Genomic DNA, 54,805 nt, shown 5'->3' with positions numbered 1-54,805 from the left:
GTTACATTCCGAACCCGGAAGCTAAGCCTTTCAGCGCCGATGGTACTGCAGGGGGGACCCTGTGGGAGAGTAGGACACCGCCGAACAATCTTTATCAATGCCTTGGCCCCCGAGCTTCGACTCGGGGCCCAAGGCATTTTTGTTTTCCGTTACCCTCTGTTCACATCGCTCCGAGACTCTGGGCCTCCCGATAGGCGGAGGTGTGGAGACGTGCAGCAGATGACGACTGCCGGACGACGGCACAGGATCGCTTCGGACGCGACGGCCGCCGCGCTGCGCACGTCGCTCGAGGAGCTGGGTATCGGGACAGGGGACGAGGTCATCGTCCCGTCGTTCGGACCGGGCGCGCCGGCCGACGCCGTCCGACTCGCGGGCGCCACACCGGTGTTCGCGGACATCGACCCCCGGACGTTCTGCCTGGCCCCCGAGGCCGTCGCCGCGGGCGTCACGGCGCGGACGGCCGCGATCGTACCCGTCCACGTATTCGGGCACCCCGCGCCGATGGCGCGGCTCGACGACCTGGCGTCGCGCCGTGGTCTGGCGCTCGTGGAGCAGGGCACCGAGGGCGGTGTCGAGGAGGACGCGGGAGTGGTCGCCCGGCGGCGGGCGCACGCGCGGTTCCTGGACTCGGCGCTCAAGGGCGTGGTCGTGCCGTACACCGAGCCGGGGGCGCACCACCTCTACCGGCAGTACGCGGTACGGATTCCCGGCAACGGCCGGCCGGACCGGGACGCCTTCGCCGCGGCCCTGGCGGCACGGGGCGTGCGGGCCACCGTGAGCGTGCCCGTACCGGTGCACCGGATGCCCGCGCACCGGTCGGGGGCCGTGTTGCCGCAGACCGAACTGGTGGCCGCGGACAGCCTGTCGCTGCCGGTCCACCCCGGCATCACCCAGCGGGAGTTGACGCACATCGCGGACGCCTGCAACGCGCTCGGCGGGCTGCTGTGAACCGCCGCTGAACGACCCCTGAGCGTGCTTCGAGCACCCGCGTTCATGGGATAGGATCTTCCCATCGACGCGCCCCAATAGCTCAGTCGGTAGAGCGTCTCCATGGTAAGGAGAAGGTCTACGGTTCGATTCCGTATTGGGGCTCGGCACAGAAGGCCCTCACCGTCAGGTGGGGGCCTTCTTCATGCCGTCGCGCACCAGGACCCGCGCCAAGAACCTCGCGCCGAGGACCGCGCGAAGAATCCCCGCGCGAAGAATTCCCGTGCGAAGAACCCGCGCTACTCGGACTTCTTCGGGACCCGCATCGACAGGATCGCCATGTCGTCGGACGGCGCGTCAGAGGCGAAGCGCTCAACGGCCCGTTGGATACGGGCGGCCACGGCGCCCGCGGTCAGGCCCGTACAGGTGGACAGGACGTCGGCGAGGCCGTCGTCGCCGAGCATGCGGGTGCCCTCGCGGCGCTCGGTGACGCCGTCGGTGACGCAGAGCAGGACGTCGCCGGGGTCGAGGGAGACGGTCTGCTCGTACAGTTCGAGGTCGTCCATCACGCCGAGCAGCGGCTGCGGTTCGGCGGCGGGTTCGACGGTGCCGTCGGGGCGCAGGCGCAGCGGGAGCGGGTGGCCGGCGCAGACCATGCGCAGGACGGCGCTGCCGTCGTGCTGGGGCCACAACTCGCCGTACAGGAGCGTGAGGAAGCGGCTGCGGGCGCCCTCGTCGAGGATGGCGGCGTTGAGGCGTTCGAGGACGGCGGGGCCGCCGAAGCCCTCGCGGGCCAGCAGGCGCAGCGCGTGCCGGGCGAGGCCGGTGACGGCGGCGGCCTCCGGGCCCGTACCGCAGACGTCGCCGATGGCGAAGCCCCAGCAGCCGTCGCGGATCGGGAAGAGGTCGTAGAAGTCGCCGCCGACCTCGTTGCCCTCGCCCGCGGCGCGGTAGACGACCTCGACCTCGACGCCGGGGATGTGCGGCAGCTCCGGCGGCAGGAGGCTGCGCTGGAGGGCCTGGCTGATCGCGGTGCGCTCGCTGTAGAGGCGGGCGTTGTCCAGGGCGAGGGCCGCTCTGCGGGAGAGGTCTTCGGCGAGTTCGAGGATCTCCTGGCGGAAGCGTTCGTCGGCGGGCTTGCCGAGGGTGAGCATGCCGATGACCCGGTTGCGGGCGACCAGCGGCAGGACGACCGTTTCGCCGCCGACGGCCGCCGCGGTGGCGAGCGCGACACCGGGGGCGCTCGGCGCGCGCCCGCCCTTGCCCGAGGTGGGTGTGGCGGCGTTCGGCGCGGACGAGGAGGGCGCGGAGCGCGCGCCGACCCCGAGGCTGCGCAGAGAGGCCCGCAGGGCGCTGGAGTGGGCCGCGTCGGAGGGCGCGGTCCACATGCGGGCGCCGGGTGTCGGGTCGGGCTCCGGAGGCCGTACCTGGGACAGCAGCGCCTTGATGCCGTCGATGCGGTCCTCGTCCTCGTGCAGGACGAAGGCCAGCTCCGGCTCCGACTGCTCGGCGATCGTGTAGACCGCGCACCAGTTCGCCAGCGTCGGAACCGTCATCTGGGCCATGAGGGCCAGCGTCTGGTCGCGTTCCAGCGTGCCCGCGAGCAGGTCGGACGCCTCGACGAGGAAGGACAGCGAGCCGCGGCGCAGCCGTTCCAGCTCGGTGAGCCGGGCGCTCTCCACGGCGAGCGCGATCCGGTCGGCGGCGAATTGGAGCCGCAGCGCTTCCTGGTTGTTGTAGCGGCCAGGGGCCTCGGCGGCGACGCCGAGCGAGCCGGTCAGGCGCCCCTCGACCTTGAGCGGCACGGTGACCACCGAGCGCATGCCGGTGCCGGACAGCAGCGGTACGGCGCCGGGGACCGCGGTGAGGTCCTCGTGGACGGCCGGCATACGGGCGCTGCCGTAGCGTCCGGTGCCCGCTTCGACGGGGACGCGGGCGAAGCGCTGGCGGGCGGACGGCAGGCCGGTGGAGGCGCGTACTTCCAGCTCGGTCTCGTCGTCGGTGGCGAGCAGCAGGTAGGCGGCGTCGCCGTCGAGCATGTCGCGGGCGCGTTCGACGGTGCGCTGGAGGAGGCTGTCGAGGTCGTCGGGGGCGGGGGAGCCGATGAAGACCTCGAAGGCGTCCGTGGTCTTGCCGCGCTGGCCGAGGCCGGATTCCGCGCTGCCGGAGCCGCGGGACGGCGTCTGGAGCACGGCGCGCTCCTCGGCGCGCACCAGCAGGATGACGGTGGAGGGCTCGCCCTCGCTGTCGCGGACGCGCAGGTGGGAGCCGTACACGGGCAGGACGCGGCCGTCGGCGTCGCGCAGGCCGTAGGTGCCTTCCCAGCGGGAGTGCAGCAGGGCCTCGGCGAGGCCGATGCCGGTGCCGGGGGTCTGCGGCCAGGCGGTGAGGTCGGCGAGCGGTTTGCCGACCACGTCGGCGGCGGGGTGGCCGAAGAGCTCGGCCGCGTCGTCGTTCCAGCGCGTGATCGAGCCCATGCGGTCGACCTGGACGACGGCGACGCGCACGCTCTCGTCGGTGAGCGGGAGGTCGGCGGCGGGCAGGACGGGTCCCGCGGAGCGGGTGCCGGCGGGGCGCTCGGGCAGGTCGAGCTGGAACCAGACGTGCTTGCCCGCGCCGGTGTACTCCACGCCCCAGCGGCTGGCCAGGGCGGCGCACAGCAGCAGGCCGCGCCCGCCCTCGTTGTCGGGGTCGCGGAACTGACGGCCTCTGCCCTGGATGGGGATCTCGCGGTCGGGGTAGTGGTCGGCGACCTCGACGCGTACGGCCGTCTCGTACCGCAGACACTGCACGTCGGCGGCGGTGCCCGCGTGCACGACGGCGTTGGTCACCAGTTCGCTGGTGAGCACCACCGCGTCGTCCACGACGTCGGCGAAGCCCCAGCCGTGCAGGGTGTCGCGTACGAAGGCACGCGCGACGGCGACTGACCGCCCCACCGGTTCGAAGCTGGCCGCAGCGCGCGCCGTGATCACCGGTCTCCTCGTTGCTCGTCCGTGGGCGGGTCCGCTGACCGGTCCCGCCGCCCGTGCCGCCGCCGTCCTGCCCGGTCCTCGTCGGCGGCCCCCTGAGGTGTACGCCTGGCAAGGTGCGGCGCCGCCGACACAAGAGCCAGGTTACTTACCCACGCGGACACCGCGTGCGCCGGTTGCGGGTGTTTCCACCCCGAACGTGCCACGGGTTATCAGCGTTGCCGCCGAACTGTTATGGCCGGGTGGGGCCATGGTGAAACACTGGGCATGCTCTCAAGGCAGCAATCTTGCACTTTTGCAGGTCGGTCGACCCTCCAGGAGGGACACGGTGGAGTCTGGCGCATCGGCGCGGGGCACGAGCACGCGCACGAAGAACGGGCGATCCCGCGCCAGTGGGACCGTAGAGGTCGATTCGGCCGCGCTGGTCAAGCTCCTCGGAGCGCTGGCCGCGATGCGGGACGGGAACTTCCGCAAGCGGCTGACGGTGTCGGGTGACGGCGTGATGGCGGAGATCTCCGCCGTCTTCAACGAGGTCGCGGACCGTAACCAGCACCTTACCGGTGAGCTGGCCCGGGTCCGGCGGGTCGTCGGCCGGGAGGGAAAACTCACAGAGCGGCTGGAGACCGGTGCCTGCGAGGGCGCCTGGGCCGCCGCGATCGAGGCGTCCAACGCGCTGGTGGACGATCTCGTACGGCCGGTGTCGGAGGTCGGGCGGGTGCTGTCGGCGGTGGCCGAGGGCGACCTGGAACAGCGGATGGACCTGCGGTCGCAGAACGCGGACGGGTCGGCGCACCCGCTGCGCGGCGAATTCCTCAAGGTCGGCCGGACGGTCAACGGGCTGGTGGACCAGCTCTCCGCGTTCACCGACGAGGTGACGCGGGTGGCCAGCGAGGTCGGTACCGAGGGCAAGCTGGGCGGCCAGGCGAAGGTCCGGGGCATGGCGGGGTCCTGGAAGGACCTCACGGACTCGGTCAACACCATGGCGTACCGGCTGACCGCCCAGGTGCGGGACATCGCGCTGGTGACGCAGGCGGTCCTGAAGGGCGATCTGTCCCGCAAGGTCACCGTGCACGTGGCCGGCGAGATGCTGGAGCTGAAGAACACCGTCAACACGATGGTGGACCAGCTCTCCTCGTTCTCCTCCGAGGTGACCCGGGTGGCCCGCGAGGTGGGCACCGAGGGCGAGCTGGGCGGCCAGGCCCAGGTGCCGGGCATGGCCGGTGTGTGGAAGGACCTCACGGACTCCGTGAACCTGATGGCCGGGAATCTGACGGCCCAGGTGCGGGACATCGCGCAGGTGACGACGGCGGTCGCCAACGGCGACCTGTCGCAGAAGATCACCATCGGCGCGCGCGGCGAGGTCGCGCAGCTCGCCGAGACGATCAACGCGATGACCGAGACGCTGCGGACGTTCGCCGACGAGGTGACGCGGGTCGCCGGTGAGGTCGGCGCCGAGGGTCTGCTGGGCGGTCAGGCGCAGGTGCCGGGCGCGGCGGGTACGTGGAAGGACCTCACCGACTCGGTGAACACCGCCTTCCGCAACCTGACCGGCCAGGTGCGCGACATCGCCCAGGTGACCACGGCGGTCGCCAACGGCGACCTGTCCCAGAAGGTCACGGTGGACGTCTCCGGCGAGATGCTGGAGCTGAAGAACACCGTCAATACGATGGTCGACCAGCTCTCCGCGTTCGGCGCGGAGGTGACGCGGGTGGCCCGCGAGGTCGGCGTCGAAGGTGTGCTGGGCGGTCAGGCGCAGGTGCCGGGAGCGGCGGGTACGTGGAAGGACCTCACGGACTCCGTGAACACGGCCTTCCGCAACCTGACGGGCCAGGTCCGTAACATCGCGCAGGTCACGACGGCGGTCGCCAACGGCGATCTGACGCAGAAGGTCACGGTGGACGTCTCCGGCGAGATGCTGGAGCTCAAGAACACTGTCAACCGGATGGTCGACCAGCTCGGTTCCTTCGCGGCCCAGGTGACGCGGATGGCGCGCGACGTGGGTACGGAGGGGCGGCTGGGCGGTCAGGCGCGGGTGGACGGTGTGGCCGGCACCTGGAAGGACCTGACGGACTCCGTCAACTTCATGGCCGGCAATCTGACGTCCCAGGTGCGGCAGATCGCGCAGGTCACGACGGCTGTGGCGCGCGGTGACCTGTCGCAGAAGATCGACGTGGACGCGCGCGGGGAGATCCTGGAGCTGAAGAACACCATCAACACGATGGTCGACCAGCTCTCGTCGTTCGCCGAGCAGGTGACCCGCGTGGCCCGTGACGTGGGTACGGAGGGGCGGCTCGGCGGCCAGGCGCAGGTGCCAGGCGTCGCCGGTGTGTGGCGCGACCTGACCGACTCCGTGAACGGCATGGCGGGGAATCTGACGGCCCAGGTCCGCAACATCGCCGAGGTCGCCACCGCTGTGGCGCGCGGTGACCTGTCGCAGAAGATCGACGTGGACGCCCGGGGCGAGATCCTGGAGCTGAAGAACACCCTGAACACGATGGTCGACCAGCTCTCCGCGTTCGGCGCGGAGGTGACCCGGGTGGCCCGCGAGGTGGGCACCGAGGGCATCCTGGGCGGGCAGGCCGAGGTGCAGGGCGTCAGCGGCACCTGGAAGGACCTGACGCAGTCCGTCAACTTCATGGCGAACAACCTGACCAGTCAGGTCCGCAACATCGCCGATGTCACCAACGCGGTGGCGCAGGGCGACCTGTCCCGGAAGATCACCGTCGACGCCAAGGGCGAGATCCTGGCGCTGGTGACGACCGTGAACCAGATGGTGGACACGCTGTCCGCGTTCGGTGACGAGGTCACGCGCGTGGCCCGCGAGGTCGGTACGGAGGGCCAGCTCGGCGGCCAGGCGCGGGTCCGTGACGCGTCGGGCATCTGGAAGGACCTCACCGACAACGTCAACCTGATGGCCAACAACCTGACCAGCCAGGTGCGTTCGATCTCGTCGGTCGCCACGGCCGTGGCCAACGGCGACCTGACGAAGAAGATCACCGTCGAGGCGCGCGGCGAGGTCGCGCAGCTCGCCGAGACCATCAACACGATGGTGGACACGCTGTCGGCCTTCGGTGACGAGGTCACGCGCGTGGCCCGCGAGGTGGGCACCGAGGGCATCCTCGGCGGCCAGGCGCGGGTGCCGGGCGTGGCGGGCACCTGGAAGGACCTCACCGAGTCGGTGAACGGCATGGCGTCCAACCTGACCGGTCAGGTGCGGCAGATCGCGCAGGTGACCACGGCGGTCGCCCGCGGTGACCTGTCCAAGAAGATCGACGTGGACGCGCGCGGCGAGATCCTGGAGCTGAAGACGACCATCAACACGATGGTCGGCCAGCTCTCCGCCTTCGGTGACGAGGTGACCCGCGTCGCCCGCGAGGTGGGCACGGAAGGACGTCTGGGCGGTCAGGCGCGGGTGCCCGACGTCTCGGGCATCTGGAAGGACCTCACCGAGTCCGTGAACCTGATGGCGAACAACCTGACCAGCCAGGTCCGCAACATCGCGCAGGTCGCGACCGCGGTGACCCGCGGCGATCTCAATCTGCGGATCGACGTGGACGCGGCGGGCGAGATCCTGGAACTCCAGGACTACATCAACACGATGATCGTCCGTCTGCGCGAGACCACGCTCGCCAACAAGGAGCAGGACTGGCTCAAGGGCAACCTGGCGCGGATCTCCGGCCTGATGCAGGGCCGCCGCGACCTCGGCGACGTGGCCGCGCTGATCATGAGCGAGCTGACCCCGGTCGTCTCCGCGCAGCACGGCGCCTTCTTCCTCGCGGAGGACACCCAGGAGGTCGGGGAGGAGTACGAGCTGCGGCTGATCGGCGCGTACGGCTTCTCCAAGCGGACGATGTCGTCGGTCTTCCTGCCGGGGGAAGGGCTGATCGGCCAGGCCGCGGTGGAGAAGCGCTCGATCCTGATCGAGAACGTGCCGCCGGGTTATCTGAAGATCACCTCGGGGCTCGGCGAGGCACCTCCGTCGCACGTCATCGTGTTGCCGGTGCTCTTCGAGGGCCGGGTGCTCGGCGTGATCGAACTGGCCGCCTTCCAGCCGTTCACCCAGATCCAGAAGGACTTCCTCAATCAGATCACCGACATCATCGCGATCAGCGTCAACACCATCTCGGTCAACACCAAGACCGAGGGACTGCTCAAGCAGTCCCAGGAGCTGACCGAACAGCTCCAGGAGCGCTCGGCGGAGCTGGAGAACCGGCAGGCCGCCCTGGAGATGTCCAACGGCGAGCTGGAGGAGAAGGCCGAACTGCTGGCCCGGCAGAACCGCGACATCGAGGTGAAGAACACCGAGATCGAAGAGGCCCGCCAGGTGCTGGAGGAGCGCGCGGAACAGCTCGCGGTCTCGATGCGCTACAAGTCGGAATTCCTCGCCAACATGTCGCACGAGCTGCGCACCCCGCTCAACTCGCTGCTCATCCTGGCGAAGCTGCTCGCCGACAACGCGGACGGCAACCTCTCGCCCAAGCAGGTCGAGTTCGCCGAGACCATCCACGGCGCCGGTTCCGACCTGCTCCAGCTCATCAACGACATCCTGGACCTGTCCAAGGTCGAGGCCGGCAAGATGGACGTCTCGCCGACCCGTATCGCCCTGGTGCAGCTCGTGGACTACGTGGAGGCCACCTTCCGGCCGCTGACCGCGGAGAAGGGCCTGGACTTCTCCGTCCGGGTCTCGCCCGAACTGCCGGTCACCCTGCACACCGACGAGCAGCGGCTGCTCCAGGTGCTGCGCAATCTGCTGTCGAACGCGGTGAAGTTCACCGACAGCGGCTCGGTGGAGCTGGTGATCAGGCCCGCGGGCACCGAGGTGCCGCAGTCGATCAAGGAGCAGTTGCTGGAAGCGGGCACGATGCGCGAGCCCGACCAGCCGCTGATCGCCTTCTCCGTGACCGATACGGGCATCGGCATCGCGGCCAGCAAGATGCGGGTGATCTTCGAGGCGTTCAAGCAGGCCGACGGCACCACCAGCCGGAAGTACGGCGGTACGGGCCTCGGTCTGTCGATCAGCCGCGAGATCGCCCGGCTGCTCGGCGGCGAGATCCACGCCGACAGCCAGCCGGGACGCGGCTCGACCTTCACGCTGTATCTGCCGCTGTCCCTGGGCGACTTCCCGCAGGCGCTGCCGCAACTGCCCGCGGGCGGCCACGGCGGCGACTTCGAGCAGGGCTCGGCCGGCGACCGGGCGCGCCCGGGCAGCAGCCTGGCCCGGCTGCGCCGCCGTTCCGCGCAGCCCCCGCAACTGCCCGAGGGCGGCGGCCAGTCCAACGGCTCTGCGCCCTCGAACGGGTCGGGTCCGCGCGGCGGGTCCGCGAACGGCTCGGCCAACGGCTCCGCGCAGTCGCGGGGTCCGGGCGGAGCGGGCACCGAGGACACCTGGTCCGACGAGGGGCACCCCGACGCGTACACCGGCTTCTCCGGCGGCTTCAGCGGCGAGAAGGTGCTGATCGTGGACGACGACATCCGCAATGTCTTCGCCCTCACCAGCGTCCTCGAACAGCACGGCCTGACCGTGCTGTACGCCGAGAACGGCCGCGAGGGCATCGAGGTCCTGGAGCAGCACGACGACATCGCCGTGGTGCTGATGGACATCATGATGCCGGAGATGGACGGCTACGCGACGACCACGGCGATCCGCAAGATGCCGCAGTTTGCCGGGCTGCCGATCATCGCGCTCACCGCGAAGGCGATGAAGGGCGACCGGGAGAAGAGCATCGAGTCCGGGGCGTCGGACTACGTGACCAAGCCGGTCGACACCGACCATCTGCTCACCTTGATGGAGGAGTGGATGCACGCCCGGTGACGGCCGGGCGCGGGCCCGGCGTCGCCATGGGCCCGCGCCCGCGATCGTGCGCCCGATGAGGTGTGAGGGCGCCGATTAAGGGGAACCTTCTGGTCTCCGCCTACGTTTGCGGTACGTGTTGAGTGACCTGGCGGTGACAGGGTGTGGCGAACGGCGGGGTGCGGCTACCATGACCGGCACAAGGACGGGCGGCACGACGGAGTCGTCCCCGGGGGCGGCGACCGGTGTAGTGCCGGGGCGAGGAGGGCGGGCCATGGTGCAGAAGGCCAAGATCCTCCTGGTCGATGACCGGCCGGAGAATCTGCTGGCGCTTGAGGCGATCCTCTCTGCGCTCGATCAGACGCTGGTACGGGCATCGTCCGGGGAGGAAGCGCTGAAAGCGCTGCTCACCGATGATTTCGCGGTGATCCTGCTCGATGTCCAGATGCCGGGCATGGACGGGTTCGAGACCGCGGCGCACATCAAACGGCGGGAGCGGACCCGGGACATCCCGATCATCTTCCTCACCGCCATCAACCACGGCCCGCACCACACCTTCCGGGGGTACGCGGCGGGCGCGGTCGACTACATCTCCAAGCCGTTCGACCCGTGGGTGCTGCGCGCCAAGGTGTCGGTCTTCGTCGACCTCTACACCAAGAACTGCCAGCTCCGGGAGCAGGCCGCGCTGCTGCGGCTCCAGTTGGAACAGGGCGTGCCGTCCGCCGCGGGCGCCAACGGCAGGGGACGGGGCGCGGGCGAACCCGCGGGGCTGCTCGCCGAACTGTCCGCGCGGCTGGCCGCCGTCGAGGAGCAGGCCGAGGCGCTCACCAAGCAGCTCGACGAGTCCGCGGACGCCGCGGCCGTCGCCACCGCCGCCCACCTGGAGCGCAAGCTGACCGGCCTGCGCCGCGCCCTGGACGCGCTCGAACCGGGCACCGGCAACGGCGTCGTCAAGCTGCCGAATCAGGAGTGAGCCGTACGGGGAAGGCCGCGCGCCGCTTTTGACGTCGCGTCAGTCCCCGGCCCCGGCCGGACGACACGAACGGGCGTACTCTCAGGCACGCGTGTCACCCGATCACAAGGGCGGTAACCTCGGCACCATGGCCTCACGTACGTCCGGCACCGCCAAAAAAGCCCCGGCGAAGCCTGCGGCCAAGAAGACCGCGGCGAAGAAGCCCGCCGCCGCGAAGAGCGCCGCGGGGAGACCGCCCGCCAAGAAGGCAGCGGCGGCCAGACCCGCGCCCCGGCCCGCACCGTCGCCGACCAGCGGGCTCTTCCGCATGGCGCGCGCCGTGTGGCTCGGCCTGGCGCACACCGTGGGCGCCGTCTTCCGCGGCATAGGGCGCGGCGCGCGCGGCCTGGACCCCGCGCACCGCAAGGACGGCCTGGCGCTGCTCCTGCTCGGCCTGACCCTGGTGGTCGCCGCGGGCACCTGGTCCAACCTCCAGGGCCCGGTCGGCAACCTCGTCGAGGTCCTGATCACCGGTGCCTTCGGCCGCCTGGATCTGCTCGTGCCGTTCCTGCTCGGCGCGGTCGCCGTACGCCTGATGCGCCATCCGGAACAGCCGGAGGCCAACGGCCGGATCGTGATCGGCCTGTCCGCCCTCGTCATCGGCGCGCTCGGCCTGGTCCACCTGGCCTGCGGCGCCCCCGGCCGCGGCGAGGGCGCGACCGCGATGCGCGACGCGGGCGGCCTGCTCGGCTGGGCCGCCGCCTCCCCGCTCGTCTACACCGTCGGCTCGGTGCTCGCCGTCCCGTTGCTCCTGCTCTTCACCGGCTTCGGCCTGCTCGTGGTCACCGCCACCCCGGTGAACGCGATCCCGCAGCGGCTGCGCCAGGCCGCCACCCGGCTCGGCGTGTACGAGGCGCCCGCGGACCCCGAGGCGGTCCCGCTGGAGGAGTTCTTCGAGGACGAGGACGACCCCCGCACCGCCGCCACCACCGACGAGTCGCCCGTACGGCGGCTGCCGATCCGCTTCGGCAAATCGGCCGCGGAGCCCTACGACGTCGACAGCGACACCGACCCCGACGAGCGCTCCGCCGTCGCGTCCGCGGCCGGGGGCGACCCGGGCGCCGACGAGCCCAAGCCGCGCCGCCGCCCCAGGCGCCGCTCCGAGGCGCTGCCCGGCGACCGGGACGAGGACGGCAGGGACGCGGTGGACGTGGCCGCCGCTGCCGCCGCCGCGCTGGACGGCGCGGTGCTGCACGGTGTGCAGCCCTCCCCGCTGGTCGCCGACCTCACCAGCCGGATCAGGAAGCCGGTGCCGGCCGCGCGCGCCGAGGACACCCCGGAGGAGTCCGGCGGGGTCCCCGCGGAGTCCGGCGGCGTCCCCGACCTCACCAAGAAGTCGCCCGAGACCACGGGACCGCCGCTGCCGCCCCGCGCGGAACAGCTCCAGCTCTCCGGCGACATCACCTACGCGCTGCCCTCCCTGGACCTGCTGGAGCGCGGCGGCCCCGGCCGTACCCGCAGCGCCGCCAACGACGCGGTGGTCGCGGCGCTCGGCCAGGTGTTCAAGGAGTTCAAGGTCGACGCGGTCGTCACCGGCTTCACCCGCGGCCCGACGGTCACCCGCTACGAGGTGGAGCTGGGCCCCGCGGTCAAGGTCGAGAGGATCACCGCGCTCGCCAAGAACATCGCCTACTCGGTCGCCAGCCCCGACATCCGGATCATCAGCCCGATCCCCGGCAAGTCCGCGGTCGGCATCGAGATCCCCAACAGCGACCGCGAGATGGTCAACCTCGGCGACGTGCTGCGCTCCGCGGAGGCCGCGGGCGAGGACCACCCGATGACCGTCGCGCTCGGCAAGGACGTCGAGGGCGGCTACGTGATGGCCAACCTCGCCAAGATGCCGCACGTCCTGGTCGCGGGCGCCACCGGCTCCGGCAAGTCCTCCTGCATCAACTGCCTGATCACCTCGGTGATGGCCCGCGCCACCCCCGACGAGGTCCGGATGGTGCTGGTCGACCCCAAGCGCGTCGAGCTGACCGCGTACGAGGGCATCCCGCACCTGATCACCCCGATCATCACCAACCCCAAGCGGGCCGCGGAAGCCCTCCAGTGGGTGGTGCGCGAGATGGACCTGCGCTACGACGACCTCGCCGCGTACGGCTTCCGGCACATCGACGACTTCAACGCCGCCGTGCGCTCGGGCAAGGCCAAGACGCCCGAGGGCAGCGAGCGCGAGCTGACGCCGTATCCGTATCTGCTGGTGATCGTGGACGAGCTGGCCGACCTCATGATGGTCGCGCCGCGTGACGTGGAGGACTCCATCGTCCGCATCACGCAGCTCGCGCGCGCCGCGGGCATCCACCTGGTGCTGGCCACCCAGCGGCCCAGCGTCGATGTCGTGACCGGTCTGATCAAGGCCAATGTGCCCTCCCGGCTCGCCTTCGCGACGTCCTCGCTCGCCGACAGCCGCGTCATCCTGGACCAGCCCGGCGCCGAGAAGCTGATCGGCAAGGGCGACGGGCTCTTCCTGCCGATGGGCGCGAACAAGCCGATTCGTATGCAGGGCGCCTTCGTCACCGAGGACGAGGTCGCCAAGGTCGTCGACCACTGCAAGGCGCAGCTCACGCCCAGCTACCGCTCCGACGTCACGGTCGGCAGCGGCCCGAAGAAGGAGATCGACGAGGAGATCGGCGACGACCTGGATCTGCTGTGCCAGGCCGCTGAGCTGGTGGTTTCCACCCAGTTCGGCTCCACGTCGATGCTCCAGCGCAAGCTGCGGGTCGGTTTCGCCAAGGCGGGCAGGCTGATGGACCTGATGGAGTCGCGCGGCATCGTCGGCCCCAGCGAGGGCTCCAAGGCGCGCGACGTGATGGTGAAGGCCGACGAGCTGGACGACGTCCTCGCCGAGATCCGCGGCGGGGGAGCGTAGGAGCGGCCGGTCCTGAGCCGGGCGTCGGCAGGTCGAGCGCGCGGGAACGGCCGGTCCTGTACGTACCGGGGGCCCGGACGGCCCACGGAAATGCGTAAGTCACGGGACTCGGGGAATGTGTTGGGGCAACCGTTTCTCCTGTTCGTACGTCAAGTTGATACAGGGGGGCTCGTATCGATGCACACGGGTGAACCTGTCGGCTTCCGACGACGATCCTGACCGCGATCCCGATGGCAACCCCGACCGCGATCCCGATGGCAATCCTGATGGCGGACAAAAAGTGATCGTCCGGTTGCCGCCGCGTTTCGTACCCCCCCTAGACTGAACTTCCAGCAGGTGGCTGCACCCTCGAAAGGCGCCCTCGTGTCCGTCGGCAACTCGCCCTCCGAAGACCGGCCTTCGGTCGGTCACGCCCTCGCCCAGGCCCGTATCGCGGCGGGGCTCTCCATCGACGAGGTCAGCACCAGCACGCGGGTGCGCGTCCCGATCGTGCAGTCGATCGAACAGGACGACTTCTCGCGGTGCGGCGGCGACGTCTACGCCCGCGGGCATATCCGGACCCTGGCGCGCGCCGTCGGCGTCGACCCCGAACCGCTGGTCGAGCAGTACGTCGCCGAGCACATCGGCGAGGAGGCGCCCGCTCCCGTCGCGCCGCTCTACGAGGCGCAGAAGATCCGTTCGGAGCCGCGCCGGGCGAACTGGACGGCGGCCATGGTCGCGGCGATCGTCGCCGTGGTGGGCTTCGTCGGCTTCACGGTCTTCACTGGCGGCAGCGGCGGCGACAAGACCGCGGCGAACTCCCCGAGCCCGTCCGCGACCACCAGCGCGCCCGCCGTCACCCAGTCGCCGCAGAGCAACGGCGCCGATCCGAAGACGGACCCGACCGACAGCGCCATCGCCGCGGCCCCGCCCGGCAAGGTCACCGTCAAGATCAGCGCCGAGAGCGGCACGAGCTGGGTCCAGGCCAGTGACGGCAACGGCAAGCAGCTCTTCCAGAAGTCGCTGAAGAAGGGCGAGTCCCAGACCTTCACCGACGACAAGAAGATCAAGCTCGTCGTCGGCAACGCGGGCGCCGTCAAGCTCTTCGTCAACGGCAAGGACCTCGGCGCCGCGGGCACCGACGGCCAGGTGGTGCGTCTCACCTACACGCCGGGTGACCCCACGCAGGGCTGAATTGTGCTTCCCCGCCGTCCCGGCACCACCGCGAGCACCGGTGGCGCGGGGGCGGCGGCGACATGGCCGGGTACGCTGAGCGTATGCCCGAACCCCGTACCGTCGCTCTTGTCACGCTCGGCTGCGCCCGCAATGAGGTGGACTCCGAGGAACTCGCCGGCCGGCTGGCGGCGGACGGATGGCAGTTGGTCGACGACGCCTCCGAGGCCGATGTGGCGGTCGTGAACACCTGCGGCTTCGTCGAGGCGGCCAAGAAGGACTCGGTGGACGCGCTGCTGGAGGCCAACGACCTCAAGGGGCAGGCGCGCACCCAGGCCGTCGTCGCGGTCGGCTGCATGGCCGAGCGGTACGGCAAGGAGCTGGCCGAGGCGCTGCCCGAGGCGGACGGCGTACTCGGCTTCGACGACTACGCGGACATCTCCGACCGGCTGCGGACGATCCTGGCCGGCGGCGTCCACGCGTCGCACACCCCGCGCGACCGGCGCAAGCTGCTGCCGATCAGCCCGGCCGAGCGGCAGGCGGCGAGTGTGGCGCTGCCGGGGCACGCGCAGGGGCACGGGACGTCGGGCGAGGAGCCGGTCGAGGCCGCCGTGAGCGCTCTTGAGGCTTCCGAGGATTTCGCGGCCCAGGCGCCCGCCGATCTGCCCGAGGGCGTCGCGCCCGCCTCCGGCCCGCGCGCGCCGCTGCGCCGCCGCCTGGACTCGGGACCCGTCGCCTCCGTGAAGCTCGCCTCCGGCTGCGACCGCCGCTGCACCTTCTGCGCGATCCCGTCCTTCCGCGGCTCCTTCATCTCCCGCCGCCCCTCCGACGTCCTCGGCGAGACCCGCTGGCTGGCCGGAGAGGGCGTCAAGGAGGTGATGCTGGTCAGCGAGAACAACACCTCGTACGGCAAGGACCTCGGCGACATCCGCCTGCTGGAGACGCTGCTGCCGGAGCTGGCGGCGGTCGACGGCATCGAGCGGGTCCGGGTCAGCTACCTCCAGCCCGCCGAGATGCGCCCCGGCCTGATCGACGCGCTCACCGGAACTCCGGGCGTCGTTCCGTACTTCGACCTGTCCTTCCAGCACTCCGCGCCCGCCGTGCTGCGCGCCATGCGCCGCTTCGGCGACACCGACCGCTTCCTCGAACTGCTGGACACCATCCGGGCCAAGGCCCCGGAGGCGGGTGTCCGCTCGAACTTCATCGTCGGCTTCCCCGGCGAGACGGAAGCCGATCTGGCCGAGCTGGAACGGTTCCTGGGCTCCGCGCGGCTGGACGCCATCGGCGTGTTCGGCTACTCGGACGAGGACGGTACGGAGGCGGCCACCTTCGGCGACAAGCTCGACGAGGACGTGGTCGCCGCCAGGCTCGCGCGGGTCTCGCGGCTGGCCGAGGAGCTGACCGCGCAGCGCGCGGAGGAGCGGCTGGGCGCGACCGTACGGGTGCTGGTCGAGGCGGTGGACGAGGAGACCGGCGAGGTGACCGGCCGGGCCGACCACCAGGCGCCGGAGACCGACGGGCAGGTCGTGCTGGCGGTGCCCGACGGCGCTCCCGCCCCGCTGCCGGGGACCTTCGTCATGGCGAAGGTGACGGCGACCGAGGGCGTGGACCTGATCGCGGAGCCGCTGGACGTCCCGGCGGTTCCGGCGAGCCGTGCGGTTCCTGGGATTCCGGCGGTTCCTGAGATTCCCGAGATTCCTGAGGATACGACCGGGACCGCGAGTGCCGCGGGGGGCGTGACCGACGCCCCGCGCGGCCTGCAGGAGGTGGGCAGATGACCGGAGCCCCCGCGCCCGCCGCCCCGGCCTCCTCGGCCCCCGACCACCTCGGGGACCCGGTGCTGCCCAAGGCCGACCTGTGGAACATCGCGAACATGCTCACGATGGCCCGGCTGGTCCTGGTCCCCGGCTTCGTGCTGCTGCTCGTGCACGGCGACGGGCACGACCCGGCCTGGCGCTCCTTCGCCTGGGCCGCCTTCGCCGTCGCGATGATCACCGACCTCTTCGACGGCGAGCTGGCCCGCCGCTACGGCCTGGTCACCGACTTCGGCAAGATCGCCGACCCCATCGCCGACAAGGCGATCATGGGCGCGGCGCTCGTCGGCCTGTCCGCCCTCGGCGACCTGCCCTGGTGGGTCACCGTCGTCATCCTCTTCCGCGAGCTGGGCATCACCGCCATGCGGTTCTGGGTGATCAGGCACGGCGTGATCCCCGCCAGCCGGGGCGGCAAGCTCAAGACGCTCACACAGGGCATCGCCGTCGGCATGTACGTCCTGATCCTGACCGGCCCGCTGGCCACCGTACGGGCCTGGATGATGGGCGCCGCGGTCGTCCTGACCGTCGCCACCGGCTTCGACTACGTACGGCAGGCGGTCGTCCTGCGGCGCGCGGGACTGGCGGCGGAGCGCGCCGCGGTCGCGGCGGCCTCCGAGGCGGTCGCGGAAGCGGCCGCCGCTCCGGCCCAAGCTCCGGCGGGCGCTCCGGCGGGCGCTCCGGCGGGCGCGACCGCGGCGGATTCCGTGGCCGGCGTCGAGCTGGAGGCCGAGGCCGGGGCCGAGCGACCGCAGGGCGTATGACCGCCGCTGGGCGGGCGGACGCGGCGGAGGTACTGCGGCTGCTGGACGAGCGCGGCCGGACGCTGGCCGTCGCGGAGTCCCTGACCGGCGGTCTGGTGGCCGCGGAGCTGACCGGGGTGCCCGGCGCCTCCCGGACCTTCCGCGGCTCGGTGACGGCGTACGCGACCGCCCTCAAGCACGAACTGCTCGGCGTGGACGCGGCCCTGCTGGCCGCGCGCGGCGCCGTGGACGCCCAGGTGGCCCGCGAGATGGCCGAGGGCGTACGGGACCGGCTCGGCGCCGACTGGGGCGCCGCGACGACCGGTGTGGCGGGGCCGGACCCGCAGGACGGGCAGCCGGTGGGCACGGTGTTCGTGGCCGTCGCGGGTCCCGGCGGTGCGGTGGGCGCCGCGCTCAGGCTGTCGGGCAACCGTACGGAGATCCGGCGGGCGACCGTGGCCGCCGTATTCGAACTGCTGACCTCGGAGCTGAGGAAGACCCGCCCCGAGAAGAGTCCGGAGGCGAAGGATAGGGAAGAACACGGGGGGAAGGGATGTTTGCAGCCCTGAGTGAACACGACATCGCTCCCCGCACGGCCGGTGCCCGAGGCGGTACGGTGGGGCGAAGAGGATGCGGATTCGCGGTCCGAGGAGGGAGCCACCGATGATCCTGCTCCGTCGCCTGCTTGGTGACGTGCTGCGTCGGCAGCGCCAGCGCCAGGGCCGCACCCTGCGTGAGGTCTCTTCGTCCGCCCGGGTTTCCCTGGGCTATCTGTCAGAGGTCGAACGGGGGCAGAAGGAAGCGTCATCCGAGCTGCTCTCGGCGATCTGCGACGCCTTGGACGTTCCTATGTCCGAGGTGATGCGGGAGGTCAGTGACGATCTGTCGCTTGCCGAGCTGGCACAGTCGGCGGCGTCCGAGACCACTGCCGCGCCGATGCGGCCCCTGCTGGGTGCGGTCACTTCTGTCACGTCCATGACGTCCACACCGGACGAACGGATCACTATCAAGGCGCCCAAGAAGTCTGCCGAGGCTGTCGACGTGGTCGCCGCCTAGCCTTCTGATCTGCTTGTTCCGACGGCCCCGACCGGCTCGCTCCCGGTCGGGGCCGTCGGCGTGTGCCCGTACGTCCGCCGGGATTCGGCCGTTCCTCCGGCCTTCTCCCGCCGTGCTTCGTGCCGTGCTTTCGTCCGTGCTGTTGTTCGTGCTTTTGCCATGTGTGCGAGCCCGAGGCAGGGTAGGCGGGGAGGGTCAAGGGGGGCGAAACGGACCTCATGGTGTCGATCCGCTAGGAGAGAACCGCATGACTGTCGTCAAGAGCCCGCTGTCGGAGCCGGACCGGAAGACCGTCGGAGACGCGCTGCAAGGCGCCCTGGTGGACCTCCTGGACCTGTCGCTGCTCGCCAAGCAGGTGCACTGGAATGTCGTCGGCCCGCGCTTCCGCTCCGTCCATCTCCAGCTCGACGAGGTCGTCGACACCGCCCGGCTGCACTCCGACACGGTCGCCGAGCGGGCCTCCGCGATCGGCGTGACGCCCGACGGGCGGGCCCGCACGGTCGCCGAGACCAGCGGGATCGACACGGTGACCGACGGCTGGGTCAAGGACACCGAGGTCGTCGAGATCCTGGTCGCCGCGCTGGACGCCGTGATCGTGCGGATGCGCGAGCGGATCGAGACCACCGAGCAGCCCGATCCGGTCAGCCAGGACATCCTGATCGGGATCACCGCCGACATCGAGAAGTTCCACTGGATGTTCCAGGCCGAGAACGTCTGACGCACGGCCGGAATGTCGCTTTGCGTGCATATGTCGCAGCTGGTCGTGGCCGTGCGGCGACCCTTTCGGGTGAACGTTGCCCGGGGCCTGCCGGCGCGCGGCTAGCGATCTTGGCGGCAGGGCATCGCACCTGAGTACGGGACCCGCCGCGGGCGGCCTCCCGCCGCAACCTCGGGGGTCCGAAGGAGGCGGCCATGCGCGCACTGCGAGTTTTCGTGCTCCAGGCCACGGACCGGGTGGGGGGCCGGTCATGGGACGGGTCACGGGGCCGGTCACGGCACCGGTCATCGGTACGGCCGCCGGGCCGGGAGACGCCGGACGGTTCTCCGGTCCGCGGTAGGGGATTCGCGGGCCGCGGTGCTGAATCCGGCGTCCGCCGTACGGGATCCGGCCGGGGCGTACGCTCCGCCGCCGTTCTGTTCGCGCTCGCCTGCGGGCTGCTGTGGTGGTGGGCGGTGCTGCGGCTGTGGATACGGCCGGAGGCCGTCGGGTCGTGGGAGGGCGCGATGGCTGCGGGCGGTTGGAGCCTCGGGCTCATACCGCTGCACGCGGTGCCGACGGTGAAGCGGCGGATGCGGGCGGCCGTAGCGGGTGACGCGGACGGGCCGTCCTTTCCGCGGGGGCCGATGGAACGGGTGCGGACCGGACGGCTGTCGCCCGACGCCGGATTCCGGGGATGCGTCCTACCAGGGCATGGCCACCCCGCCGTTGGGGCGGAGGATCTGACCGGTGACGAAGGCGGAGGCGTCTGAGGCGAGGTAGAGCACGGCCGGGGCCACGTCCTCGGGCCTGCCGACCCGGCCCAGCGGGGACATGCGTGCCAGCGACTCCTCGGCGCGGGCCTGCGCCCTCTCGTCGAACACCCCGTCCGCGCCGGTGCCGTAGTGCGCGGTCATCGGGGTGCGGATGAAGCCGGGAGCCACGGTGTTGGCGCGGATGCCGAGCGGGCCCAGCTCGGTGGCGAGGGTCTTGGTGAGCTGGACGACGGCCGCCTTGGACACGCTGTAGCAGAGCAGGCCGCGCGCGCCCGTGTCGATCGCACTGGACGACATCGTGATGATGCTGCCGCCGCCGCGGTCGGCCATCGCGCGGGCCGCCTCCTGGGCGCAGTGCAGCACCCCGCGGAAATTCACCGCCAGGACGCGGTCCAGGTCGTCGTCGCTGGTGTCGAGGACGCCGCTGCTGTGCATGATCCCGGCGACGGCCGCCAAGATGTCGAGGCCGCCGTGGTCCCGGACGATGCCGGCGACGGTCCGGGCGATAGCCGCTTTGTCGGTGACGTCGAGCGCCCTGGGCTCGGCCCGCCCGCCGGCCTCATCGATCAGCGCCGCCGTCTCGCGTACCCCCGGCTCGTCCCGGTCCGCGCACACCACGACCGCGCCCGCTGACGCCAGCGACCGCGCGCTGGCCCGGCCGATCCCGCTCGCCGCTCCGGTGACCAGGGCGACCCGCCCGCTGAGGTCGTACGCCGTGACCGTCATGCGTCCGACCGTACGACCGTATCTGACGGTGCGTCAATTGCCGCGCGGGGGCGGACCTTTCTGGCAGCTCGGGCACCAGTACGCGACCCGGCTCTGGTCCGCCCTGCCGTGCCGGTCGGTCCTGACCGTGGTGCCGCAGCGCAGACACGGCCGGTTCGCCCGGTCGTAGACCCAGTGCGTACGGCCGCGCCGCGTATCGCCCGTGGTGATGTGGCCGGGGCGCTCCTTGTTCGCCTCCAGCAGCCGCTTCGCCAGCGCGACCACCTTCTCCGGCGCCCTGACGTCGCCGACCGCCGTCCACGGTGTCACCCCGCGCAGAAAACACAGCTCGACCACGTACACATTGCCGAGCCCCGCCATATTGCGCTGGTCGAGCAGCGCCTCGGCGATCTCCCGCTCCGGCTCCGCGATCAGCCGCGCCAGCGCCCGCGCCGGGTCCCAGTCGGGCCCGAGCAGATCGGGGCCCAGGTGGCCGACGGCCTCGGACTCCTGCGCGGTCGGCAGCAGCGCCAGTAACGGCAGCCGGTAGCCGACGGCCGTCCTGTGCTCCGTCTCCAGCACCGCCCTGATCTGGTGGGCGGGACCGCCGCGCCAGCGCTCACCGGGCGCGTACAGGTGCCAGGAGCCCTCCATCCGCAGATGCGAGTGGAGCGTCGCGCCGCCGTCCAGCCGGGTGAGGAGGTGCTTGCCGCGGCTCACCACTTCGAGGACCCGGCGGCCGGTCAGATCGGCCGTGGCCAATTGCGGCACCCGCAGGTCGGCCCGCACGAGGGCGCGCCCCGCCAGCGCGTCATGCAGTCGGCGGGCCGTCAGCCAGACCGTGTCTCCCTCGGGCATCTGTCCATGATGACGCGGGGCGGGGGCGGGGGTCACGTCGGGGCGGCGGCGGTTTCGGCGCGCCCCTGGGGGCGGGGTGCTGGGGGTTCTGGTGCGGGATCAGCCGAGCAGGCGGCGTTCGGTCGCCGCGGCCACCGCGCCCGCGCGGGTGTCGACGCCGAGCTTGTCGTAGATCCGGCCGAGGTGGGTCTTGACGGTGGCCTCGCTGATGAACAGGGCGCGGGCGATGTCGCGGTTGCCGAGGCCGCGGGCGAGCTGGCCGAGGATGTCGCGCTCACGGGCGGTCAACTGCGGTCCCGGCGCGCGCATATGGGCCATCACGCGCCCCGCGACCGGCGGCGACAGCGCGGTGCGGCCCTGCGCGGCGGCGCGGATCGCGGAGAACAGCTCCTCCGGGCGCTCGGCCTTCAGCAGGTAGCCGGTCGCGCCCGCCTCGATGGCGCGGGTGATGTCGGCGTCGGTGTCGTACGTGGTGAGGACGAGGACGTACGGGCCGCCGGGCGCCGTGCCTGTTCCGGGCGCGGCGGCTGCTCCGGGCGTGGCGCCTGTCCCGGGCGTGGCGGCTGTTCCGGGCGTCTCCGGCCGAACGGATTCGGCCGGTGCGTGGGCCGCTGCGGCGGCGATCCGGCGGGTTGCCTCGACGCCGTCGATGCCCGGACCGAGCTGGAGGTCCATGAGGACCACGTCCGGCCGCGTCTTCGCGGCCATCGCGACGGCCTCCTCGCCGCTGCCCGCCTCGCCCACCACCTCGATGCCGTCCGCGCTGGCCAGCAGCGCCATCAGTCCGGCACGCACCACGGCGTGGTCGTCGCAGACCACGAGACGGACGGGTCGGATCTCGGTCACGGCGCGGCCTCCAGGGCTTCGAGGGGGACGGCGACGGACAGCACGGTGCCCTCGCCGGGGGCGGACTCGATGCTCAGGCTGCCGCCGAGCTGGCCCACCCGCGCGCGGATGGCGGGCAGCCCGTGGCCGCGTACCCCGGTGGCGGCGACGGCGGCCGGATCGAAGCCGCGCCCGTCGTCGGAGACGTCGAGCAGCACCTGGTCGTCGAGGTACGTCAGCGTGAGCGTGGCGTGGGCGGCCCCGGCGTGCTCCGCGGTGTTGGCGAGCGCGCCCTGCGCGATCCGCAGCAGCGCCGACCGCGTACGGTCCGGGAGCGGCACGGGCGCGCCCTCCACGTGGCAGCGGACCGTGAGGGCCGACGGCCGGGAGCGCGGAGCGCGCTCGGAGTCGGCAGAGCCTTCGGAGTGGTCGGAGCCTTCGGAGCGGTCAGAGCTTTCGGAGCGGTCAGAGTCTTCGGAGTGCTGCGCGGCGAGCGCGCGCAGGGCGTCGTCCAGATCCTGTCCGACGAGCGCGGCGGGCGCGAGGTCGTGCACGAAGCGGCGTGCTTCGGCGAGATTCTGCTCGGCCACGGCGGTGGCGGTACGGACGTGGCCGCGGGCGGCGTCCGGTGCCGTCTCCCAGATCCGGTCCGCGGCCTGGAGCAGCATCCGCTGGCTGGACAGGCCCTGCGCGAGGCTGTCGTGGATCTCCATCGACAGCCGCTGCCGTTCCGCGAGGGTGCCCTCGCGCCGTTCGGTGGCCGCCAGTTCGCGGCGGGCGCGCACCAGGTCGTCGATGAGGGCCTGCTGACGGCCGGTCTGCCGCCGCATGTGGACGAAGACGGCGGTGGCGAGGGTGGCGACGGCGGGTGGCAGCAGCACCAGATTGGGGTCCGTCCCGTCCGCCAGCCGCAACTCCGCGATGACGACGAGTACGGCGAGCACCGCCACGAGCGCCACGGCCGCCCGGGTCGGCAGCGACCGCAGGCCCGTGTAGATGAGTGGAACGGCGCACCAGGCGAAGCTCGGCGCCAGCAGGACGACGACGGTCCAGCAGGCGACCAGGGCGGCGAGGCGTGCCAGCTCCCACCTGCGGGGGAGCGGTTCGCGTCGCCGTCCGGGCCGACGGCCCGCGAACTGGAGGACCGTGAGCGCCACGCTCAGCCCGATCACCCACGGCAGGCGACCGCTGTCCGGGTGCCGGTCGACGAAGCGGATGAGGGCGCCCGCGAGGAGGACGACGAAGGCGCCGTTCATGACCGCCGCCAGCCACCAGCCGTCCGGATCGGGGCTCGGCTCCGGGTCCCGCTCCGATGCGGGCTCCGGCCTCAGCTCCCATTCCGATTCCGATTCCGGCTCCGGCTGCGGCCTCCGGTTCGGCTCCGGCGTCCGGTTCGGCTCCGGGGTCGGGACCGGGGGCGCGTCCCGGTCCTGGCCGGGCGGCGGCGAGCTGTGCATCGGGGCTCCTGGTCGAGGGCGAGGTCGGTGCGCTGCGAGCGGTACGGGAGGCGACCCGGTGACCGGCCGCCATTCGCAGCGTGACCTGCCGGAACGGCCCGCGCATCGACCGATCGGATGACCCGCCTGTCCTCCATCATGCCCGCGCGCACGATCCGTCTCGCGGACCGGCGCGGCCCCGGTCCGGCCCGAGGATCGAAGGCAGAGGCGGGAACGCGAAGGCGGTCCCGCAGACCCGAGGAGTTGGAACGTCCATGAAGAAGATGTCCTCCCGTACCCGCGTCCTGACCGGTGCCGTGGCCGTCGCAGCCGTCGGCGCGGCCACCTTCGGAGCCGTCTCCGCGACCGCCGCCGCCCCGGCCGCGTCCGGCAAGGCCGCCCCCGCCTCGGCGAGCGCCGCCGCGAACGGCAAGGACACCCGTCCGGTCGACCGGCTCACCACCGCCGCCGCGACGAAGGCCGCGCAGGCGGCCCTCGACGCCGCGAACCGCGCCGGCCAGCACGTCACCGTCGCTGTCGTCGACCGGGACGGCAACACCGTCGTCACCCTGCGCGGCGACGGCGCGGGACCGCAGTCGTACGAGTCCGCCGACCGCAAGGCGTACACCGCCGTGTCCTGGAACGCCCCCACCTCCGAACTCTCCCAGCGCCTCCAGCAGACTCCGCAGCTCAAGGACATCCCCGGCACGCTCTTCCTCGCGGGCGCCGTTCCGGTCACGGCCAAGAGCGGGCCCGTCGCGGCCGTCGGCGTCGCGGGCGCGCCCAGCGGGGACCAGGACGAGCAGTTCGCCCGGGCGGGAGCGGCAACGCTCGGCCATTGAAGGCCGACGGGCGGGAGGACACTCACCCCGGCGCCCGACAGACATGAGACGTGCGGGAAGCCCGAAGCACCGGAGAAGCCGGAGAAGCGGGAGAACCCGGAGAAGCGGGAACACCCGGAAAACCCGGAGAAGCTTTCCGGAGAAGGAGGAGACACCGGCATGGCCGACCTGAACACCAGGCTGCTGGACGCCGCCCACTGTGGCGACGCGGAGCAGGTGACCGCCCTGCTCGACGCGGGCGCGGACATCAAGACCCGCGACGACCAACGGCGCACCCCGCTGCTGCTCGCCGCACTCGCCGACCACCCCGAGGCGGCCCGCAGGCTGGTCGCCGCCGGAGCCGATCCCAACGCGCGGGACTACCGCCAGGACACCCCCTGGCTGGTCACCGGCGTGACCGGCAGCGTCGAGATGATGCGCGCCCTGCTGCCCGCGCACCCCGACCTGACCCTCACCAACCGCTACGGCGGCGTCTCCGTCATCCCCGCCTCCGAACGCGGCCACGTCGCCTACGTCCGCGCCGTCCTCGCCGAGACCGACATCGACGTCAACCACGTCAACCGCCTCGGCTGGACCGCCCTCCTCGAAGCCGTCATCCTCGGCGACGGCGGCGCCGACCACCAGGAAATCGTCCGACTTCTCCTCGCTGCCCACGCTTCCCCCTCCCTCCCCGACGCCGACGGCGTCACCCCTCTCCAGCACGCCGAACGCCGTGGCTTCGACGCCATCGCCCAACAACTCCGCGCCGCGACCTGACGCAGGCCCCGGCCCCAGCCCCCTCGCCGGTCCCCGCCCCGCCGGGGCGGGCGACCGGCTGCCGCGAGCCCGCGACCGGTCGCCCAGGGCGGGGCGAGACGCACCCGGCGGCGGGTGCGTCCGGGCGGCCCGCAGACCGGGGCGACTCCCTGGGGGCCAGGTCGAGGTCCCGGCCCGCCACGACTGCCCCACGCAGTGGCCCGCTGCTTCCGCCGCCCTGCGTCCGACCGGGCTCTATCCGCCGTCCCGCAGGCGCAGGCCCCGCGGAGTGGCGTGGAAGCCCGCGGCTTCCAGGGCACGGCCGAGGGGCGAGGTGAGGGCCGACTCACCATTGGTCCGCTCCACCGTGAGGCGGCCCAGCGCGCCCTCGCGGACGGCCAGCGCCAGCGCGTCCGCGGCGGCCTGGAGACGTATCTCGTCGTCGGGCCACGCCAGCAGCGTCTTGCCGCCGCGCTCGACGTAGAGGGCGGGCTCTCCGTCGATGAGGACGACCAGGGCGCCGGCCTTGCGGCCCGGTTTGTGGGTGACGCCCGCGGGCTGCTCGGGCCAGGGGAGGGCCGCGCCATAGGCGTTCGCGGGGTCGGCGGCGGCGAGCACCACCGTACGGGCGCGGGAGGCGTGCTCCTCCTCGCGGTCGCGCGCCGTGCTCAGGGCGCGCAGCCGGTCGACGGCGCCGTCCATGGCGAATTGGGCCGCTCCCAGTCCCTCCACCACGTAGCCGCGCCGGGCCTGCCCGGTCTCCTCGAAGGCCGCGAGCACCCGGTAGGCCGCGGAGAAGCCGCCCGCGACGCCCTCGGCGGCCACCGCGCCCCGGGTGACCACGCCGTGCCGGTCGAGCAGCGTGTGGGTGAGGGCGTGCGCCCGCAGCGTCGGGTCGGGCTCGGCGGACGGTACGAGGGACCAGCGGCCCGCGGTGGTCGGCGGACCGGAACGGGACGCCGTCGCACGCGGGGCGCGGGTCGCCAGCGAGCTGTACCGACCGCGCGGCACGGCCCGCGGTGCCCGGTGCGCGGTGGAACCCGCCGTGCGGCCCGAGCCGAGGAGCGCCCTGAGCGGCGACAGGGTGTCGTTGGTGAGCCGTCCCGACCAGGCCAGGTCCCAGACGGCGTCGGCCAGTTGGGGATCGGTGGTGTCCTGCCCCGCGGCGCGCACCTGCTCGGCGATCTGCCGGAAGAAGAGACCGTAGCCGCCGGACAGCGCGGCCAGCACCGCCTCGTGCAGCGGGGACAGCTCCAACGGCTGCGGGGCGGGCAGCAGCAGGGGGGCGCTGTCGGCGAGGTAGAGCGACACCCAGCCGTCCTTGCCCGGCAGGGCGCCCGCCCCGGCCCACAGGATCTCGCCGGAGGCCGTCAACTCGTCCAGCATCGCCGGGTTGTAGCCCGTCACCCGGGACGGCAGCACCAGCTTCTCCAGCGCCGACGCGGGTACGGACGCGCCCTGCAACTGCTCCACGGCCCGCACCAGCCCGTCCGGACCGCGCAGGCTGTGCGTGCCCACGTGCTGCCACTGCGGGAGGAAAACGCCGAGCGTGGCGGGCGGCACGGGCTCCAACTCCTGCCGCAGCGCGGCCAGCGAGCGGCGCCGCAACCGCCGCAGCACCGTCGCGTCGCACCACTCCTGGCCCGCGCCGCCCGGCCGGAATTCACCCTGCACCGTACGGCCCGCCGCCGTCAGCCGTTGCAGCGTCCCGTCCGCCACCGCGGCGCCCAGGCCGAATCTCCCGGCCGCCTCCTTGGTCGTGAACGGCCCGTGCGTGCGCGCGTACCGGGCGAGCAGATCCCCCAGCGGGTCCTTCACCGGCTCGGTGAACGCCACCGGCACGCCCACCGGCAGCGCCGTACCGAGCGCGTCCCGCAACCGCCCCGCGTCCTCGACCGCCGCCCAGTGTTCCGCCCCGGCGATCCGCACCCGGATCGCCCGCCTTGCCGTCTCCAGCTCCTCCGCCCAACCCGGCTCCGCGCCCCGCGCGGCCAACTCCGCGCCGGTCAGCGGTCCGAGCACCCGCAGCAGATCCGCGACCCCCTCGGCGCTCTTCACCCGCCGGTCCTCGGTCAGCCACTGCAATTCGGTGTCCAACTCGGCCAGGACATCGGCGTCCAGCAACTCGCGCAGCTCCGCCTGGCCCAGCAGTTCCGCCAGCAGCCGCGAGTCCAGCGACAGCGCCGCGGCCCGCCGCTCCGCCAGCGGCGAGTCGCCCTCGTAGAGGAACTGCGCCACATAGCCGAACAGCAGCGAGCGGGCGAAGGGCGAGGGCTCGGGTGTGGTCACCTCGACCAGCCGCACCCTGCGGGCCTCGATGTCGCCCATCAGCTCCACCAGACCCGGCACGTCGAAGACGTCCTGAAGGCATTCGCGGACCGCCTCGAGGACGATCGGGAAGGAGCCGAACTCCGAGGCGACCTGGAGCAGTTGCGAGGCTCGCTGGCGCTGCTGCCACAGCGGGGTGCGCTTTCCGGGGTCGCGGCGCGGCAACAGCAGGGCGCGGGCGGCGCACTCGCGGAACCGGGAGGCGAACAGGGCCGAGCCGCCCACCTGATCGGTGACGAGCTGTTCGACCTCGCCCTTGTCGAACGCGACATCCGCCGCGCCCACCGGCGACTGCTCGGGGTCGAACTCCGCTCCGCGCAGCACCGGATCGGAGTCCAGCAGGTCCAGGCCCATCAAGTCGGCGTCCGGCAGCCGCAGCACGATCCCGTCGTCGGCGTGCATCGCCTGGGCGTCCAGGCCGTAGCGCTCCTGGAGCCGCGCGCCGAGCGCCAGCGCCCACGGCGCGTGCACCTGCGCGCCGAAGGGGGAGTGGATGACGACCCGCCAGTCGCCCAACTCGTCGCGGAACCGCTCGACCACGATCGTCCGGTCGTCCGGCACATGACCGCACGCCTGCCGCTGCTCGGCCAGATACGACAGCACATTGTCCGTCGCCCAGGTGTCGAGACCGGCCGCCGTCAGCCGCTCCCTGGCCCGCTCCGGTGCCAGCGCGCCCACCTCGCGCAGGAACGCGCCCAGCGCACGGCCGAGTTCGAGCGGGCGGCCGAGCTGGTCGCCCTTCCAGAACGGCAGCCGTCCCGGCACTCCCGGCGCGGGCGAGACCAGGACCCGGTCGCGAGTGATGTCCTCGATGCGCCACGAGGTGGTGCCCAGGGTGAAGACGTCCCCGACCCGGGACTCGTACACCATCTCCTCGTCCAGTTCCCCGACCCGGCCGCCGCCCTTCTTCGGGTCGGAGCCCGCCAGGAACACCCCGAACAGCCCGCGGTCGGGGATCGTGCCGCCGGAGGTGACGGCGAGCCGCTGGGTGCCGGGGCGTCCGGTCACCGTGTTCGCCACCCGGTCCCACACCAGGCGCGGGCGCAGCTCGGCGAAGGCGTCCGAGGGGTAGCGCCCGGCCAGCATGTCGAGGACCGCGATGTAGGCGGAGTGGGGCAGCGCCGAGAACGGCGCCGCACGCCGCACCAGGGCCAGCAGGTCGTCCACGTCCCAGGTGTCGAGCGCGGTCATCGCCACGATCTGCTGGGCCAGCACGTCCAGCGGATTCGCGGGCACCCGTAGCGACTCGATCGCGCCCTGCCGCATCCGCTCGGTCACCACGGCGGACTGCACCAGGTCACCGCGGTACTTGGGGAAGACCACCCCGGTGGAGACCGCTCCCACCTGGTGCCCCGCGCGCCCGACCCGTTGCAGACCGGAGGCGACCGAGGGCGGCGACTCCACCTGCACCACCAGATCGACCGCGCCCATGTCGATCCCCAGCTCAAGGCTGGAGGTCGCGACGACCGCGGGCAGCCGCCCCGCCTTCAGGTCCTCTTCCACCAGGGCCCGCTGCTCCTTGGACACCGAGCCGTGGTGTGCCCTGGCCAGCACCGGCGGCGTGCCCTTGGCCGCGCCGGACTGGGCCATGATCTCGGCGGGGGAGTGCGCCTCGGGCAGAGCCTCGCCCTCGGCCCGCTCGTAGGCGATCTCATTGAGCCGATTGCACAGCCGCTCCGCCAGACGGCGCGAATTGGCGAAGACGATCGTGGAGCGGTGCGCCTGCACCAGGTCGGCGATCCGCTCCTCCACATGCGGCCAGATCGAGGCCCGCTCGGCGGGACCCGCCGCCGGCCCGGTGTGCTCGGCCACCGGGGAGCCGCCCAGCTCGCCCAGATCCTCCACCGGCACGACCACCGACAGGTCGAACCGCTTCTGCGACGGCGGCTGGACGATCGTCACCTTGCGGCGCGGCGACAGATAGCGGGCGATCTCGTCCACCGGCCGGACGGTCGCCGACAGCCCGATCCGGCGGGCGGGCCGGTCAAGGAACTCGTCCAGCCGCTCCAGGGAGAGCGCCAGATGCGCCCCGCGCTTGGTGCCCGCGACCGCGTGCACCTCGTCCAGGATCACCGTCTCGACCCCGCTCAGCGCCTCCCGCGCGGCGGAGGTGAGCATCAGGAACAGCGATTCGGGGGTGGTGATCAAAATGTCCGGCGGCCTGGTCACCAGCGCCCGCCGTTCCGCCGGAGGCGTGTCGCCCGAGCGGATGCCGACCCGGACCTCGGGCTCCGGCAGTCCCAGCCGTACCGACTCCTGCCGCAGCCCGGCGAGCGGGCTGCGCAGATTTCGCTCGACGTCCACCGCGAGCGCCTTCAGCGGCGACACGTACAGCACCCGGCACCTGCGGCGGGCCTCGGCGGGCGGCGGGGTGCTGGCCAGCCGGTCCAGGGCGGCGAGGAAGGCCGCCAGCGTCTTGCCGGAACCGGTCGGCGCGACGACCAGCACGTCGGAGCCCTCGGCGATGGCCGACCACGCCCCGGCCTGGGCGTCGGTGGGCTCGCTGAACGCCCCCGTGAACCACGCGCGGGTGGCCGGGGAGAACGCGTCGAGACTGCTGCGACTGGACATGGCATCCATCCTGCCTCGCCGCACCGACACCGCGCGGCGGCCGACCCCTCAGCCTGTGGATAACTCGCTGGACGCCCCGGCCCGCCACCGGTCCACAATGGCCGTGTGACGGTGCGAGAGCAGGCCAGGTACTGGGAACACCCCGGACTGCCCGGAGTCGACCTGCTGCGTGCCCGCTATGTCCGGCACACCTTCACCCGGCACGCCCACGACAGCTACGTGATCGCGGCGGTCACCGGAGGCGTCGAGGGCATCGGGCTGCCCGGCGGAGCCGAGCGGGCGGGCGCGGGCGGAGTCGTCCTGATCAACCCTGAGACCCCGCACACCGCCTACGCGGGCGTCGAGGAGGGCTGGAGCTACCGGGTCCTCTACCCCTCGCCCGCCGTGGTCGCCGCCGTCGCCGCGGAGACCACGGCATTGCGCGGCACCCCTTCCTTCAACGCCTCGGTGCTCGACGACCCCGTGACCGCCCGCATGATCGCCGACGTCCACCGCGCCGCGGAAGGGGACAACGCGCTCGCCGCCGACACGCAGCTGCGCCTCGTCGTCGCCCGGATGCTCGCCCGCCACGCGAACTCCGCGGCCCTCGGACCCGCGCCCGTCGCGGGCGCGGGCGTCGCGGCCCGTGCCCGTGACCTGCTGGCCACCCGCCTGGCGGCTCCGCCGAGCCTGGAGGAACTGGCCCGTGAGGTCGGCACCGGCCCCTTCGCCCTGCTGCGCGCCTTCAAGGCCGCCTACGGGCTGCCGCCGCACGCCTGGCTGACCAGCGAGCGGGTCAGGGCCGCCCGCCGCCTGCTCGACACAGGCGTCAGCCCGGCCGACACGGCCGCCGCCGTCGGCTTCACCGACCAGCCCCACCTCAACCGGCACTTCGCCCGGATCGTCGGCGTCCCGCCCGGCGCCTACCAACGCGAGCGCAAGAACGTACAAGACCCGCCGTCCCGCCGTCCCTAGCCTCATGCGGGTGACGGGACATCCGATAGCCACAGAACCCGCGGAATCCGCCGACCGCAGAGAATCCACCGGGCCGGCGGACCGGCAGCCACGCTCCGCGCGCGCCCAGGTCGTCCGCGACGCCCTCGGGGTGGGCGTCGCCGTCGGGCTCTCCGGCTTCGCCTTCGGCGTGACCTCCGCCGGAGCCGGGCTCGCACTCGCCCAGACCTGCGCCCTGTCCCTGCTGGTGTTCACCGGAGCGTCGCAATTCGCCCTGGTCAGCGCCCTGGGGTCGGGTGGCAACCCCTTCGCGGCAGCCGCGGGAGCCTTCTTCCTCGGCACCCGCAACGCCTTCTACGGGCTCCGGCTCTCCCAGCTCCTCCGCCTGCCCGCCGCGATACGGCCGCTGGCCGCGCAGTGGGTCATCGACGAGACCTCCGCGGTCGCGCTGGCGCAGAAGGACCGCGCCTCCGCGCGGCTGGGCTTCACCGTCACCGGAGGCAGCCTCTACGCCCTGTGGAATCTGACCACCCTCATAGGCGCCCTGGGCGCCTCGGCGCTCGGCGACCCCGCTTCCTGGGGGCTGGACGCGGCAGGCCCCGCCGTCTTCCTCGCGCTCCTCGCCCCCATGGTCAAGGGGCGCGCCGAACGGGCGGTCGCCGCGGTCGCCGTCCTCCTCGGCCTTGTCTGCCTGCCACTCCTGCCTGCCGGAGTCCCGGTCCTGGTCGCCGCCCTGGCAGCGCCCCTCGTCCTGGCCGTCACCCGCGCGAAGCGCACCGGAAAGGACGCGTCAGGAACCGTACGGAAGCCGGAACGGGCACCAGCACGGGCACCAGCACAGGCACCAGCAAAGGCACCAGCAAAGGCACCAGCAAAGGCACCAGCACGGGCATCGGCATCGGCACCGGCACGCGAAGAGGGAGAGACAGCGGAATGAGCACAGGAGCGAGTACCTGGATCGCCGTCATCGTGACGGCCCTCGGCTGCTACGCGGTCAAACTGCTGGGCCTGTCCGTACCGGCGGGATTGCTGGAACGCCCCGTGGTCAAGCGCCTCGCCGCGCTCGTGCCCATCGCGCTCCTCGCCGCGCTCACCGCCCTCCAGACCTTCGGCACCAGCGGACTGCGGCTGGCCGTGGACGCGCGCTCGGCCGGGCTCGCGGCAGCGGCCGTCGCCCTCCTGCTGCGGGCGCCCTTCCTCGTGGTGGTGGCCGCGGCCGTCGTCGTGACCGCGGCCGTACGGGCCGTCTCCGGCATGTGAGCCACGGGCCGGTCCTCCGCGACATCCGGTGCCCGGTCACCGGCGTAAGGACCGGGCACCTGGATCAGCGCCCCTTACCCGCGCGGCCTCGACGTCAGCCCAGACGGCCGTACGCGCGCAGCGTCCGCAGCGCCTCGATCGTCACCATGGGCCGCCCTTCGAGGGCGGAGCCCGGCGCCCACTCGCGCCAGGTGATCGGCCAGCCGCCGTCGTCGCCCTGCTGCCCCGCGAGATGGTCAAGCGACCGTTCCATCTCGGTGTCGGTGAACCACGACCGGGCGGCCGAGTCGGGGGAGGGCGCGAAGTCGTGGGCGAAGTGGTGTTCGCCCGGCGCGTATCCGGTCGGCGGCGCGACCTGACCGGCGCGCTCGGGTTCCAGCAGCGCCAGACCCTGCTCGCGCACCAGTCGTCCCAGCCGCTCCACCGCGCCCTGCGCACGCGGCCGGTTCTGCGCCGAGGCCAGGAACGCCAGCGAGGCCAGCACCTCGTAGGGATGCGTCCGGTCCAGGGCGTCGATCGCCGCCCAGCAGAAGTCCGTCGACCTGAACAGCCACGCGTGCCACACCTCGTTGCGCCGCAGCAGCCCCACCACGGGCCCGGTGGCGAGCAAATCACCGGGCGGGTCGTCGGAGATCCGCATCCAGGGCGCGTACGGATAGCCGCGCAAGGACGCGTCGACCGCGGGCAGCGCGCCCTCCGCCGTCGAGCACGCCGTCAGATAGCGGCAGATGCGCTCGGCCCTGCCGCCCCTGCACCGGTCGATCTCGTCCAGCACCCGCAGCGCGTACGCCACGTGCAGCGGCTGGCTCACCGGGCCGCGCAGGTCGGGCTCCAGCGCGTGGCCGTATCCGGCGTCGTCATTGCGGTACGCGTCGAGCGCGGTCTCGACCGCGTCGCCGTCGCCGTCGAGGAAGTGGAAGGCGAACCTGCGCTGCTCGAGCACACGGGCGGTGAGCCACACGAACTGCTCGGCGCGACCTAGCGGGGTTGCTGGCATGCGCGCACCCTAGGGCGTGCGCGGCGGCCTGGAACACGGCTGAGCCGAGGAGCCACCCGGCTGTGTGACGGTACGCGTGCGGGCGCGGGATACTGGCAGTCATGCGGTTGACGATTTTCTGGGAGCGGATGCGCGCGCACTTCGGCGACGCGTACGCCGATTCCTTCGCGCGGGACCATGTGATGGCCGAATTGGGCGGCCGTACGGTGCATCAGGCGCTGGACGACGGCTGGGAGGCCAAGGACGTCTGGCGCGCGGTGTGCGCCTCGATGGACGTGCCCGCCGCCAAGCGCTGACGCGGCGTCGCGAGCGGAGCGACGGATTCAGGAGCGGCCCGACACCCCCGGCGGGTCGCTTGACATCAAATTCGAACATCCATTCTTATGGCTTGTGCCGGGTGGATTTCCGTGGTGACGAAGCGTGTTTCCGCCGGAGTTATCCACAGCACGGGGCGACGGCCGGGCGCGTTGTCAGTGCCAGGCGCTAGCGTCGTGGACGTGAAGCGATCGAACCAGACATCCCGGGTGGAGCCCATGGCAGGAAACGACCGCGAGAAGGCGCTCGACGCCGCGCTCGCGCAGATTGAACGGCAGTTCGGCAAGGGCGCGGTCATGCGCCTGGGCGACCGGCCGAACGAACCCATCGAAGTCATCCCCACCGGATCGACCGCTCTTGACGTGGCACTCGGCGTCGGCGGCCTGCCGCGCGGCCGAGTGGTGGAGGTCTACGGCCCGGAGTCCTCCGGTAAGACGACCCTCACCCTGCACGCGGTGGCCAACGCCCAGCGGGCGGGCGGCACGGTGGCGTTCGTGGACGCCGAGCACGCGCTGGACCCCGACTACGCCAAGGCACTCGGCGTCGACACGGACAATCTGATCCTGTCCCAGCCGGACACCGGCGAGCAGGCGCTGGAGATCGTGGACATGCTGGTCCGCTCCGGCGCTCTCGACCTCATCGTGGTCGACTCCGTGGCAGCCCTCGTGCCACGGGCCGAGATCGAGGGCGAGATGGGCGACTCGCACGTGGGTCTCCAGGCCCGCCTGATGAGCCAGGCCCTCCGCAAGATCACCAGCGCGCTCAACCAGACCAAGACCACCTGCATCTTCATCAACCAGCTCCGCGAGAAGATCGGTGTGATGTTCGGCTCGCCGGAGACCACCACCGGTGGCCGCGCGCTGAAGTTCTACGCCTCCGTCCGGCTCGACATCCGCCGGATCGAGACCCTCAAGGACGGCACCGAGGCGGTCGGCAACCGTACCCGCGTCAAGGTCGTCAAGAACAAGGTCGCGCCGCCCTTCAAGCAGGCCGAGTTCGACATCCTCTACGGCCACGGCATCAGCCGTGAGGGCGGCCTGATCGACATGGGCGTGGAGCACGGCTTCGTCCGCAAGTCCGGCGCCTGGTACACGTACGAGGGCGACCAGCTCGGTCAGGGCAAGGAAAACGCGCGCAATTTCCTGAAGGACAACCCCGACCTGTCGGACGAGATCGAGAAGAAGATCAAGGAGAAGCTCGGCGTCGGCGTGCCGAAGGTCGAGGCGCCTGGCGCACAGCCCGGGGCGGACGCGGCAGGACCCGCGGCCGTGGCCAAGACCGACGCGCCCAAGGCCGAGGTCCCCGCGCCCAAGGGCGCGAAGGCGACCAAGGCGACCGCCGCCAAGGCCTGACGCCGTGGCGCGCAGGTCCCCTGAGCGCGGCGGCTCTTCCGAGTCGAGGGCCTCGCGAGAGCCGCCGCTCGATCCCGAGGAGCAGGCGCGGGCGCTGTGCCTGCGCCTGCTCACCGGGACGCCCCGCACCCGCAGGCAGCTCGCCGACGCCCTGCGCAAGCACGAGATCCCGGACGAGGTCGCCGAGCACGTCCTGGAACGCTTCCAGGATGTGGGGCTGATCGACGACCAGGCGTTCGCCAACTCCTGGGTGGAGTCCCGGCACCGCGGCCGGGGTCTCGCCCGCCGTGCCCTCGCACAGGAGCTCCGCCACCGCGGAGTGGACGCGGAGCTGGTGAACGAAGCGGTCGGACTGCTCGACCACGACCAGGAGGAGCAGACCGCCCGCGAGCTGGTACGCCGCAGGCTGCCGGGCACCCGCGGGCTGGACCGCGACAAGCGGATCCGCCGCGTCGCGGGCATGCTCGCCCGCAAGGGCTACTCCGAGGGCCTGGCCCTCCGGGTGGTGCGGGAAGCGCTCGCCGCCGAGGGCGTCGAGGAGGAGCTCGAAGAGGAGCCGTGGGAGTGACGGCGGCGAGGACGGCGGAATCCTGGAAGGCGAGGGAGTACGAAGGCCCCGCCACCGGACGTCGCCCTGCCGCCAGGGCCTCCCAAAACCGCCCCGCCGTCCGGCACCGGGACCATCCGCCAAGGGAGACGGTGCCGGTGACCGGCAGCCCCGGCGGGCTGACGGTGACCGTCCGGCAGGGCGTGCCCGGCCCGGCTGCTACCGGGTGTGCCCGCTGACCCGCGTGCCCGCCGCGCCGCCGGGCCCGCCGCCTTCACCGTCACCGTCACCGTCGTCGGCGTCCGGCTCTGTACCTTCGCTGCCCGCCGGCACCGGCGGACCGCCGCGGGCCAGGTCGGCGTACGAGTACAGCTCCGCGGGGCGGCAGCCCACCATCGCCGTGACCAGGCGCCCGTCCGGCCGGATCAGCAGCACACTGTGCGCGGTCGCCCCCGGATACGTCTCGGCGACGACCAGCTCCGCGCGGGTCGGCAGCGCGGCGACCGCGGAGGCGAGCCGGGGCATGAGCCCGGCGGTCAGCCAGTGACGGCTGTCCCACACCCCCGTACCGGGCGCGATCAGCACCACGATCAACCCCCGGCCGAGCCGGTCCCGCAGCCGTCCGACGGTGCCGTCGAGCGCGGTCACCGACACATCGGTCACCGCACCGCCCGGCGGCGTGTCGCACCCGGCGACCAGCGGCGACGGCCCGGACTTGCCGCCTCCGGAGCGCGGCGCGGGCAGCGCGAGCGGCGAGCGCCCGTAGACCGAGGACGCGGCGGCGGACCCCCGGCCGAGATGGCTGTCGGTCAGCAGCTCCGCCTGGCCGCGCGCCGAGCCCGACAGCACCGCGTGCCGTACCGTCTGCCACGTGCCACTGGCCCGCAGCAGCGGAAGCGCCTGGTCGGTGGCGCGCAACCGGGCGCCGACCGCCCCGCGCCGCTCCGCCTCGTAGCTGTTCAGCAGTATCTTCGACGCGCCGTCGTGCCAGGCCAGCGAGAGCTTCCAGGACAGATTCTCCGCGTCCCGCAGCCCCTCCTCGACGCTCTGCGCGCCGAGCGCGCCCATCAGGTGCGCGGCGTCCCCCGCGAGGAAGACCCGCCCCCTGCGCCAGCGCCTGGCCAGCCGCTGGTGCACCGGATAGTCGGCCGAGCCGACGAGTTCGTACGGGACGACGCTGCCGCACCAGGCGGTGAGCGTGGACCGCAGCCGTTCCACCAGCGCGTCGGACGTGAGCAGCCGTCCCTGCGGGGGCAGCAGCCAGTCCAGCCGCCACAGGCCGTCCGGCAACGGACGGGCCGTCACCTCCTGGCCCGCGGGCGCCCCCGGCGGGTCGCGGTGCAGCAACGCCACACCCGGTTCGGGGAGTTCCGCGCGGATCACCGCCACCGCGTGCCGGTCGACGGCGGTGCGGCCGGGGAAACGTACGCCCGTCAGCTTGCGGACCGTCGAACGGGGACCGTCGCAGCCGACCAGGAAACTGCCGCGCCACCAGGTGTCGTGCGACCCGCGGGTGTGCACGGTGATCCCGAGACCGTCCTGCTCGAACGCGTCCACCCGGCAGCCCGGCACGATCCGCACCGACCCGCAGGCGAGCAGCGCGTCGCGCAGGCCGCGCTCCAATTGGTGCTGCGCGATGTGCGTGGGGGAGTCCTCCGGTCCGAATTCGACGCGCAGCACTTCCGTACGACGGCGCAATGTGCGCCAGGCCGACCAGGAGGCTCCGTCGCCGCGGACACCGGCGTAGCCGAGCCGTTCGACGAACGCGACCGTGTCGGGGCCGAGGACCGCGGTGCGTGGGCGCCGTAACCCGTCGGCATCGGTCAGTGCCTCCGCCTCGTCGAGGACGATGACGGGGACGTCGCGGCGGGCCAGAGCGAGGGCGAGGGCCAGGCCCACGGGACCCGCCCCCGCGACGATCACCGGGTCCATGGAGAGGCCCCCGGAAGAAGTGCGGTCACAAAGCGTATGCAACCCACTGCGCCTTCCCACGTCAAGCGACGGTCCCGCCTCGGCGCGGTGCGCCGCTCCACGCGCCCTCCGTGCCCCGTGCGCGCCCTCGGGCACCTCCGGTGCGTACCGGGTCGGTAACGGTCCACCGCGCGAGCCGGTAGGGCCTTGACGCACCCCGTGCCGATCGGCGTGGATTCGGTCCACAGGTACCGCTACCGCACACGAACAACACGATCAGCCGAAATGATCATAAGACCGGATGAACAGGGAGGTTGACGATGCGACTGCTCCTCGTGGAGGACGACGACAGGGTCGCCTCCGCCCTCTCCGCGGTCCTCGGCAAGCACGGCTTCGACGTGCGGCACGCCCGCAGCGGCGAGGAGGCGATCCAGGCGCTGTTGCCCGGCGACGGCCCCGCGTACGACTGTGTCCTGCTCGACCTGGGGCTGCCCGACCAGGACGGTTTCGAGGTGTGCAGCCGGATACGCCGCCGTACCGCGACCCCGGTGATCATGGTGACCGCGCGGGCCGACGTGCGCTCCCGGATCCACGGCCTCAACCTGGGCGCGGACGACTACGTGGTGAAGCCGTACGACACGGGCGAGCTGCTGGCGCGGATCCACGCCGTGAGCCGCCGCCCGCCGCTGAACGCGCAAGGCGCCCCCGGGCCGACAGCCACCGGCGCGACCGTCGCGGGCACCGGAGTGCTGGCCGCCGCGCGGACCGGCGAGACCGGCCCGCAGGAGAGCGCCAAACTGCTGCTCGGCACGGTCACCATCGAACTGTCCACCCGCCGCGTCACCGTGGAGGGCGATCTGATCGCCCTCACCCGCAAGGAGTTCGACCTGCTGTCGCTGCTCGCCAAACGGCCGGGTGTCGTCTTCCGCAGGGAGCAGATCATCAGCGAGGTGTGGCGCACCGCGTGGGAGGGTACGGGTCGCACCCTTGAGGTCCATGTGGCGTCCCTGCGCTCCAAACTGCGGACCCCGGCGATGATCGAGACGGTGCGCGGGGTCGGATACCGGCTCGTCGTCCCCGTCGGCTGACCCGTCGAGGCCACCACCTTGCGCTCCCGCCTGCTCCCGCTGCTCATCGTGCTGATGGCCGGTGTACTGCTGGCCCTCGGCTTCCCGCTGGCCGCCAGCCAGGCCGCGTCCCAGCAGCAGCGCGTCGTGGTCGACCGCATCGACGACACCACGCGCTTCGCGGCGCTCGCGCAGTACGTCACCGCGCGGGACGAACAGACCGCCGTGGACAGCGCCGACGACGAGCGGCTGCACACCCTGCGCACCGAACTCACCCGTTACAAAGAGCTGTACGGCATCGACGCCGGAGTCTTCTACCGCGACCGCACCGCGATGGCCGCCGCGCCCGGCGACTGGAAGGTGCCGGACGAGGGCGAGCTGTTCGACGCCTACAACTCGGCGCTGCTCGGCCGCCGCACCCACGACCCCCGCCAGGTGTGGCCGTGGCAGACCCGCAAACTCGCCATCGCCTCGCCGATCGTCCGGGACGGGGACGTCGTCGCCGTCGTCGTGACCGATTCGCCGACCGGCGCGCTGCGCTCCCGCATCCTGCACGGCTGGCTGCTGCTGGCGGCCGGGGAGCTGGCGGCGATGGCCATCGCCGTGCTCTTCGCCGTCCGCCTGACCGCCTGGGTGCTGCTTCCGGTCGCCACCTTGGACCGCGTCACCCACGACATCGCGACCGGCCGGATGAAGTCGCGTGTCGGAACGGCGGGCGGCCCGCCGGAACTCCGCCGCCTGGTCCGTTCGTTCAACGAGATGGCCGACAACGTCGAGGAAGTCCTCGACCAGCAGCGGGCCTTCGTGGCGGACGCGTCGCATCAGTTGCGCAATCCGCTCGCCGCACTGCTGCTGCGGATCGAATTGCTCGGCCTGGAGCTGCCCGACGGCCACGACGAGGCCGAGGCGGTGAAGGAGGAGGGGCACCGGCTCGCCCAGGTGCTCGACGACCTGCTGGGTCTGGCGCTCGCCGAACGCTCCGGCAGTCATCTGGCCGTCACCGATCTCGCCGCGCTCGCTCGTACCCGCTCGGCGGCCTGGAGACCCGTCGCCGACCAGGCGGGAATCTCCGTGGAGTTCACGGTGGAGGGGGAGGACTCGGAGGACCGGGGAGGTGAGAGCGCGGGGGAGCGGGCGGCGCTCAAGGTGACCGGGTGGGCCGACGCGGTCGCGCTGTCCAGCGCCTTGGACGCGGTGATCGACAACGCGATCAAATTCACCCCGCGCGGCGAGGCCGTCCATGTGCGCGTGGCGGCGGACGACCAGCGCACCGCGATCTCCGTCGCCGACAGCGGCCCCGGTCTGACGGACGAGGAACTCGCCAGGATCGGCGATCGTTTCTGGCGCAGCGCCCGCCACCAGAATGTGCACGGCTCCGGCCTCGGCCTGTCCATCGCCCGCGCCCTGCTGAGCCAGGGCGGCGGCGCCATCAGTTACGGGCGGCGCGACCCGCACGGCCTGGAGGTCATCCTGACGGTGCCGAGGACGGCGCCGGTCGGGGTGTGACCGTACGGTTGTCGGGTCGTACGACCGTCTGATCATGACCACGGAGTGCGCGGCGGGGTAAGCGCGCGGCGCGGCCGAGGTCGCGGCGGAGCACCCGCTACGGCTTCACCGACCGGTAGTACCGCTCCGCGCCGACGTGCAGCGGCAGCGGATCGGTGAACACCGCGGTCCGCAGGTCCACCAATTGCGCGGCGTGCACCTCCTTGCCGATCGCGTCTCGGCTGTCGATCACCGCACGGGTGAGCCGTTCGACCAGGCCGGTGTTCGCGCGGTCCGTGGTGACCAGCAGATTGGCGACGGCGATGGTGGCGATCGCCTGCCCCTTCTGCGCCTGCGGATACGCGTCGGCGGGCATCACGGCCTGCCGGTAGTACGCCATCTGCGGTCCCATGGAATGCAGCTTCGCCACCAGGTCGCCGAGTTGGACGAGCTTGATGCCCGGCGAGGAGTGCGCCATCTCGGCCACGGCGGCGGTCGGCAGCCCGCCCGACCAGAAGAACGCGTCCAGTTGCTTGTCGCGCAGCATCGCGGGCGCCTGGTCGATGCCGACCGGTATCGCGTCCACATCCTTGGTGATGTCCAGGCCCGCCGCCGCGAACAGCCGCCTGGTGATCAGATTGACCCCGGAGTCCGCCTGGCCGACCCCGACCCGCAGCCCGCGCAGATCGCGCGCGGACCGCACCGTGGAATCGCTCGGTACGACAAGCTGCATGTAGTCGTCGTAGAGCCGGGCGCAGGCGCGCAACTGGTCCTTGCCGGGACCGTCGTAATCGGCGACGGCGTCGGCCGCGGCGATGGTGAAGTCCGCCCGTCCTGACGCCACCCGCTTGATGTTGTCGACCGAGCCCTCGGTGTGCACGAGATTGACCCGCACTCCCGGCAGCGCGGTGTGCAGATCGCCCTTGAGGAGCAGCCCGTACTTCTCGTACACCCCGTTGGCGACCCCGGTGGCCAGCGACATCGGCGCCCGCGGATACGAAGGCCCCGCGTTCGGCAGCAGCCACCACAGCAGGAGGGCGAGCACGGAGACCCCGGCCAGCAGCGCCTGGAGCACGCGCCGCCGCCTGCCCAGCGCGGCATCGCGCAGGCGTACGACGGAGCGGGGGAGGTCCATGCATGGGGATCCTGCCAGCCGGGCGGGAATCGGGGAAGGGCGGTCGGCGGCGGCCGGTCCCGGGAAGGCGGGGGCGCCGGGCCCCGGCGACCACGTACTCTGGGTGATTGTTATGAGCGCGCGTACTTACGAGGTCCGCACCTACGGGTGCCAGATGAACGTCCACGACTCCGAGCGGCTGTCCGGCCTTCTGGAGGACGCGGGGTATGTCCGCGCGCCTTCCGACGCCGACGGCGCGGATGTCGTCGTCTTCAACACCTGCGCGGTGCGGGAGAACGCCGACAACCGGCTGTACGGCAACCTCGGCCAGCTCGTACCGAAGAAGGCCGCCAGGCCCGGCATGCAGATCGCCGTCGGCGGCTGCCTGGCGCAGAAGGACCGCGACACCATCGTGAAGCGGGCCCCCTGGGTCGACGTCGTCTTCGGCACCCACAACATCGGCCAGCTCCCGGTGCTGTTGGAGCGGGCCAGGATCGCCGAAGAGGCCCAGGTCGAGATCGTCGAGTCGCTGGAGACCTTCCCCTCGACGCTGCCCTCGCGCCGCGAGTCCGCGTACGCCGCCTGGGTCGCGGTCTCCGTCGGCTGCAACAACACCTGCACCTTCTGCATCGTCCCCGCCCTGCGCGGCAAGGAGAAGGACCGCAGGCCCGGCGACGTGCTCGCCGAGGTCGAGGCCCTGGTCTCCGAGGGCGTCGTCGAGGTCACCCTGCTCGGCCAGAACGTGAACGCGTACGGCTCCGACATCGGCGACCGCGAGGCGTTCGGCAAGCTGCTGCGCGCCGCGGGCACCATCGACGGCCTGGAGCGGATCCGCTTCACCTCGCCGCACCCGCGCGACTTCACCGACGACGTCATCGCCGCCATGGCCGAGACGCCCAATGTGATGCACCAGCTCCACATGCCGCTCCAGTCCGGCTCCGACACGGTGCTGAAGGCGATGCGCCGGTCGTACCGGCAGGATCGTTACCTCGGGATCATCGAGAAGGTGCGCGCCGCGATGCCGGACGCCGCCATCACCACCGACATCATCGTGGGCTTCCCCGGCGAGACCGAGGAGGACTTCGAGCAGACCCTGCACGTGGTGCGCGAGGCGCGCTTCGCGCAGGCCTTCACCTTCCAGTACTCCAAGCGGCCCGGCACCCCCGCCGCCGAGATGGACGGCCAGATCCCGAAGGCCGTCGTCCAGCAGCGGTACGAGCGGCTGGTCGCGCTCCAGGAGGAGATCTCCTGGGAGGAGAACAAAAAGCAGGTCGGCCGCACCATCGAGGTGCTGGTCGCCGAGGGCGAGGGCCGCAAGGACGACGCCACCCGGCGGCTGTCCGGCCGCGCGCCCGACAACCGCCTCGTGCACTTCGAGCGCCCGGACGAGCCGGTCAGGCCCGGAGACATGGTGACCGTCGAGATCACCTACGCCGCGCCGCACCATCTGCTCGCGGAGAAGCCCGCCGTCGCCGTACGCCGTACGCGGGCGGGCGACGCGTGGGAGCGGCGCAACGCGGCCCCGGCCGCGACCGGCACGGGCGTGATGCTGGGTCTGCCGACGATCGGCGCGCCCGCCGTGACGGAGCCGGCGTCGCTGGGCGGATGCAGCGTCCAGTGACGCGCGCGGTCCCGGACACCGGTGCGCGGCCGAACGTGCCGACGCCGTTGTCCGGCGACGGCCGTCTATCCGTGAGGCCGCGCCGGTAAGGTTTCGATCATGCTGGTCGCCGCTGCCGTCTGTCCCTGCCCGCCGCTGCTGGTCCCGGAGGTGGCGGCAGGCGCCGCACCCGAACTCGACGCTCTGCGGGCCTCCTGCGCCGACGCGATCGGCGTCCTGGCCGCTTCCCGGCCCGACCGGCTGGTCGTGATCGGTCCGGCGGACCGGCTGCACCGCGGTGCTTTCGCCGAGGGCGCCACAGGCTCTTTCCGGCCGTTCGGTGTCGCGCTGGACGTCCGCCTCGGATCGGAACGCGGCGCGGCGGCCGACGCCACGGCCGCCCCCGCTGCTGAGGCCGCCGCTGAGCCCGCACGCACGCTGCCGCCCTCGCTCGCCGTAGCCGCCTGGTTGCTGCGCGGCTGGCACGCCGCACCCGTCGAGGGGCTGGGGGTCGGCGAGCAACTGGAACAGCCGCGCTGCGCCGCCGCGGGCCGCGCTGTCGCCGAGGCCGCGGGACGCGTCGCCCTGCTCGTGATGGGGGACGGCAGCGCCTGCCGTACGGTCAAGGCGCCCGGCTACCTGGACGAGCGCGCCGAGCCCTTCGACGTGGCTGTGACCGCGGCCCTGGCGGCGGCCGACACCGACGCGCTCACCGCGCTGGACGCGGAGTTGGCCGATGCGCTGAAGGTGTCCGGCCGGGCGGCGTGGCAGGTGCTCGCGGGCGCGGCACAGGGCGCGGGCCTGGCGGGGGAGCTGCTGTACGAGGCGGCGCCGTACGGCGTGGGCTACGCCGTGGCGACCTGGACCTGAGCCGGAGGGCTACGCGGATACCTGACCCGGAGCCCCCGCCCGGACGCGCGACTCGGACCTCCTACGGCAGGGCGCCGCGCGAGCGCTCAAGCGGTCGCGTCGCCGTCCTTGCCGCTCTTGTCCTTGAGGTTGCCCAAGGCGCCCTTGGCTTTGTCCACCCCGGTGCCGATCTTGTCGCTGTACTTGCCGCCGGTCTTGGAGTCGACGGTGTGCGCCGCCTTCTCCAGTCCCGACTCGATCTTGCCGCCGTGCTGCTGCGCCAAGTCGCCGGCCTTGCTCTTCGCCAAGCCCAGCTTGTCCTTGAACGTGTCCTTGAGGCCCATGCGGCACCTTCCCAAGCATCGTGAATCCCCCGCCCTGTTTCCGACCATACCTGTGCCCGCCCTGGCCTGCTTCACGCCAATCGATCGAGGTCAGCGGCCAATGTTTGCGAGACTGGCCACGTGAAGAACCGTGTGATCGCCGTCGTCGGCCCGACCGCAGCCGGGAAGTCCGATCTGGGCGTGGCCCTGGCCCGGATCCTGGACGGCGAGGTGATCAACGCCGACTCCATGCAGCTCTACCGCGGTATGGACATCGGCACCGCCAAGCTCAGCCCGGACGAACGCCAGGGCGTGCCGCACCACCTGCTGGACATCTGGGACGTGACACAGGCGGCCAACGTCGCCGACTACCAGCGCCTCGCCCGCGTCGAGATCGACCGGCTGCACGCCGAGGGCCGCGTCCCGGTGCTGGTCGGCGGCTCCGGCCTGTACGTACGCGCCGCGATCGACGCCCTGGAGTTCCCCGGCACGGACGCGGCCGTCCGGGCCCGCCTGGAGGCCGAACTCGACATGCGCGGCTCCGGCGCCCTGCACGCCCGGCTAGCCGCGGTCGACCCCGAGGCCGCCCGCGCCATCCTGCCCAGCAACGGCCGCCGGATCGTCCGCGCCCTCGAAGTCGTGGAGATCACCGGCCGCCCCTTCGCCGCCAACCTCCCCGGCCCCGAGGGCGTCTACGACACCGTCCAGATCGGCGTCGACGTCCCCCGGCCCGAACTCGACGAACGCATCGCCCTGCGCGTCGACCGCATGTGGGAGGCCGGTCTGGTCGACGAGGTCCGCGCCCTGGAGGCCGCGGGGCTGCGCGAAGGACGTACGGCCTCCCGCGCGCTCGGCTACCAACAGGTGCTCGCCGCACTGGCCGGTGAGTGCACCGAGGACGAGGCCCGCGCCACGACCGTACGCGCCACCAAGCGCTTCGCACGCCGTCAGGACTCGTGGTTCCGCCGCGACCCGCGTGTGCACTGGCTCACGGCCCGCGGCACGGAACTCGCGCACCAGGCGCTGACGTTGCTCCAAGAAGCGGTTACAGCCTGATCACGTGATGGCATCGGGACGCTCCGGCGTCCCGGACCTGCCGGTCGACCGTGCCATCATCGAGCATCTAGCTACGGTGTCGGAGAATCGGGAGGGCGCGTGGCGATGGAAGCCGGCCCACGCGACACCCCAGCCGGGCGCGACCCCGCGGCGGAAGCCCAGATTCCCCCGGAGTTTCCGCGCAATGGCGCGATCCCCGAGTCGAGGAACACCCTGGAGCCCTTCGAGCCCCTGGACTCCCTCGGCTCCCTGGAAGCGATCGAGCCCCTTCCGCCGATGGAGGAGGGCCAGTCCTTCCGCGAGCTGCGCCCCCAGCGCCGACTGCGGATCTGGCAACTCGCCCCGATCATCGCCCTCGCGGTGAGCGGATCGCTGATGTTCGCCTTCCCCCTCGCCTTCGAATCCGGCGACGCGGGACCTGTCGTCGCCATGCTCGGCCTTCTGCTGTGCTGCTGCTCCGCCGGGTGGGGCCTGATGGCCGCCCGCCGGGTCGGCTACACCTGGCCCGGCCTGCCCGCCCGCGGCTCCGGCGCCCGTGTCGACTGGCGCTACGTGGCCGGATACACCGCGCTGATCGCCCTGCTGGCGGTGCTCGCCGTCTGGCGCGTCGCCCGGTTGCGCTGACGGCCCCGCCCACCAGCCCGTCCCCCTCCGTCGCCCGCGTACGATCGATGACGTGACTGACGCGCGCCACGACACCGCACCGCTCGCCTTCCTCAAGGGCCACGGCACCGAGAACGACTTCGTGATCGTCCCCGACCCGGACGGTCTGCTCGACCTGTCCCCGGCCGACGTCACCCGCCTGTGCGACCGGCGCGCCGGAATCGGCGGTGACGGCCTGCTGCGCGTGGTCCGCTCCGCCTGCCACCCCGAGGCCGCGGCACTCTCCGACCGGGCCGAGTGGTTCATGGACTACCGCAACAGCGACGGCAGCATCGCCGAGATGTGCGGCAACGGCGTCCGCGTCTTCGCCCGCTACCTCCAGCGCACCGGCCTCACCGACGCGGGCGACCTGTCCGTCGCCACCCGCGCCGGCGTCCGTGACGTCCACATCGCCAAGGACGCCGACGACGGCACTCCCGGCGACATCACGGTCCGCATGGGCCGCGCCACGCTTCCCGAAGGCGCCGTCACCGTCACCGTGGGCGACCGCAGTTGGCCCGCGCTCCACGTCGACATGGGCAACCCGCACGCCGTCGCCTTCGTCGACACCCTCGACCACGCCGGTGACCTCCTCCGTGCCCCCGCGGTCGCCCCCGCCGACGCCTACCCGGCGGGCACCAACGTCGAATTCGTCGTCGACCGCGGGCCGCGCCACGTGGCTCTGCGCGTCCACGAGCGCGGTTCCGGCGAGACCCGCTCCTGCGGCACGGGCGCCTGCGCCGTGATGGTCGCCGCGGCCCGCCGCGACGGCGCCGACCCGGCCGTCACCGGCCGCCCGGTCACGTACACCGTCGACGTCCCCGGCGGCCGGCTGGTGATCACCGAGACCGCCGACGGACAGATCGAGATGACCGGACCCGCGGTGATCGTCGCCGAGGGCGTCATCGACCCGGCCTGGCGCGGCGGTCCCTCCGCCGACCCCGGTGCCTGAACCACCACCTTTCCGGCGGTATCCGACCGGGATTCCCGCACACGTTCCCTCGAACGGGTGATGGGGATCACTCTCGGCGAGAGCGTGACTGCCGCACGTGGTGGGCTCGGTAGCATCAATCACCGGCGCGGCCCCACGGGGCGTGGAGAGCGTCCGCAGCCGGTTCAGGCTGCTGGAGGTGCCCGATGAGCGCAGACAACGCGGTGGACGCCGACCGCAGTGCCGGGGCCCCGCGCCGTGGACTGCGCCGGATCGACCTGCTCAGGCTCGGCCGCGCGGCGCTGCTCGGCCCCAGCGGCCGGGATCGCGTGCCCGACGCCATCGAGCACCTCACCAAGGTGCACCGCGCGCGCCACCCCGAAGCGGGCCCCGAAGCGATCGAGACGCTGCGGCGGGCGTATGTGCTCGCGGAGTCCTCGCACCGCGGTCAGATGCGCAAGAGCGGCGAGCCGTACATCACCCACCCGCTGGCGGTCACGCTGATCCTCGCCGAACTGGGCGCGGAGACCACCACCCTGACCGCCTCCCTCCTCCACGACACCGTCGAGGACACCGATGTGACGCTCGATCAGGTACGGGAGGAGTTCGGCCAGGAGGTCAGCTATCTCGTCGACGGCGTCACCAAGCTGGAGAAGGTCGACTACGGCGCCGCCGCGGAGCCGGAGACCTTCCGCAAGATGCTCGTCGCCACCGGCAACGACGTACGCGTGATGTCGATCAAGCTCGCCGACCGGCTGCACAACATGCGCACCCTCGGGGTGATGCGCCCCGAGAAGCAGGTGCGGATCGCCAAGGTCACCCGCGATGTGCTGATCCCGCTCGCCGAACGCCTCGGCGTGCAAGCCCTGAAGACCGAGCTCGAAGACCTGGTCTTCGCGATCCTCCACCCCGAGGAGCACGCCAGGACCCGCGCCATGATCGCCGCGAACGCCGCCGGACCCGACCTCCTCGCGGCTGTCGCCGAGGACCTGCGCAAGGTGCTGCGCGAGGCGGACATCGCCGCCGAGGTCGCCATCCGCCCGCGGCACGCGGTCTCCGTCCACCGCGTCCTGCTCAAGCGCGGCGGCGCGGAACTCGGCAGTTGCGACTTCGGCCGCCTGCTCGTCGTGGTCGCCGAGGACGCCGACTGCTATGCCGTGCTCGGTGAGCTGCACACCTGTTTCACCCCGGTGATCGCGGAGTTCAAGGACTTCATCGCCGCCCCCAAGTTCAACCTGTACCAGTCGCTGCACACCGCCGTCGCCGACGAGCGCGGCCGGATCGCCGAAGTCCTCGTCCGCACCCGGCGGATGCACCGGGTCGCGGAAGCCGGGGTGATCGCGCTCGGCGACCCGCACGCCGTGGAGGAGACTCCGCAGGTCGCCGAGGCCGAGCAGGGTGCGAGCGCGGCGGAGACCTGGGGGAGGGTGGACCCGACCCAACCCGGCTGGCTCGCCCGGCTGTTGGAGTGGCAGCGCGACGCCCCCGACCCCGACACCTTCTGGTCCGCTCTGCGGGACGACCTCGCCCAGGACCGCGAGATCACCGTCTTCGCCACCGAGTCCGGCGAGTCCATCGGCACGATGCGGCTGGCCGCCGGGGCGAGCTGCGTGGACGCCGCCTACGCGGTGCACGGCGAGGCCGGTCACCAGTGCGTCGGCGCCCGCGTCAACGGGCGGCTGGCGCCGCTGGGGACCCGGCTGCGCGACGGCGACACCCTCCAGCTCCTGATGGACGACTCCGCCACCTCCGGCCCCGACGCCGACTGGCTGGAGCACGCCATCACCCCGGCCGCCCGGATCGCCATCACCAGGTGGCTGACCCAGAACCCGGCGACGGCAGACGAGGACAAGCCGGCGTCGGCCCCTGCGGTACGCCCGACCCACGCCGCGGGCCAGGCGCGCGCCGCCGAACCGGTGGCGGTCACCGACCTGCCGCACGCGACCGTGCGGCTGGCCCGCTGTTGCACGCCGGTGCCTCCGGACGGCCTCACGGGATTCGTCATCCGCGGCGGCACCGTCGCCGTCCACCGCGTCGAGTGTCCGAGCACCGCCCGGATGGTCACGGCGGGCCGGGCGCCCGTACCCGTCCGCTGGCGCGACGACGGCCCCGCCAACGGCTTCCGGGCCACGATCCTCGCCGAGGCGCTGAGCCGCCCGCGCCTGCTCGCCGACCTCACCGAGGCCATCGCGGCCCAGGGCGTCGGGATCGTCTCGGCCGCGGTGGAGCCCCCGCAGGAGCACCGGGTGCGGCACACGTACACGGTGGAGCTGCCCGACCCCCAGGCGCTGGCAATCCTGATGCGGGCGATGCGGTCGGTGCCAGGTGTCTATGACGTCTACCGCGCGCGACTGGCCGTCACGGCGGCGCAGCCCTGAGACCAGGGCGTACACACGCTTGGACGCGCGCGAGGACTCTCGTGAGGACGCGGGCGCGGAAGCCCGGGTGCGCACCTGCGGGGACTTCGGGAAGTGGGTCATCACTGTCTCCTTCGATCGTTACTCCCAGTGAACGTCTGGTGGCAGATCGTAGGTTCCGGGGTGATCGTCACCCACACGAGTGATTCCGGCGACGGCCGCCGGAGATCCGGTCCTGTCGGCCGGCGGACAGCCCTCGCGGGTATCCGCGGCGAAACTCGCGTGACCGCGAGTGTCCGGCGTGCGACCATCGTAGTAACGGCAGAAACACCGCCGATTCGTTGACCGCTCGACCAAAGGATCCAATGACCTCCTCTCCTTCTTCCTCTTCGAACAACCGCCAGCGCCTCCCCGAGAGCCTTCGGGCCGACGCCCTGATGGAAGAGGACGTCGCCTGGAGTCATGAGATCGACGAGGACCGGGACGGCGACCAATTCGACCGCTCCGAGCGTGCGTCGCTCCGCCGGGTCGCCGGACTCTCCACCGAACTCGAGGACGTCACCGAGGTCGAGTACCGGCAGCTCCGACTGGAGCGCGTGGTGCTCGTGGGCGTCTGGACCACGGGGACCGTCGACGACGCCGAGAATTCGCTGGCCGAGCTGGCGGCGCTCGCCGAGACCGCCGGAGCACTCGTCCTCGACGGCGTCATCCAGCGCCGCGACAAGCCGGACCCGGCCACGTACATCGGATCCGGCAAGGCACTGGAGCTGCGCGACATCGTCGTGGAGACCGGCGCCGACACCGTCGTCTGCGACGGTGAGCTGAGCCCCGGCCAGCTCATCCATCTGGAGGACGTCGTCAAGGTCAAGGTGGTCGACAGGACCGCGCTGATCCTCGACATCTTCGCTCAGCACGCCAAGTCCCGTGAGGGCAAGGCGCAGGTCTCGCTGGCACAGATGCAGTACATGCTGCCGAGGCTGCGCGGCTGGGGTCAGTCGTTGTCCCGGCAGATGGGTGGCGGTGGCGCCGGTTCGTCCGGCGGCGGCATGGCGACGCGTGGTCCCGGTGAGACCAAGATCGAGACCGACCGTCGGCGTATCCGCGAGAAGATGGCCAAGATGCGCCGGGAGATCGCGGAGATGAAGACCAGCCGCGACCTCAAGCGCCAGGAGCGCAAGCGGCACAAGGTGCCGTCGGTCGCCATCGCCGGATACACCAATGCGGGCAAGTCCTCGCTGCTCAACCGGCTCACGGGTGCGGGCGTCCTGGTGGAGAACGCGCTGTTCGCCACCCTGGACCCGACCGTGCGCCGCGCGGAGACCCCCAGCGGACGGCTCTACACACTGGTGGACACCGTCGGGTTCGTGCGGCACCTGCCGCACCACCTGGTCGAGGCCTTCCGGTCCACGATGGAGGAGGTCGGCGACGCCGACCTGATCCTGCACGTGGTGGACGGCTCGCACCCGGTGCCCGAGGAGCAGCTCGCGGCAGTACGCGAGGTGTTCCGCGATGTCGGCGCGCTGGACGTGCCCGAGATCGTGGTCGTCAACAAGGCGGACGCCGCGGACCCGCTGGTCCTCCAGCGTCTGCTGCGCAACGAGAAGCACGCCATCGCGGTCTCCGCCCGCAGCGGCATGGGCATCGACGAGTTGCTGGAGATCATCGACCAGGAACTGCCGCGGCCCGACGTGGAAGTCGAGGCGCTGGTGCCGTACACGCACGGCGGTCTCGTCTCCCGGGTGCACGCCGCGGGTGAGGTCCTCTCCGAGGAGCACACCGGCGACGGCACGCTGCTCAAGGTGCGGGTGCACGAGGAACTGGCCGCGGAACTGGCCCCGTTCACGCTCGTCGCCAGGACCTGACAGGGCTGAGGCGCCACGGCGGTTCGACGCCGGGTCGCCGCCGCGCGCACTGACATGGGTAAGGGGCCGCCTCCTAGAGGCGGCCCCTTACCCATGCGTCGTCTGCTAGTTGAACTTCTGGCTCACGCCGTCGAAGACCTTCTTCGCCTCGGAACCCAAGTGCGGCCCCGCCAGCCAGGTGTTCGTCACCGGCCCGATCGACGTATTGCTGACCAGTGCCGTCGTCCCGTCCGGCCGCTTGGCGAACCAGCCGCCGCCCGACGAACCACCCGTCATCGTGCAGCCGATCCGGTACTCCGTCGGCGCCTGGGCGTTCAGCGACAGCCGGCCCGGCTTGCCCACGCAGTCGTACATCTGCTGCCCGTTGAAGGGGGGCGCCGCGGGATAGCCCCAGGCGCCCATCGTCCCGATCCGCGTCGCGGACGGCGCGTCGAACCACACCGGCATCGCCGTTCCGACCGTCTCCTCCAGCGACTTGCCGCCCGCGCCCTCCTCCGGCTTCACATGCAGCACGGCGAAGTCGTACGGCGAACCGCTGCCGCCGGACTCGGCGCCCGTGCTGATCCACTGGTCGGAGGTGCTGGCCCAGTCGGCCCAGAACACGCCGTACGGCGCCAGCACATCACGCGAGGCGCCCTCCAGGGCCGCGGCGCTCTTGCCCGTGTCGTTGTAGGCGGGGACGAAGGCGATGTTGCGGTACCAGCCGCCGGAAGCGCCCGCGTGCACGCAGTGGCCCGCCGTCCACACCAGATTCGACTTGCCCGGATGCGCCGGGTCCCGGACCACCGTCGCCGAGCAGACCATCGAGCCCTTGGGCCCGTCGAAGAAGAGTTTTCCGACACCAGGTGCGGCCTCGTGGTACGGCGCCGTGACCCGGCTCGCCTGCACCGGATCCGGCGCAGGGTCGCTCTCGCCCTGGTCGGCCGACACGTTGGTGGGCACCTTCTTGTCGCTCTGGTCCGCGCCCTTCATGCGGTCGTCGCTCCACAGCCCGTTGATCACCGGGTTGACGAAATCCGCCGCCTTGCGCAGCCACTTCGCCTTGTCCCAGTTCTTCCAGCCGCCCTTCTTGTACGCCTGCTCCCACTTCTTCAGGTCGTCGAGGCTGGTCGGGAAGGACGTCGGCAGACCGAGGTTGTTGCCCGCCGTCACCGACGAACTGGGCTTGGCGTCCGCGGAGTCACCGGACGACCCGCACGCGGTGGCGGTGCCCGCGAGGAGAACGGCTGCCGCCGCCGCGGCCACCAAGGGCCTTCGTATGGATGACATGGACTGCTCCCCCTGAGATGTCTTCGGCTGTACGGCAGTTGCCGCCCCCGATGCGCGGTGGCCACCACTATGCCGCTGGTGTGAGGGACGGCCGGGGGTGTTCGCCGGTTCCGCGCCGAAAGTCTCCGGGCCGCCCGTGATCGAGCCGTCACCCAGTCGTTAGTACGGACGGGGGACGACTGCCTGGACGCCGACCCGGAGGAGTGAGCACGTGGCCGCCATTTCGAGCGCGCCGGGACAACGACTGGCGGCATCGGCCGAGGTGTCCGCCGAGGGACCGGCCGACGAATCCATGACGGGGGAGGCGATTCTCCGCAGGCAGGCGCAGCGCGAATCGGCCGCGCGCACCTATGCGCGGTCCCTGCCGGTGGTACCCGTCCGCGCCCGCGGGATGACCGTGGAGGGCGCCGACGGCCGCCGGTATCTCGACTGCCTGTCCGGTGCGGGAACCCTCGCTCTCGGCCACAATCACCCCGTCGTCCTGGAGGCCATCAGGGGCGTCCTGGACTCGGGCGCTCCCTTGCACGTCCTGGACCTCGCGACCCCGGTCAAGGACGCCTTCACCACCGCGCTGTTCGAGACGCTGCCGCCTCAACTCGCCGAGCACGGCCGCATCCAGTTCTGCGGGCCCGCCGGGACCGACGCGGTGGAGGCGGCCATCAAGCTCGCCCGTATCGCCACCGGGCGCGGCGGACTCCTCGCCTTTTCCGGCGCCTACCACGGCATGACGGCCGGCGCGCTCGCCGCTACGGGTGACACGGCGGTCCGCGGCGCCGTCGGTGAAGCGGACGCGCGGATCACCCGTCTGCCGTACCCGTACGACTACCGCTGCCCGTTCGGCATCGGCGGCGACCGGGGGGCCGAGCTCTCGGCGCGCTGGACCGCGCATCTCCTCGACGACCCCAAGGGCGGGGTGCAGCCGCCCGCCGCGATGCTCCTCGAACCGGTGCAGGGCGAAGGCGGCGTCATCCCGGCGCCCGACACCTGGCTGCGCAGGATGCGTGAGATCACGGCAGCGCGCGGCATCCCGCTGGTGGTCGACGAGGTGCAGACGGGCGTCGGCCGTACCGGCACCTTCTGGGCCGTCGAGCGCAGCGGAATCGTGCCCGACGTCATGGTGCTGTCCAAGGCCATCGGCGGCAGCCTCCCGCTGGCCGTGATCGTCTACCGCGAAGAGCTCGACGCCTGGCAGCCGGGCGCCCACGCGGGCACCTTCCGCGGCAATCAACTCGCCATGGCCGCCGGCACGGCCACGCTCCGCTTCGTGCGGCAGCACGCGCTGCACGAGCGCGCGGAGACCGTCGGCGCGCGCATGCTCAGCCGCCTGCGCGGACTCGCCGCGCACCACGACTGCATTGGCGACGTCCGAGGACGCGGTCTGATGATCGGCGTCGAACTCGTCGACACCGAAGCCGAGCCCGACGACTACGGAGCGCTTCCCGCCGCGCCCCCGCTCGCCGCCCGCGTCCAGCAGGAGGCCCTGCGCCGCGGACTCATCGTCGAACTGGGCGGACGGCACGGCGCCGTGATCCGGCTGCTGCCGCCACTGACCATCACCGACGAACAGGCCGAAGCCGTGCTCGACCGGCTGGCCGCCGCCATCGACGCCGCGCGGACCGCGACGCGAGGCGGCCCGGCATGATCCCGGCGGACCGACCGCGAGAAGCCGTGCCGCCGCGCGGTACCGACGAGTGGAGCCCTGGCATGACCGCACCCGTGGACCCCGGCACCCCCATGCCGCCCGGCGCGGCGGTGCCGCTGGCCGCCGCCGTACCGGTGCAGCGACCGCGCGCCGCCGCGGCCGACCAGGATCCGGACCCGTTGGAGCACCCGGACCCGTACCGCGTCGCCGACGCGGCGGGCGCCGAGAATCTGCTGCGCTGCTGGGTCCGCGAGACGGGCCTCACGGAGCCCGCCGACAGCCTGCTGCGGATCTCTCTGCCCGCCAGCGGCACGCAGGCCCAGGCGGTTGTTCTGCATTGGTCGGCCACCGGTCACCACCGCTTCGGACCGGTCCGCCTCACAACCGCCCCGAGCCGCCCGCTGACCGCGGTCGCGCTCGCCGCGCTGCTGGCCCGTGAAGGCGGCGGTGCGGCGGCCGAGGGCGACGACCTGGTGGCGAGGGTGGCCGATTCGGTACGCAGGACCGCCGTATTCGTCAGCGAGCGGCGTGCGCGGCCCGGCAGGCCCGAGCCGGAGCTGCCCTTCCTGGAGTCGGAACAGGCCCTGCTCCTCGGTCACCCGACGCATCCCGCGCCCAAGGCCCGCGAAGGGCTCAGCGAGAGCGAGAGCGCCGCGTACTCGCCCGAGACGCGCGGCTCCTTCGCGCTGCACTGGCTCGCCGTGGACGCCGCCGTCCTCGCCACCGACTCCGCGTGGACCGACCGCGGCCGACCCGTACCGGCCGCCGATTTGCTGACCGCGATGGCCGGGCCAGAACTCGCGTGCCCCGCAGGCACCGCGCCGCTCCCGCTGCACCCCTGGCAGGCGCGCGACATCCTGCACCGGCCCGCCGTCCAGCGGCTGTTGGACGCCGGGCTGCTGCGTGACCTGGGCCCGGTCGGCGACCCGTGGTACGCCACCTCTTCCGTGCGGACCGTCTACCGTCCCGACGCGCCCGCGATGCTCAAGCTCTCCCTGGCGCTGCGCATCACCAACTCCCGCAGGGAGAATCTCCGCAAGGAGCTGAGGCGCGGCACCGAGGTGCACCGGCTGCTGCGCAGCGGGCTCGTCGCGCGCTGGCACGCCGCCCACCCGGGCTTCGACATCGTCCGCGACCCGGCCTGGCTGGGCGTGGACACGCCGGACGGCACACCGGTGCCCGGCCTGGAC

General features: G+C 72.3%; 39 protein-coding genes, 1 tRNA gene, 1 rRNA gene and 1 pseudogene (1 of these 42 cut by a window edge). 31 read left to right on the top strand and 11 right to left on the bottom strand.

All coding sequences use genetic code 11. From position 1 onward, the window contains the following. The 3 genes from rrf to ACZ37P_RS36135 all read left to right on the top strand — a co-directional run. Window positions 1-86 (top strand): 5S ribosomal RNA (gene rrf, locus ACZ37P_RS36145); the annotation flags it as partial. A 133-nt stretch (window positions 87-219) separates the two neighbouring features. Next, the gene (locus ACZ37P_RS36140) at window positions 220-948 is read left to right on the top strand and encodes a DegT/DnrJ/EryC1/StrS family aminotransferase (RefSeq protein ID WP_355338780.1); all 729 of its coding nucleotides are present in this window, start codon (window positions 220-222) and stop codon (window positions 946-948) included. Between the two features lie 71 nt (window positions 949-1,019). Next, window positions 1,020-1,092, top strand: a tRNA-Thr gene (locus tag ACZ37P_RS36135). 134 nt (window positions 1,093-1,226) lie between these two features. On the opposite strand, the gene ACZ37P_RS36130 is transcribed toward ACZ37P_RS36135, so the two are convergent. After that, on the bottom strand, window positions 1,227-3,899 hold the full coding sequence (locus ACZ37P_RS36130) for a SpoIIE family protein phosphatase (RefSeq protein WP_467350651.1): 2,673 nt from the start codon (window positions 3,897-3,899) through the stop codon (window positions 1,227-1,229). Between the two features lie 325 nt (window positions 3,900-4,224). Here ACZ37P_RS36130 and ACZ37P_RS36125 point away from each other — a divergent pair, with 325 nt between their 5' ends. From ACZ37P_RS36125 to ACZ37P_RS36085, 9 genes and pseudogenes are all read left to right on the top strand, one after another. Then, window positions 4,225-9,708 carry a HAMP domain-containing protein gene (locus ACZ37P_RS36125; protein WP_355338118.1) on the top strand — a complete coding sequence of 1,828 codons (5,484 nt, stop codon included), beginning with the start codon at window positions 4,225-4,227 and terminating at the stop codon, window positions 9,706-9,708. 253 nt (window positions 9,709-9,961) lie between these two features. Beyond that, window positions 9,962-10,660: a response regulator gene (locus ACZ37P_RS36120; RefSeq protein WP_188286139.1), complete on the top strand. Its 699-nt coding sequence runs from the start codon at window positions 9,962-9,964 to the stop codon at window positions 10,658-10,660. Window positions 10,661-10,787: 127 nt separating this feature from the next. Then, window positions 10,788-13,568 (top strand): DNA translocase FtsK, encoded by a 2,781-nt coding sequence (locus ACZ37P_RS36115; protein WP_467350648.1) that lies wholly within the window; start codon window positions 10,788-10,790, stop codon window positions 13,566-13,568. Window positions 13,569-13,931: 363 nt separating this feature from the next. Beyond that, window positions 13,932-14,741: a helix-turn-helix domain-containing protein gene (locus ACZ37P_RS36110; RefSeq protein ID WP_188286150.1), complete on the top strand. Its 810-nt coding sequence runs from the start codon at window positions 13,932-13,934 to the stop codon at window positions 14,739-14,741. An 83-nt stretch (window positions 14,742-14,824) separates the two neighbouring features. Continuing rightward, window positions 14,825-16,348 (top strand): annotated as a pseudogene (rimO, locus tag ACZ37P_RS36105) (30S ribosomal protein S12 methylthiotransferase RimO); the annotation flags it as partial. A gap of 146 nt (window positions 16,349-16,494) precedes the next feature. Beyond that, window positions 16,495-17,295: a CDP-diacylglycerol--glycerol-3-phosphate 3-phosphatidyltransferase gene (gene pgsA / locus ACZ37P_RS36100; protein ID WP_467350647.1), complete on the top strand. Its 801-nt coding sequence runs from the start codon at window positions 16,495-16,497 to the stop codon at window positions 17,293-17,295. Continuing rightward, entirely contained in the window at window positions 17,292-17,843 is a 552-nt protein-coding gene (locus tag ACZ37P_RS36095; protein ID WP_467350645.1) for a CinA family protein, read from the top strand. The genes pgsA and ACZ37P_RS36095 overlap by 4 nt, the downstream gene beginning before the upstream one ends. A 94-nt stretch (window positions 17,844-17,937) precedes the next feature. After that, a complete protein-coding gene (locus ACZ37P_RS36090; RefSeq protein ID WP_355338132.1) occupies window positions 17,938-18,330 on the top strand; it encodes a helix-turn-helix domain-containing protein in 393 nt (130 codons plus the stop codon). Between the two features lie 247 nt (window positions 18,331-18,577). After that, a complete protein-coding gene (locus ACZ37P_RS36085) occupies window positions 18,578-19,048 on the top strand; it encodes a Dps family protein (protein ID WP_355338135.1) in 471 nt (156 codons plus the stop codon). Window positions 19,049-19,731: 683 nt separating this feature from the next. Here ACZ37P_RS36085 and ACZ37P_RS36080 read toward each other — a convergent pair. The 4 genes from ACZ37P_RS36080 to ACZ37P_RS36065 form a co-directional block, all read right to left on the bottom strand. After that, window positions 19,732-20,529: an SDR family NAD(P)-dependent oxidoreductase gene (locus ACZ37P_RS36080; RefSeq protein ID WP_391052274.1), complete on the bottom strand. Its 798-nt coding sequence runs from the start codon at window positions 20,527-20,529 to the stop codon at window positions 19,732-19,734. A gap of 33 nt (window positions 20,530-20,562) precedes the next feature. Continuing rightward, complete coding sequence (locus tag ACZ37P_RS36075) at window positions 20,563-21,366, bottom strand: Fpg/Nei family DNA glycosylase (protein WP_467350642.1); 804 nt, start codon at window positions 21,364-21,366, stop codon at window positions 20,563-20,565. A gap of 99 nt (window positions 21,367-21,465) precedes the next feature. Further along, window positions 21,466-22,146 carry a LuxR C-terminal-related transcriptional regulator gene (locus ACZ37P_RS36070; RefSeq protein ID WP_467350660.1) on the bottom strand — a complete coding sequence of 227 codons (681 nt, stop codon included), beginning with the start codon at window positions 22,144-22,146 and terminating at the stop codon, window positions 21,466-21,468. Between the two features lie 62 nt (window positions 22,147-22,208). Next, window positions 22,209-23,648, bottom strand: a complete 1,440-nt coding sequence (locus tag ACZ37P_RS36065; RefSeq protein WP_467350640.1) for a histidine kinase — start codon at window positions 23,646-23,648, stop codon at window positions 22,209-22,211. 254 nt (window positions 23,649-23,902) lie between these two features. On the opposite strand from ACZ37P_RS36065, the gene ACZ37P_RS36060 reads away from it, so the two are divergent. Together ACZ37P_RS36060 and ACZ37P_RS36055 are read left to right on the top strand one after the other, a co-directional pair. Then, complete coding sequence (locus ACZ37P_RS36060) at window positions 23,903-24,469, top strand: GlcG/HbpS family heme-binding protein (protein ID WP_467350638.1); 567 nt, start codon at window positions 23,903-23,905, stop codon at window positions 24,467-24,469. Window positions 24,470-24,628: 159 nt separating this feature from the next. After that, complete coding sequence (locus tag ACZ37P_RS36055) at window positions 24,629-25,225, top strand: ankyrin repeat domain-containing protein (RefSeq protein WP_467350637.1); 597 nt, start codon at window positions 24,629-24,631, stop codon at window positions 25,223-25,225. A 234-nt stretch (window positions 25,226-25,459) separates the two neighbouring features. On the opposite strand, the gene ACZ37P_RS36050 is transcribed toward ACZ37P_RS36055, so the two are convergent. After that, window positions 25,460-30,103, bottom strand: a complete 4,644-nt coding sequence (locus tag ACZ37P_RS36050; RefSeq protein WP_467350635.1) for an ATP-dependent helicase — start codon at window positions 30,101-30,103, stop codon at window positions 25,460-25,462. Between the two features lie 105 nt (window positions 30,104-30,208). Between ACZ37P_RS36050 and ACZ37P_RS36045 the strand changes: the two genes are divergently transcribed. Genes ACZ37P_RS36045 through ACZ37P_RS36035 form a run of 3 tightly spaced genes read left to right on the top strand, consistent with a single transcriptional unit; the run spans window position 30,209 to window position 32,296 of the window. Next, window positions 30,209-31,057: a helix-turn-helix transcriptional regulator gene (locus ACZ37P_RS36045; protein ID WP_355338155.1), complete on the top strand. Its 849-nt coding sequence runs from the start codon at window positions 30,209-30,211 to the stop codon at window positions 31,055-31,057. A 4-nt stretch (window positions 31,058-31,061) separates the two neighbouring features. Next, on the top strand, window positions 31,062-31,973 hold the full coding sequence (locus ACZ37P_RS36040; protein ID WP_467350633.1) for an AzlC family ABC transporter permease: 912 nt from the start codon (window positions 31,062-31,064) through the stop codon (window positions 31,971-31,973). Further along, a complete protein-coding gene (locus ACZ37P_RS36035; RefSeq protein WP_355338161.1) occupies window positions 31,970-32,296 on the top strand; it encodes an AzlD domain-containing protein in 327 nt (108 codons plus the stop codon). The genes ACZ37P_RS36040 and ACZ37P_RS36035 overlap by 4 nt, the downstream gene beginning before the upstream one ends. A gap of 94 nt (window positions 32,297-32,390) precedes the next feature. Here the strand turns inward: ACZ37P_RS36035 and ACZ37P_RS36030 are convergent, their stop codons facing one another. Then, a complete protein-coding gene (locus ACZ37P_RS36030) occupies window positions 32,391-33,293 on the bottom strand; it encodes a hypothetical protein (protein ID WP_391130281.1) in 903 nt (300 codons plus the stop codon). 101 nt (window positions 33,294-33,394) lie between these two features. Between ACZ37P_RS36030 and ACZ37P_RS36025 the strand changes: the two genes are divergently transcribed. The 3 genes from ACZ37P_RS36025 to recX all read left to right on the top strand — a co-directional run bounded on the left by ACZ37P_RS36025 (window position 33,395) and on the right by recX (window position 35,528). After that, window positions 33,395-33,589, top strand: a complete 195-nt coding sequence (locus ACZ37P_RS36025; RefSeq protein WP_188286122.1) for a DUF3046 domain-containing protein — start codon at window positions 33,395-33,397, stop codon at window positions 33,587-33,589. Between the two features lie 237 nt (window positions 33,590-33,826). Then, the gene (gene recA, locus ACZ37P_RS36020) at window positions 33,827-34,960 is read left to right on the top strand and encodes a recombinase RecA (protein WP_355338167.1); all 1,134 of its coding nucleotides are present in this window, start codon (window positions 33,827-33,829) and stop codon (window positions 34,958-34,960) included. A gap of 4 nt (window positions 34,961-34,964) precedes the next feature. Beyond that, window positions 34,965-35,528 carry a recombination regulator RecX gene (gene recX, locus ACZ37P_RS36015; protein ID WP_467350630.1) on the top strand — a complete coding sequence of 188 codons (564 nt, stop codon included), beginning with the start codon at window positions 34,965-34,967 and terminating at the stop codon, window positions 35,526-35,528. Window positions 35,529-35,726: 198 nt separating this feature from the next. Here the strand turns inward: recX and ACZ37P_RS36010 are convergent, their stop codons facing one another. After that, window positions 35,727-37,439: an FAD-dependent monooxygenase gene (locus ACZ37P_RS36010; RefSeq protein WP_467350628.1), complete on the bottom strand. Its 1,713-nt coding sequence runs from the start codon at window positions 37,437-37,439 to the stop codon at window positions 35,727-35,729. Window positions 37,440-37,738: 299 nt separating this feature from the next. On the opposite strand from ACZ37P_RS36010, the gene ACZ37P_RS36005 reads away from it, so the two are divergent. Then, the gene (locus ACZ37P_RS36005) at window positions 37,739-38,506 is read left to right on the top strand and encodes a response regulator transcription factor (RefSeq protein ID WP_467350626.1); all 768 of its coding nucleotides are present in this window, start codon (window positions 37,739-37,741) and stop codon (window positions 38,504-38,506) included. 18 nt (window positions 38,507-38,524) lie between these two features. After that, on the top strand, window positions 38,525-39,991 hold the full coding sequence (locus ACZ37P_RS36000; RefSeq protein ID WP_467350624.1) for a sensor histidine kinase: 1,467 nt from the start codon (window positions 38,525-38,527) through the stop codon (window positions 39,989-39,991). Window positions 39,992-40,088: 97 nt separating this feature from the next. Here the strand turns inward: ACZ37P_RS36000 and ACZ37P_RS35995 are convergent, their stop codons facing one another. Then, window positions 40,089-41,105 (bottom strand): TAXI family TRAP transporter solute-binding subunit, encoded by a 1,017-nt coding sequence (locus ACZ37P_RS35995; protein WP_467350623.1) that lies wholly within the window; start codon window positions 41,103-41,105, stop codon window positions 40,089-40,091. A gap of 112 nt (window positions 41,106-41,217) precedes the next feature. Between ACZ37P_RS35995 and miaB the strand changes: the two genes are divergently transcribed. Both miaB and ACZ37P_RS35985 read left to right on the top strand, forming a co-directional pair. Beyond that, entirely contained in the window at window positions 41,218-42,705 is a 1,488-nt protein-coding gene (miaB, locus tag ACZ37P_RS35990) for a tRNA (N6-isopentenyl adenosine(37)-C2)-methylthiotransferase MiaB (protein WP_402713621.1), read from the top strand. 99 nt (window positions 42,706-42,804) lie between these two features. Beyond that, window positions 42,805-43,554 (top strand): class III extradiol ring-cleavage dioxygenase family protein, encoded by a 750-nt coding sequence (locus ACZ37P_RS35985; RefSeq protein ID WP_467350622.1) that lies wholly within the window; start codon window positions 42,805-42,807, stop codon window positions 43,552-43,554. 86 nt (window positions 43,555-43,640) lie between these two features. Here the strand turns inward: ACZ37P_RS35985 and ACZ37P_RS35980 are convergent, their stop codons facing one another. Continuing rightward, window positions 43,641-43,877 carry an antitoxin gene (locus tag ACZ37P_RS35980; RefSeq protein ID WP_391052242.1) on the bottom strand — a complete coding sequence of 79 codons (237 nt, stop codon included), beginning with the start codon at window positions 43,875-43,877 and terminating at the stop codon, window positions 43,641-43,643. A gap of 120 nt (window positions 43,878-43,997) precedes the next feature. Here ACZ37P_RS35980 and miaA point away from each other — a divergent pair, with 120 nt between their 5' ends. The 5 genes from miaA to hflX all read left to right on the top strand — a co-directional run bounded on the left by miaA (window position 43,998) and on the right by hflX (window position 50,704). Beyond that, window positions 43,998-44,912 carry a tRNA (adenosine(37)-N6)-dimethylallyltransferase MiaA gene (miaA, locus tag ACZ37P_RS35975; protein ID WP_355338191.1) on the top strand — a complete coding sequence of 305 codons (915 nt, stop codon included), beginning with the start codon at window positions 43,998-44,000 and terminating at the stop codon, window positions 44,910-44,912. 105 nt (window positions 44,913-45,017) lie between these two features. Further along, the gene (locus ACZ37P_RS35970; RefSeq protein ID WP_355338786.1) at window positions 45,018-45,536 is read left to right on the top strand and encodes a hypothetical protein; all 519 of its coding nucleotides are present in this window, start codon (window positions 45,018-45,020) and stop codon (window positions 45,534-45,536) included. 52 nt (window positions 45,537-45,588) lie between these two features. Continuing rightward, window positions 45,589-46,506 carry a diaminopimelate epimerase gene (gene dapF / locus ACZ37P_RS35965; RefSeq protein ID WP_401311859.1) on the top strand — a complete coding sequence of 306 codons (918 nt, stop codon included), beginning with the start codon at window positions 45,589-45,591 and terminating at the stop codon, window positions 46,504-46,506. A 185-nt stretch (window positions 46,507-46,691) separates the two neighbouring features. Continuing rightward, window positions 46,692-48,863 carry a RelA/SpoT family protein gene (locus ACZ37P_RS35960; RefSeq protein ID WP_467350621.1) on the top strand — a complete coding sequence of 724 codons (2,172 nt, stop codon included), beginning with the start codon at window positions 46,692-46,694 and terminating at the stop codon, window positions 48,861-48,863. Between the two features lie 344 nt (window positions 48,864-49,207). Further along, a complete protein-coding gene (gene hflX / locus ACZ37P_RS35955; protein WP_391052231.1) occupies window positions 49,208-50,704 on the top strand; it encodes a GTPase HflX in 1,497 nt (498 codons plus the stop codon). A 105-nt stretch (window positions 50,705-50,809) separates the two neighbouring features. On the opposite strand, the gene ACZ37P_RS35950 is transcribed toward hflX, so the two are convergent. Further along, window positions 50,810-51,973: a trypsin-like serine peptidase gene (locus tag ACZ37P_RS35950; protein WP_391052229.1), complete on the bottom strand. Its 1,164-nt coding sequence runs from the start codon at window positions 51,971-51,973 to the stop codon at window positions 50,810-50,812. Between the two features lie 292 nt (window positions 51,974-52,265). Here ACZ37P_RS35950 and ACZ37P_RS35945 point away from each other — a divergent pair, with 292 nt between their 5' ends. Beyond that, complete coding sequence (locus ACZ37P_RS35945; protein WP_467350658.1) at window positions 52,266-53,615, top strand: diaminobutyrate--2-oxoglutarate transaminase; 1,350 nt, start codon at window positions 52,266-52,268, stop codon at window positions 53,613-53,615. 62 nt (window positions 53,616-53,677) lie between these two features. Continuing rightward, window positions 53,678-54,805, top strand: the 5' portion of a protein-coding gene (locus ACZ37P_RS35940) for an IucA/IucC family protein (RefSeq protein ID WP_467350619.1). The gene runs 708 nt beyond the window's last position; 1,128 of the gene's 1,836 nt are visible here — the first part of the coding sequence; it begins with the start codon at window positions 53,678-53,680; its stop codon lies beyond the right edge, outside the window.

It is taken from the genome of Streptomyces sp. NPDC024632, from assembly GCF_055559175.1.
The sequence above is the reverse complement of the archived record's forward strand: the minus strand, read 5'-3'. Positions and strand labels throughout refer to the sequence as shown.

Excerpts from the sequence above, each read along its gene's own strand:
- ACZ37P_RS36055 (WP_467350637.1), top strand. The coding sequence starts at position 24,629 with ATGGCCGACCTGAACACCAGGCTGCTGGACGCCGCCCACTGTGGCGAC.
- recA (WP_355338167.1), top strand. The coding sequence starts at position 33,827 with ATGGCAGGAAACGACCGCGAGAAGGCGCTCGACGCCGCGCTCGCGCAG.
- hflX (WP_391052231.1), top strand. The coding sequence starts at position 49,208 with ATGACCTCCTCTCCTTCTTCCTCTTCGAACAACCGCCAGCGCCTCCCC.
- ACZ37P_RS36075 (WP_467350642.1), bottom strand. The coding sequence starts at position 21,366 with ATGCCCGAGGGAGACACGGTCTGGCTGACGGCCCGCCGACTGCATGAC.
- ACZ37P_RS35950 (WP_391052229.1), bottom strand. The coding sequence starts at position 51,973 with ATGTCATCCATACGAAGGCCCTTGGTGGCCGCGGCGGCGGCAGCCGTT.
- ACZ37P_RS35980 (WP_391052242.1), bottom strand. The coding sequence starts at position 43,877 with ATGGGCCTCAAGGACACGTTCAAGGACAAGCTGGGCTTGGCGAAGAGC.
- ACZ37P_RS36095 (WP_467350645.1), top strand. The coding sequence starts at position 17,292 with ATGACCGCCGCTGGGCGGGCGGACGCGGCGGAGGTACTGCGGCTGCTG.
- ACZ37P_RS36085 (WP_355338135.1), top strand. The coding sequence starts at position 18,578 with ATGACTGTCGTCAAGAGCCCGCTGTCGGAGCCGGACCGGAAGACCGTC.
- ACZ37P_RS36005 (WP_467350626.1), top strand. The coding sequence starts at position 37,739 with ATGCGACTGCTCCTCGTGGAGGACGACGACAGGGTCGCCTCCGCCCTC.
- ACZ37P_RS35960 (WP_467350621.1), top strand. The coding sequence starts at position 46,692 with ATGAGCGCAGACAACGCGGTGGACGCCGACCGCAGTGCCGGGGCCCCG.
- pgsA (WP_467350647.1), top strand. The coding sequence starts at position 16,495 with ATGACCGGAGCCCCCGCGCCCGCCGCCCCGGCCTCCTCGGCCCCCGAC.
- ACZ37P_RS35985 (WP_467350622.1), top strand. The coding sequence starts at position 42,805 with ATGCTGGTCGCCGCTGCCGTCTGTCCCTGCCCGCCGCTGCTGGTCCCG.
- ACZ37P_RS35970 (WP_355338786.1), top strand. The coding sequence starts at position 45,018 with ATGGAAGCCGGCCCACGCGACACCCCAGCCGGGCGCGACCCCGCGGCG.
- ACZ37P_RS35995 (WP_467350623.1), bottom strand. The coding sequence starts at position 41,105 with ATGGACCTCCCCCGCTCCGTCGTACGCCTGCGCGATGCCGCGCTGGGC.
- ACZ37P_RS36025 (WP_188286122.1), top strand. The coding sequence starts at position 33,395 with ATGCGGTTGACGATTTTCTGGGAGCGGATGCGCGCGCACTTCGGCGAC.
- ACZ37P_RS36115 (WP_467350648.1), top strand. The coding sequence starts at position 10,788 with ATGGCCTCACGTACGTCCGGCACCGCCAAAAAAGCCCCGGCGAAGCCT.
- ACZ37P_RS36035 (WP_355338161.1), top strand. The coding sequence starts at position 31,970 with ATGAGCACAGGAGCGAGTACCTGGATCGCCGTCATCGTGACGGCCCTC.
- ACZ37P_RS36060 (WP_467350638.1), top strand. The coding sequence starts at position 23,903 with ATGAAGAAGATGTCCTCCCGTACCCGCGTCCTGACCGGTGCCGTGGCC.
- ACZ37P_RS36120 (WP_188286139.1), top strand. The coding sequence starts at position 9,962 with ATGGTGCAGAAGGCCAAGATCCTCCTGGTCGATGACCGGCCGGAGAAT.
- ACZ37P_RS35945 (WP_467350658.1), top strand. The coding sequence starts at position 52,266 with ATGACGGGGGAGGCGATTCTCCGCAGGCAGGCGCAGCGCGAATCGGCC.
- ACZ37P_RS36010 (WP_467350628.1), bottom strand. The coding sequence starts at position 37,439 with ATGGACCCGGTGATCGTCGCGGGGGCGGGTCCCGTGGGCCTGGCCCTC.
- ACZ37P_RS36040 (WP_467350633.1), top strand. The coding sequence starts at position 31,062 with ATGCGGGTGACGGGACATCCGATAGCCACAGAACCCGCGGAATCCGCC.
- ACZ37P_RS36090 (WP_355338132.1), top strand. The coding sequence starts at position 17,938 with ATGATCCTGCTCCGTCGCCTGCTTGGTGACGTGCTGCGTCGGCAGCGC.
- ACZ37P_RS36050 (WP_467350635.1), bottom strand. The coding sequence starts at position 30,103 with ATGTCCAGTCGCAGCAGTCTCGACGCGTTCTCCCCGGCCACCCGCGCG.
- miaB (WP_402713621.1), top strand. The coding sequence starts at position 41,218 with ATGAGCGCGCGTACTTACGAGGTCCGCACCTACGGGTGCCAGATGAAC.
- ACZ37P_RS36140 (WP_355338780.1), top strand. The coding sequence starts at position 220 with ATGACGACTGCCGGACGACGGCACAGGATCGCTTCGGACGCGACGGCC.
- ACZ37P_RS36065 (WP_467350640.1), bottom strand. The coding sequence starts at position 23,648 with ATGCACAGCTCGCCGCCGCCCGGCCAGGACCGGGACGCGCCCCCGGTC.
- ACZ37P_RS36030 (WP_391130281.1), bottom strand. The coding sequence starts at position 33,293 with ATGCCAGCAACCCCGCTAGGTCGCGCCGAGCAGTTCGTGTGGCTCACC.
- ACZ37P_RS36080 (WP_391052274.1), bottom strand. The coding sequence starts at position 20,529 with ATGACGGTCACGGCGTACGACCTCAGCGGGCGGGTCGCCCTGGTCACC.
- ACZ37P_RS36070 (WP_467350660.1), bottom strand. The coding sequence starts at position 22,146 with ATGGCGCTGCTGGCCAGCGCGGACGGCATCGAGGTGGTGGGCGAGGCG.